Origin of the sequence: Pedobacter alluvionis, from assembly GCF_003664035.1 — a bacterium.
In the GTDB taxonomy this organism is placed as follows: Bacteria; Bacteroidota; Bacteroidia; order Sphingobacteriales; family Sphingobacteriaceae; genus Pedobacter; species Pedobacter alluvionis.
On sequence record NZ_RCCK01000013.1, the window covers coordinates 346,029 to 403,699 of the forward strand.

57 protein-coding genes and 1 riboswitch (2 of these 58 cut by a window edge) are annotated in these 57,671 nt (G+C 39.5%); of the genes, 19 read left to right on the plus strand and 38 right to left on the minus strand.

Annotated features, from left to right (window positions below; all coding sequences use genetic code 11):
- The 4 genes from BCL90_RS18240 to BCL90_RS18255 all read right to left on the minus strand — a co-directional run.
- A protein-coding gene (locus tag BCL90_RS18240) for a sacsin N-terminal ATP-binding-like domain-containing protein (RefSeq protein ID WP_121285563.1) crosses the window boundary here: on the minus strand, window positions 1-1,173 show its beginning. Its footprint begins 2,115 nt before the window's first position; 1,173 of the gene's 3,288 nt are visible here — the first part of the coding sequence; the start codon lies at window positions 1,171-1,173; the stop codon falls past the left edge of the window.
- Between the two features lie 100 nt (window positions 1,174-1,273).
- A complete protein-coding gene (locus BCL90_RS18245) occupies window positions 1,274-2,140 on the minus strand; it encodes a toll/interleukin-1 receptor domain-containing protein (protein ID WP_121285565.1) in 867 nt (288 codons plus the stop codon).
- Between the two features lie 84 nt (window positions 2,141-2,224).
- The gene (locus BCL90_RS18250; protein ID WP_121285567.1) at window positions 2,225-3,475 is read right to left on the minus strand and encodes a hypothetical protein; all 1,251 of its coding nucleotides are present in this window, start codon (window positions 3,473-3,475) and stop codon (window positions 2,225-2,227) included.
- Window positions 3,475-4,488: a nucleoid-associated protein gene (locus BCL90_RS18255; protein WP_121285569.1), complete on the minus strand. Its 1,014-nt coding sequence runs from the start codon at window positions 4,486-4,488 to the stop codon at window positions 3,475-3,477. Before BCL90_RS18255 ends, BCL90_RS18250 begins: the two co-directional genes overlap by 1 nt.
- Window positions 4,489-5,361: 873 nt before the next feature.
- Between BCL90_RS18255 and BCL90_RS18260 the strand changes: the two genes are divergently transcribed.
- A complete protein-coding gene (locus BCL90_RS18260) occupies window positions 5,362-6,126 on the plus strand; it encodes a metallophosphoesterase (protein ID WP_121285571.1) in 765 nt (254 codons plus the stop codon).
- Window positions 6,127-6,471: 345 nt separating this feature from the next.
- Here BCL90_RS18260 and BCL90_RS18265 read toward each other — a convergent pair whose 3' ends face one another.
- The 10 genes from BCL90_RS18265 to BCL90_RS18310 form a co-directional block, all read right to left on the minus strand.
- A complete protein-coding gene (locus BCL90_RS18265; RefSeq protein ID WP_121285573.1) occupies window positions 6,472-6,867 on the minus strand; it encodes a hypothetical protein in 396 nt (131 codons plus the stop codon).
- Between the two features lie 183 nt (window positions 6,868-7,050).
- Window positions 7,051-7,839 carry an SLATT domain-containing protein gene (locus BCL90_RS18270; RefSeq protein ID WP_121285575.1) on the minus strand — a complete coding sequence of 263 codons (789 nt, stop codon included), beginning with the start codon at window positions 7,837-7,839 and terminating at the stop codon, window positions 7,051-7,053.
- Window positions 7,840-7,875: 36 nt separating this feature from the next.
- The gene (locus tag BCL90_RS18275; RefSeq protein WP_121285577.1) at window positions 7,876-8,520 is read right to left on the minus strand and encodes a response regulator transcription factor; all 645 of its coding nucleotides are present in this window, start codon (window positions 8,518-8,520) and stop codon (window positions 7,876-7,878) included.
- Window positions 8,513-9,295: a sensor histidine kinase gene (locus BCL90_RS18280; protein WP_121285579.1), complete on the minus strand. Its 783-nt coding sequence runs from the start codon at window positions 9,293-9,295 to the stop codon at window positions 8,513-8,515. The genes BCL90_RS18275 and BCL90_RS18280 overlap by 8 nt, the downstream gene beginning before the upstream one ends.
- The gene (locus BCL90_RS18285; protein WP_121285582.1) at window positions 9,277-9,915 is read right to left on the minus strand and encodes a hypothetical protein; all 639 of its coding nucleotides are present in this window, start codon (window positions 9,913-9,915) and stop codon (window positions 9,277-9,279) included. The genes BCL90_RS18280 and BCL90_RS18285 overlap by 19 nt, the downstream gene beginning before the upstream one ends.
- Window positions 9,912-10,496, minus strand: a complete 585-nt coding sequence (locus BCL90_RS18290) for a hypothetical protein (RefSeq protein ID WP_121285583.1) — start codon at window positions 10,494-10,496, stop codon at window positions 9,912-9,914. The genes BCL90_RS18285 and BCL90_RS18290 overlap by 4 nt, the downstream gene beginning before the upstream one ends.
- Window positions 10,497-10,596: 100 nt before the next feature.
- A complete protein-coding gene (locus BCL90_RS18295; protein ID WP_134380354.1) occupies window positions 10,597-11,490 on the minus strand; it encodes a hypothetical protein in 894 nt (297 codons plus the stop codon).
- 8 nt (window positions 11,491-11,498) lie between these two features.
- The gene (locus tag BCL90_RS18300) at window positions 11,499-11,738 is read right to left on the minus strand and encodes a hypothetical protein (RefSeq protein ID WP_121285587.1); all 240 of its coding nucleotides are present in this window, start codon (window positions 11,736-11,738) and stop codon (window positions 11,499-11,501) included.
- A 355-nt stretch (window positions 11,739-12,093) separates the two neighbouring features.
- Entirely contained in the window at window positions 12,094-13,443 is a 1,350-nt protein-coding gene (locus tag BCL90_RS18305; RefSeq protein WP_121285589.1) for an ATP-binding protein, read from the minus strand.
- A gap of 844 nt (window positions 13,444-14,287) precedes the next feature.
- The gene (locus BCL90_RS18310) at window positions 14,288-14,503 is read right to left on the minus strand and encodes a helix-turn-helix domain-containing protein (protein WP_121286210.1); all 216 of its coding nucleotides are present in this window, start codon (window positions 14,501-14,503) and stop codon (window positions 14,288-14,290) included.
- A gap of 307 nt (window positions 14,504-14,810) precedes the next feature.
- Here BCL90_RS18310 and BCL90_RS18315 point away from each other — a divergent pair, with 307 nt between their 5' ends.
- Window positions 14,811-15,422: a GIN domain-containing protein gene (locus BCL90_RS18315; protein WP_121285591.1), complete on the plus strand. Its 612-nt coding sequence runs from the start codon at window positions 14,811-14,813 to the stop codon at window positions 15,420-15,422.
- A gap of 6 nt (window positions 15,423-15,428) precedes the next feature.
- Here BCL90_RS18315 and BCL90_RS18320 read toward each other — a convergent pair whose 3' ends face one another.
- Window positions 15,429-15,677, minus strand: a complete 249-nt coding sequence (locus BCL90_RS18320; RefSeq protein WP_121285593.1) for a hypothetical protein — start codon at window positions 15,675-15,677, stop codon at window positions 15,429-15,431.
- 10 nt (window positions 15,678-15,687) lie between these two features.
- Between BCL90_RS18320 and BCL90_RS18325 the strand changes: the two genes are divergently transcribed.
- The 11 genes from BCL90_RS18325 to BCL90_RS18375 all read left to right on the plus strand — a co-directional run bounded on the left by BCL90_RS18325 (window position 15,688) and on the right by BCL90_RS18375 (window position 29,859).
- Window positions 15,688-15,966, plus strand: a complete 279-nt coding sequence (locus BCL90_RS18325) for a serine hydrolase (protein ID WP_166792085.1) — start codon at window positions 15,688-15,690, stop codon at window positions 15,964-15,966.
- 353 nt (window positions 15,967-16,319) lie between these two features.
- The gene (locus tag BCL90_RS18330; RefSeq protein WP_121285597.1) at window positions 16,320-16,931 is read left to right on the plus strand and encodes a GIN domain-containing protein; all 612 of its coding nucleotides are present in this window, start codon (window positions 16,320-16,322) and stop codon (window positions 16,929-16,931) included.
- Between the two features lie 332 nt (window positions 16,932-17,263).
- Window positions 17,264-18,769 carry a serine hydrolase gene (locus tag BCL90_RS18335; protein ID WP_121285599.1) on the plus strand — a complete coding sequence of 502 codons (1,506 nt, stop codon included), beginning with the start codon at window positions 17,264-17,266 and terminating at the stop codon, window positions 18,767-18,769.
- A gap of 352 nt (window positions 18,770-19,121) precedes the next feature.
- Window positions 19,122-20,660 (plus strand): hypothetical protein, encoded by a 1,539-nt coding sequence (locus BCL90_RS18340; RefSeq protein WP_121285601.1) that lies wholly within the window; start codon window positions 19,122-19,124, stop codon window positions 20,658-20,660.
- A gap of 26 nt (window positions 20,661-20,686) precedes the next feature.
- A complete protein-coding gene (locus tag BCL90_RS18345; protein ID WP_121285603.1) occupies window positions 20,687-21,025 on the plus strand; it encodes a hypothetical protein in 339 nt (112 codons plus the stop codon).
- Between the two features lie 17 nt (window positions 21,026-21,042).
- Window positions 21,043-22,686: a hypothetical protein gene (locus tag BCL90_RS18350; protein WP_121285605.1), complete on the plus strand. Its 1,644-nt coding sequence runs from the start codon at window positions 21,043-21,045 to the stop codon at window positions 22,684-22,686.
- A gap of 6 nt (window positions 22,687-22,692) precedes the next feature.
- On the plus strand, window positions 22,693-26,601 hold the full coding sequence (locus BCL90_RS18355) for a hypothetical protein (protein ID WP_121285607.1): 3,909 nt from the start codon (window positions 22,693-22,695) through the stop codon (window positions 26,599-26,601).
- Between the two features lie 5 nt (window positions 26,602-26,606).
- The gene (locus tag BCL90_RS18360; RefSeq protein WP_121285609.1) at window positions 26,607-27,887 is read left to right on the plus strand and encodes a hypothetical protein; all 1,281 of its coding nucleotides are present in this window, start codon (window positions 26,607-26,609) and stop codon (window positions 27,885-27,887) included.
- 24 nt (window positions 27,888-27,911) lie between these two features.
- Window positions 27,912-28,478: a TerD family protein gene (locus BCL90_RS18365; protein WP_121285611.1), complete on the plus strand. Its 567-nt coding sequence runs from the start codon at window positions 27,912-27,914 to the stop codon at window positions 28,476-28,478.
- A gap of 3 nt (window positions 28,479-28,481) precedes the next feature.
- Window positions 28,482-29,135, plus strand: coding sequence for a TerD family protein (locus BCL90_RS18370; protein WP_121285613.1), 654 nt, complete (start codon window positions 28,482-28,484; stop codon window positions 29,133-29,135).
- Window positions 29,136-29,148: 13 nt separating this feature from the next.
- Window positions 29,149-29,859: an OmpA family protein gene (locus tag BCL90_RS18375; protein WP_121285615.1), complete on the plus strand. Its 711-nt coding sequence runs from the start codon at window positions 29,149-29,151 to the stop codon at window positions 29,857-29,859.
- Between the two features lie 300 nt (window positions 29,860-30,159).
- Here the strand turns inward: BCL90_RS18375 and BCL90_RS18385 are convergent, their stop codons facing one another.
- From BCL90_RS18385 to BCL90_RS25765, 13 genes are all read right to left on the minus strand, one after another.
- On the minus strand, window positions 30,160-30,804 hold the full coding sequence (locus BCL90_RS18385; RefSeq protein WP_121285619.1) for a DUF6266 family protein: 645 nt from the start codon (window positions 30,802-30,804) through the stop codon (window positions 30,160-30,162).
- Between the two features lie 472 nt (window positions 30,805-31,276).
- Window positions 31,277-32,050 carry an HNH endonuclease gene (locus BCL90_RS18390; RefSeq protein ID WP_121285621.1) on the minus strand — a complete coding sequence of 258 codons (774 nt, stop codon included), beginning with the start codon at window positions 32,048-32,050 and terminating at the stop codon, window positions 31,277-31,279.
- A 913-nt stretch (window positions 32,051-32,963) separates the two neighbouring features.
- Window positions 32,964-33,491 (minus strand): thermonuclease family protein, encoded by a 528-nt coding sequence (locus tag BCL90_RS18400; protein ID WP_121285625.1) that lies wholly within the window; start codon window positions 33,489-33,491, stop codon window positions 32,964-32,966.
- Window positions 33,473-33,682 carry a hypothetical protein gene (locus tag BCL90_RS18405; protein ID WP_121285627.1) on the minus strand — a complete coding sequence of 70 codons (210 nt, stop codon included), beginning with the start codon at window positions 33,680-33,682 and terminating at the stop codon, window positions 33,473-33,475. Before BCL90_RS18405 ends, BCL90_RS18400 begins: the two co-directional genes overlap by 19 nt.
- 57 nt (window positions 33,683-33,739) lie before the next feature.
- Window positions 33,740-34,594, minus strand: a complete 855-nt coding sequence (locus BCL90_RS18410) for a hypothetical protein (RefSeq protein ID WP_121285629.1) — start codon at window positions 34,592-34,594, stop codon at window positions 33,740-33,742.
- An 11-nt stretch (window positions 34,595-34,605) separates the two neighbouring features.
- On the minus strand, window positions 34,606-35,934 hold the full coding sequence (locus BCL90_RS18415; protein WP_121285631.1) for a beta-carotene 15,15'-monooxygenase: 1,329 nt from the start codon (window positions 35,932-35,934) through the stop codon (window positions 34,606-34,608).
- Window positions 35,935-35,966: 32 nt separating this feature from the next.
- The gene (locus BCL90_RS18420) at window positions 35,967-36,350 is read right to left on the minus strand and encodes a DUF6804 family protein (protein WP_121285634.1); all 384 of its coding nucleotides are present in this window, start codon (window positions 36,348-36,350) and stop codon (window positions 35,967-35,969) included.
- A 43-nt stretch (window positions 36,351-36,393) separates the two neighbouring features.
- Complete coding sequence (gene yidD / locus BCL90_RS26270) at window positions 36,394-36,681, minus strand: membrane protein insertion efficiency factor YidD (RefSeq protein ID WP_121285636.1); 288 nt, start codon at window positions 36,679-36,681, stop codon at window positions 36,394-36,396.
- Window positions 36,678-36,917, minus strand: coding sequence for a hypothetical protein (locus BCL90_RS18430; protein ID WP_121285638.1), 240 nt, complete (start codon window positions 36,915-36,917; stop codon window positions 36,678-36,680). Before BCL90_RS18430 ends, yidD begins: the two co-directional genes overlap by 4 nt.
- A gap of 770 nt (window positions 36,918-37,687) precedes the next feature.
- The gene (locus BCL90_RS18440; protein ID WP_121285640.1) at window positions 37,688-38,752 is read right to left on the minus strand and encodes a type I restriction endonuclease; all 1,065 of its coding nucleotides are present in this window, start codon (window positions 38,750-38,752) and stop codon (window positions 37,688-37,690) included.
- 63 nt (window positions 38,753-38,815) lie between these two features.
- Window positions 38,816-39,481 (minus strand): response regulator, encoded by a 666-nt coding sequence (locus tag BCL90_RS18445; RefSeq protein WP_121285642.1) that lies wholly within the window; start codon window positions 39,479-39,481, stop codon window positions 38,816-38,818.
- A gap of 11 nt (window positions 39,482-39,492) precedes the next feature.
- Window positions 39,493-41,226, minus strand: a complete 1,734-nt coding sequence (locus BCL90_RS18450; RefSeq protein WP_121285644.1) for a tetratricopeptide repeat-containing sensor histidine kinase — start codon at window positions 41,224-41,226, stop codon at window positions 39,493-39,495.
- A 52-nt stretch (window positions 41,227-41,278) separates the two neighbouring features.
- Window positions 41,279-41,434: a hypothetical protein gene (locus tag BCL90_RS25765; RefSeq protein ID WP_166792084.1), complete on the minus strand. Its 156-nt coding sequence runs from the start codon at window positions 41,432-41,434 to the stop codon at window positions 41,279-41,281.
- 379 nt (window positions 41,435-41,813) lie between these two features.
- Here BCL90_RS25765 and BCL90_RS18455 point away from each other — a divergent pair, with 379 nt between their 5' ends.
- Window positions 41,814-42,884 carry a hypothetical protein gene (locus BCL90_RS18455; protein ID WP_121285646.1) on the plus strand — a complete coding sequence of 357 codons (1,071 nt, stop codon included), beginning with the start codon at window positions 41,814-41,816 and terminating at the stop codon, window positions 42,882-42,884.
- 634 nt (window positions 42,885-43,518) lie between these two features.
- On the opposite strand, the gene moeB is transcribed toward BCL90_RS18455, so the two are convergent.
- The 7 genes from moeB to thiS all read right to left on the minus strand — a co-directional run bounded on the left by moeB (window position 43,519) and on the right by thiS (window position 49,859).
- On the minus strand, window positions 43,519-44,550 hold the full coding sequence (gene moeB / locus BCL90_RS18460; RefSeq protein WP_121285648.1) for a HesA/MoeB/ThiF family protein: 1,032 nt from the start codon (window positions 44,548-44,550) through the stop codon (window positions 43,519-43,521).
- A complete protein-coding gene (gene thiH / locus BCL90_RS18465) occupies window positions 44,541-45,668 on the minus strand; it encodes a 2-iminoacetate synthase ThiH (protein ID WP_121285650.1) in 1,128 nt (375 codons plus the stop codon). Before thiH ends, moeB begins: the two co-directional genes overlap by 10 nt.
- Window positions 45,655-46,425: a thiazole synthase gene (locus BCL90_RS18470; protein ID WP_121285652.1), complete on the minus strand. Its 771-nt coding sequence runs from the start codon at window positions 46,423-46,425 to the stop codon at window positions 45,655-45,657. The genes thiH and BCL90_RS18470 overlap by 14 nt, the downstream gene beginning before the upstream one ends.
- Before the next feature lie 11 nt (window positions 46,426-46,436).
- Window positions 46,437-47,072, minus strand: a complete 636-nt coding sequence (locus BCL90_RS18475) for a thiamine phosphate synthase (RefSeq protein WP_121285654.1) — start codon at window positions 47,070-47,072, stop codon at window positions 46,437-46,439.
- Complete coding sequence (locus tag BCL90_RS18480; RefSeq protein ID WP_121285655.1) at window positions 47,072-47,683, minus strand: thiamine phosphate synthase; 612 nt, start codon at window positions 47,681-47,683, stop codon at window positions 47,072-47,074. The genes BCL90_RS18475 and BCL90_RS18480 overlap by 1 nt, the downstream gene beginning before the upstream one ends.
- Before the next feature lie 3 nt (window positions 47,684-47,686).
- Window positions 47,687-49,570 (minus strand): phosphomethylpyrimidine synthase ThiC, encoded by a 1,884-nt coding sequence (gene thiC / locus BCL90_RS18485; protein WP_121285657.1) that lies wholly within the window; start codon window positions 49,568-49,570, stop codon window positions 47,687-47,689.
- A gap of 85 nt (window positions 49,571-49,655) precedes the next feature.
- On the minus strand, window positions 49,656-49,859 hold the full coding sequence (thiS, locus tag BCL90_RS18490) for a sulfur carrier protein ThiS (RefSeq protein ID WP_121285659.1): 204 nt from the start codon (window positions 49,857-49,859) through the stop codon (window positions 49,656-49,658).
- A 66-nt stretch (window positions 49,860-49,925) separates the two neighbouring features.
- Window positions 49,926-50,014, minus strand: a riboswitch (TPP riboswitch).
- A 351-nt stretch (window positions 50,015-50,365) separates the two neighbouring features.
- Here thiS and BCL90_RS18495 point away from each other — a divergent pair.
- Window positions 50,366-51,667, plus strand: coding sequence for a leucine-rich repeat-containing protein kinase family protein (locus BCL90_RS18495; protein WP_121285661.1), 1,302 nt, complete (start codon window positions 50,366-50,368; stop codon window positions 51,665-51,667).
- 185 nt (window positions 51,668-51,852) lie between these two features.
- On the opposite strand, the gene BCL90_RS18500 is transcribed toward BCL90_RS18495, so the two are convergent.
- Window positions 51,853-52,515 carry a DUF1349 domain-containing protein gene (locus tag BCL90_RS18500; protein WP_121286213.1) on the minus strand — a complete coding sequence of 221 codons (663 nt, stop codon included), beginning with the start codon at window positions 52,513-52,515 and terminating at the stop codon, window positions 51,853-51,855.
- 159 nt (window positions 52,516-52,674) lie between these two features.
- On the opposite strand from BCL90_RS18500, the gene BCL90_RS18505 reads away from it, so the two are divergent.
- A complete protein-coding gene (locus tag BCL90_RS18505) occupies window positions 52,675-53,241 on the plus strand; it encodes a Crp/Fnr family transcriptional regulator (protein WP_121285663.1) in 567 nt (188 codons plus the stop codon).
- A gap of 73 nt (window positions 53,242-53,314) precedes the next feature.
- Here BCL90_RS18505 and BCL90_RS18510 read toward each other — a convergent pair whose 3' ends face one another.
- The gene (locus tag BCL90_RS18510; protein WP_121285665.1) at window positions 53,315-54,181 is read right to left on the minus strand and encodes an aldose 1-epimerase family protein; all 867 of its coding nucleotides are present in this window, start codon (window positions 54,179-54,181) and stop codon (window positions 53,315-53,317) included.
- Between the two features lie 138 nt (window positions 54,182-54,319).
- Here BCL90_RS18510 and BCL90_RS18515 point away from each other — a divergent pair, with 138 nt between their 5' ends.
- Window positions 54,320-54,649: a hypothetical protein gene (locus BCL90_RS18515; protein ID WP_121285666.1), complete on the plus strand. Its 330-nt coding sequence runs from the start codon at window positions 54,320-54,322 to the stop codon at window positions 54,647-54,649.
- A 79-nt stretch (window positions 54,650-54,728) separates the two neighbouring features.
- Here the strand turns inward: BCL90_RS18515 and pepT are convergent, their stop codons facing one another.
- Complete coding sequence (gene pepT, locus BCL90_RS18520; RefSeq protein WP_121285668.1) at window positions 54,729-55,982, minus strand: peptidase T; 1,254 nt, start codon at window positions 55,980-55,982, stop codon at window positions 54,729-54,731.
- A 59-nt stretch (window positions 55,983-56,041) separates the two neighbouring features.
- On the opposite strand from pepT, the gene BCL90_RS18525 reads away from it, so the two are divergent.
- Window positions 56,042-56,770 carry a hypothetical protein gene (locus BCL90_RS18525; protein ID WP_244094978.1) on the plus strand — a complete coding sequence of 243 codons (729 nt, stop codon included), beginning with the start codon at window positions 56,042-56,044 and terminating at the stop codon, window positions 56,768-56,770.
- A 31-nt stretch (window positions 56,771-56,801) separates the two neighbouring features.
- Window positions 56,802-57,671: the 5' end (the start) of a M14 family metallopeptidase gene (locus BCL90_RS18530; protein ID WP_121285670.1), read on the plus strand. It continues 870 nt past the right edge of the window; only the first 870 of its 1,740 coding nucleotides appear in the window; the start codon lies at window positions 56,802-56,804; the stop codon falls past the right edge of the window.

The following is a 57,671-nucleotide window of genomic DNA, read 5'->3' on the forward strand; positions in this document are numbered from 1 at the left end:
ATTGGTCACCAGATCAAGGCCATCGAGTTTTTCGAATACCAGGTTCAACTGTTGCCGGTACCAATCCCGATCCATCCATTCGGTGAGCGGAAGCCCGCCCGTGTCGGCAAGTAGATGGATGTCCGCATAATGTGTGTCTGCACAGATCCGGACACACATTTCGCCGTATGCAGCCCAGGCCGCTTCCAGGATGGCTTTATTGACCGCCACCTGCGCGGTTCCGGTCTGCAGCCAGATCTTCTCACGCTCCTTATTGGGCTCGAAATCCTGGCTGTGAATGAGAAAGGGCAAGGGAAAGGCCTGATCGGTACCCACTAAGGGAAAGGTGATAAAAAGCCTCGCCATTCCTGCCGCAATCGGCCTGATGCGGCCACTGCTATCCATTGGAACGGCAATTTTGGCCCGGTGCCCGGGTATATCACTGATCAGAAATACCGACTGGTTGTCGCCCGGGGAAAATGCTATGGCCACCTCATCCTCACGGGGGGAATCAGCAACGACAAAAGTTTTCACGATCCCCTTGTTGTTCACGCTTACCTTGCTGATGATCCCCGAAAAAGCCATTACCGGTGGCACCAGATTTTCCAGTGAAGCCATTACAGGATCTACGGTTGCCAGGATATCCGTTGGGCTTAGCTCCAGATAGGAATAGCTGGTCAGTCCTGGTATGCCTGTATCTGTCAGGCTGCTTTTGAAATCCTTCCAGGAGGCATCGAGCACCGTTAACATGTCTGCCCCATCTGTTGCCTCGCGGTTAAGCACAAAATCAAAGAAGCGCCCATTGGTCAGGCATCCTTTAACCCGCACCTGCCTGGACAATAAGTGCGTGGTCATAAAACCGGTACCAAACTTACCGGTCTTCCCTGCCATTCCAGGCTTGGATGAGCCGTGGTAGATCAGGTGGGTAATGTCTTCCTCGGTAAAGGAATGTCCGTCGTGGGTGAAGGTAACCTCACGGCCATCGAAAGCGATCTCGACGGCTACTTTTCCTCCTATCGCCACATCCTGGGCATTCTGCATCAGCTCCCATATCCAGCGGTGCCGGTGCTTGGGCTCATTTCCGAGCTGTTTGATGTGCTCGTATATCTCGTTGGCATTATTGGCACTCATCACCCGCTCCTTTGTGGATTCCAGGCTGTCCGCGACTATCGCGGTTTCGTTTATTTCTGACATAGGTAAATGTTAATTTGTTGACCGGATGGTTTACTGCAGGCAAATTTGAAAGGCATGATCTGGGCCTGCCAGGCAGCAACAACCTTTCGGGTTAATTGCTTCAGGGCCTATATTTGAGTTGATCTTCCTTTACGCGCTGCCGTGAACCGTCATAGAGCATATCCAGATAATCCGATAGGTCAAGCAACAAATTTTTGTCATTGTCTACCCCCATCTGCAAAGCCCTTATACCGACCATAAAGGAGATACCACTCGCTGAATCCCCCATTTCAATCTGGTTAAAATAGGTCTTGTCGGTTTCCAATAACATCCTAAGCCCATAGATCTCCGACTCCTTCATCATCCCGATATTGATCTCTTTCATCACAAAAGGCAGCCCACTTGCCACCTGCTGGTTATACCGCTCGGTAGCGGCAGCATTTCCATCCAAAGTAAGCTGGACAAGTATGGATTTTTGCTCCTTGATATACCAGGTGATCAGGTCTACCGCAAGATGGTAATGGTTGTTCTTTGTCCCCCAATTGATGGCATAATCGGTTATGGTATCCTTGCCCACATTGCGTCCCATGTGCTCGGAGAACAATGCCGACAATGGGCGCATCAGTTCGGCCAAGCCGGCATCGAAATCAGTCCTGAAATCTGCATATAGTTTTTCCCTTAGAAAAAGCGGGACTTTACAGTCATCGATCACAACGGGGATTACATGCGCCTTTTTTTCCTCGATCTCGCGCATCAGCCCGGAATTTAATTCTTTCCTGCACCACTCGCTCTCTACAGAATGTTTGGAAAGCACAACGAGTAGGTAGCCAGATTCGGTCAGCCCCTCCTGTATCTTATCGATCAGGGAATCGCCTGGATGCATTTCCCATTTATCCAGCCAGATTTTGATTCTTTTTGCGACCAGGGAAAATGCCAGTTTATCGACAAACTCTCGGTCTTTTGATGAGTAACTTATAAATACGCTCATATTTGCGGTTTATTTATGTAAAATTATTCTTTCATTCCTGTGTGTTCACTGCGGAGATCATCGGGGCAATACTGTGTTCTCCAGCTAAAAGACAAAGGCCACAGCTCTATCGGAAGCGAACCTGAAGATATTGTCCCTGCTATCACCATCATGCTGGAAGATTAGGAAAACAGCGGACAGGATGACCGTCAGTAGCAGTGCGGCCAGCATAGCGTAGCCCAGGAACCTGATCCGCCTGCGCTTGGAAAGCATCTGCAGGAAATCATCCTTAAGCCTCTCATAAACATCCAGGTAATGCCGTTTAAAGTTCGCCTCCTCCAGGTTGACATCTTTGGCCAGCCTGTCAATGTCCAGGATGCTCATCCACACGGCAGCTGCAATAAACAAGCAATAAACTACTATGGAAGCATAGATGACCCAAAGCAGGGTTTTACTGCCTTCAAAGCTGTAAAAGCCGAATATCGAGGCACCAAGCGAAAGCGGGACAGAGATGATCTGCCCGGATATTTTTTCCTGCGCAGCATCCAGGGAAACAAAATAACCTTCCTTTTCAGTGCGGTACTGCTGCCTGATATTGTTGAAGCTGAACTTATCGACAAAAAGCCGGTAATTCAGGTCGGCCTGTTCGATGAGGTAGTTGAAATTTCCGTAAAGATTTGCGAAGGACCTGTTGGGTTCACTCTGCAGCTCCATAAAACGGCATATATTGTTGTTGAAACAGGCCAGCCATTCGGGATTGGACAGTTTCTGCGTAAAATCATCAAGCTGCAGCACCTCGAAATCGAAGGAGAAAACGCGATGGTCGACCGGTTTATAGGAAATCAGCGTAAAGTGCTTTTCCTCGCCCTTGGACACCACAACAAACAGTTCGGCATTTGCAGTTGATTTCTTGGCCTCAAAAAGCGCAGACTCACTACTATCATATAACTGCAGCAGTTTAGTATACTGCTTAAAATGGCCCAGGATATCTTTCGATCGAATATTACCGGATTCAGAAAGCCTCTGGTCATGGGAATACCAGATGTAATCTGCCGATAGCTCCAAAATAAATATATCCTGCGAATCCAGGAGGCTGATCTTATTGGAAAGCCTGTCCAGCGCACCGTCGAGATCTGAAAACAGCAAAACATCTTCCCACTGCCTTTTGATCTGAATGGAACCGTCCTTTGGCTTACTGTAGGCAATGCCTAAGCTATCCATGAGCCCGGTAACAGCTGCCGCATCGGCATCACTGGCAAAACTGAAAGTAATGTTCTCCTTTGTAACGGCAACCGATGGTGAGTGCGATCTGACGGCCTCCCTCCAAGCTATCCATTTGTCCTTCCCAATAGCCATTACTCTTCCTCCCTCTGAGCGGTCAGGGTACTGTATATTTTCTCGTCCTTGATAATGAGCAGCCCATCCCTTAAGACCACGTCATTGGAAATAAACCGCTCAATATCGATGGTAACCGAAATCCCCTTGGCCTTTGCCTTATAGGTGATCAGCCGGCGGAGCTCTGTACCGTCCAGATGGAACAGCGGATCGATCTCCAGCCTGAAGCGTTCCTGTGCATAATTACGGATATAGAGTTTGTCCCCGTAAAAGGCATCACTCAACAGATCGACATTCAGTACGTTCTTGTTTGCTTTTTTATAGGAACTGATCCATTCAAAAATGTCACGTTCAAAATCATCCGGCCTCGGGTAATCCTGCGGTGCCCCTATATCCTTCAGTACATCGATAAACTGTCTGGTATTGGTCTTATTGTCGATAAAAGTACCTACGTTCACCCAGCGGAGAAAATATTTGGAAAGGTTGTCCCCCTGATGGCTCAACAGCCCCAGATAGTTCCTTGTATTGTCCCCATCGAGATAAAGCGTGCAGTTCAGCCTAAAGCCCATCGCAAGCTTATCGATGTTTACATTCTGCGTCTCATCGATCGAAAAGTTCCCATCCCGCCACTGGATATTGAATGCTTCTTTATTCCTGACGATGATGATCGAAATGTAACGGTATCCGTTCACCTCATAGTCTACATAGAGATAATAACCCCCTGTTGCAAAGGGCTCCCGTTCGATCAGTTGTGCAAGGTCACCCAGAGTAATGGTACTGAAGGCAAAAAACTGCCCGTCATTGTCCTGCTCCCTGAGATACCGATCAACATTGAGATAAACCGAATTCGTGGGCTTGGATAGATCGAACTTGGAGTATTTGGTAATCGACTGGTCAAAGGCATTGTGTACCTGCTCAATGAGTTTGTTGATCCCATCATTTACCAGCAGCAATTCCTGCGAGGAATTGTAACTCACCTGGTTTGAGCCTGCCTCCTTGACAAGTTCATGTATTATAATCCTTCTTACATTCATTTCGAGCGAATAATTACAGGCCAATATAGTTTTTAAAATCTGACCGTCTATTTATATTCAATAAATACTCAATTTTGAGTATCTGTTAAATTTTCATTTGCAACTGTCTATCCTTTCCGGTAGGCATCTTGCTTTAAGATCGAGCGGAAATTTTGTAAAACTAATGTTAAGAATCCAATAAATACTACGGGTTCCCGTAAGGCTCGCGCATCTCCTAAATTACTAAAAGACCAATACATCACGGATCATTTCAATTCAGCCAAACAAGAAATTTTCAGATGATAATAATGTGAAGAAAGAAGTTACAAGGAATTTAATGACAACCCTAGATGCAGTGGATCTGCTATTCAGTATTTCTAGAATCAAATGAATTTTCTTAATGTTATAGATGTTTTAGTGGTAAAACAAATTTGCGGCTTGAATTTCTCAAATCAATACCTTGTAAGGAGGCTCCTGCTCTCTTCAAAGTTGGTTTCTCAATATAAGTTATTTATATAATATAGAATGAATGATGATTCTCTTTTGCATTATTTAAGTTCATTTCATAAATTTGGAAGGATAATATTTGAGCCTAAAAACAGTCATTTTGACAGTTGGTGAGTCGTAATTGTATTTTTCAAGTGTTTGATAGTCAGAAAGTTATATAAACGAAACTTGTTCTGGTTTCGTCGGATTTTTCCATAAATTATTGATTTTCAGATTGTTAATGTCTTTATCTCAACAAAAAGATTATATGATTTGTTTTGGTATAATGGCAAACTCTTCCATCGCTACATTAGGCTATATTTCAATAACTTTTAGCTATAAATTATTTCTATAGTTATTAGTAAGATTATAGATGGCCAATTTTCAATTGTAAAACACTTAATAACCATGACCTTTCAATACGCATCTGATTTACATTTAGAATTCCCTGAAAATTATGATTATCTGAAGAAATTCCCAATTCAATCTAAAGCTGATATATTGATTTTAGCTGGCGATATTGTAACTTTTAGCCAGCTTGAAAAACGTATGGATTTCTTCAATTATGTTTCAGATAATTTTGAACAGGTATATTGGATCCCAGGTAATCATGAATATTATTACGGTGATATCACCAGATGTTCTGGGCCCCATCTAGAGCAGATCAAAAATAATGTTCAACTGGTCAACAACATTACGATCAAAGCTACAGATTACGATTTAATCTTTTCAACAATGTGGTCTCACATTAGTCCTCCAAATGAGAGACAGATATTTGATGGAATGTCCGATTTTTACGTGATCCGGAATAATGGGCAAGTTTTCAGGCCAGCTGATTACAATAAACTACATCAGGAAAGTTTAGACTTTATTCAGGATGAAATATCAAATGAAAATGGACAGCAAAAGATTGTAGTTACTCATCATGTACCAACTTTAATGAACTATCCTCCCAGGTTTTTGGGAAGTATACTGAATGAAGCATTTGCTGTAGAATTAACTGAAATGATAGAAAAATATAATCCTCTTTATTGGATATATGGGCACCATCACCAAAACACTTTGCCTTTTAAAATCGGTGAAACAACAATGCTTACCAACCAGCTTGGTTACGTAAGATCAGGAGAGCATACAAGTTTTAATTCAGCTAAATTACTCGATATTCTAGACTAGATTTTTCTGGCCGGTAACCACCTGTTCCGATACGGTCTGTCGACTGGGCGTAAGTCGATTCGCCAAAAATAACCGGTGAACATATTACTAGTACATTATGTCCTTTGCTCTTCGGTAAGTCCGGAAAAATAACACCTAATCTACCCATAATTTTCATTGACATTTACCTCATTTTTATATAAATCGGGGAGCATTTTAAATGCTAACTTATTTATTTATGACCAGTGCTTTACCAGTTATCTCCTTCAAAATATAGGCACATTTTTATCTTTTTGAAATTTAGCGAAAGCCTCCTTGGCTGCCTTAAACTGGCTGCTCCTATCCAAAACCCCGGTTACAGTGGTTTTAAACTTCAGTATTTTTTTCTACATCATTTTTTGCAAGGGGTGCACTATTGCTTATTATGGTATCCGCAATGCTTTTTTTATCCTTAATCAACTTAAGTTGAAAATTGTCCGGCGGCATTACCGGATGGTTAGTGTCTACGAATATCTCTCCATGTAGCTCTGCTATCCCATTCTCCCTGAAAGAATCTTTAATCAGTTTTCTATCACTCTCAGTAATGTTTATTTTATCCCGGTATTTCGCTACCGACACTTCGACGATACCTGTATTGAATTTTAATTTAATCCAAGGATTATATAGAAACTGAATATCATAGACTTTTGAGTCGTATTTTACGTCCTGTCTGCACGCTGCGAAAGACAAAATTATTATAGCGTAGAGGCCTAACTTGTTCATAATTTTAATCGTTAATTAGTTTAACTTATTTTCTTTGGCCTTCATATTTTTTGCGCTTCGATCAGGGATTTAACTATAGCGGCACGATAGACTCAAACCTTCTCCAGCTGAATATGCGCGGGTAGCTGATTGGAACGTCAAAAACAGTGAGACATTTTGTATTGACCTTATTGAGCATTCTAACTAGGGCAACTTCATCACCACATCCGCTGTTTTACTCGCAGAGAGAGATACATTTTGTGAGAACGAAATTTTGCCTGCCTGTTTTGTGGCCTCAATGGTAATTTTGTGAACACCGGGATCAACATTTCGAAAAACACCTAAATAACTACCTATTATTGAGATGGTTACTGAATCATCCATCATTAATTTGATGCCAGTATATCCGGCATAGTTTTCAACCATTACAGAAATTGTTCCCAGCGCAGACAAAGATTCTTCCTGTTTTTTACGGAACATTTCATAAAGTTCGCTTGTCTGGGTTTGAAACTCATTAGCCCACAAAGCTGTTTCAGCCTGAACGGTATTAAAGACAGAAGCCCTAAAAGTTTTGATCATTTCCAGAAGGATTGTGATCTGCACAACTGAAATGCCAGCCTGGGTCTTAGCGATTTCAATGTTCCAATTGTCCTGAAATTCAGCAGTAGACTTTTTGATATCCAGTTCTGCCACATAAAAACGCACATATCCCGAAGATACGCCCAGATAACGATCCAATAGGAGAAAAAAACCACCAATAGCCAGGCTTAGGTATCCTAATTTGGTATCGTTACTAAGCAAGCCGAGTGGCAGCATTGGTATTATAAGTCCTACGGAAAAAAGGAGTAGGCTAAGCACCCTTATTCCCCTTGAAAAAAATGAGTGCCAACTCCTGAAACTGGAGTACCAGCTTTCTTCTTTTTTTACCGCTTCCATCGAAACTTCTTTGATATCTTCAAGAGCTTGCATGGGATTTTTCCAATCGTATATCATAATTTAGTTTTTTTAATGAAGGCCATCTGTGCACTATCAAATTTGAAAAATTTCGTTTTTTATTGCATAAAGCACCAACCCGGTCCTAGATCTAAGTTCAAGCTTTTCAAAAAGGGAATCGCGGTAGTTATCAATTGTCCTGGGACTTACGCACAACTGCTCCGCAATTTCCTTATAAGTCATCTCCGAACAGCAGAGTTTTAAAAATGCTAATTCATTTTTGCTCAACACCGGTCCCTTTTCCAAGGTTGCATGGCGATAGAGCTTGCCTGACATTTTCTCATTGATAAAAACCCCTTTTTCATTGATTATCCTAACAGCAGATAAAAGTTCCCTTGGCCCGGATGATTTCAGCAGATATCCACCTGCACCACTTCTGATCATTCCAATCACCGCACGTTCATCCTCGTACATGCTCAGGGCAAGAATTTTTATTTCAGGATGATTTTCCTTCAACCATTTACTAGCCCCATATCCATCCAGAACCGGCATTTTAATATCCATGAGTACCACATGGGGCATTAAGCCTTTGGCAATCATAGCTTTCATAACCTCACCGTTTTCGGCTTCAAAAATGACTTCAATCTGCTTGAGCTCCTGTATTAAAAATACCAGACCTTTTCGGAACAGGGCATGATCATCAACAATGGCTACCCGTAATTTTTCAATGTTGTCAATCATAAGGCACTTTTAATTCTATCTTTGTTCCTTCTCCCGGCGCTGAGTTGATTTCGGCTTTTCCACCAATTAATTCAGCACGTTTTGTAATATTTAGTAGTCCCATTCCCCTTTCACTGATCGGATCCGCTAAGAAACCTTTACCATTATCCCAAATAACCAATACTAGATAATTTTCAGTAGACCCAAGGCTTAACTCTATGCGGTTTGCCTGTGCATGCTTTATCACGTTGTTAAGTCCTTCCTGCATGATCCTGAACAAGATAAGTTCTTTGCTCGCATCAGACAGACTCCTCATCATAGGGTCAATATTCACAACAAGATCATAAATTCCCAACTTGCGTATATAGTCCATTTCATAGCCAATGGCTTCCTGTAACCCAAATAAAATCAACTGTTCTCCCTGAAGCAGCTTCCCAAGTAGCCTCATTTCTTCAATTGCATTCATGGTTAGTGATACCGCAGCTTCAATTTTTTCCATACCAGCTATTGAAACCTGATCGGAATCAATAGCATTTAAAGTCACTGCACTAAGGCTTAACAACTGACCAACATTATCGTGAAGGTCTGCACCAATGGTTTCCATTGTCTGTTCCCGGACCTCCATCTGTGCCCTCAGAAGTTCTGAGTCAAAAGAGCGTTTCATTTCTAGCTTCTCTTCTATATGTTTTTTTCTTTTTTTAAAATAGGTGGATACGTAGAGGAAAATAAATACCGGGCCGATCAAAAAGATTAGCGTTGAAGTTATAATCAGTGTTTTTAGTTCTTCGTACTCCATCTCTTCAGTATAAACGAATATGACCAGGATCCATAGAGAACCACATTAATAAACTGTATCATATACCGCCTTATCGTATGATCTTTGGCATGGATAAGGGCATCCTGGAATATATTCAACACCGTACTGCCAAAATAATATAAGATCACTCCTCCTACCCACCAGAATGGAGCAAAACCAAGAATATCAGTATACTCTCCCCTGTTCATCAGCCAATAGAAATAATACATCCCCATTATACAATAGCAGGAAGAAACAATGGTATTGCAATTGGTATTAAAAATCATAAAGCCATGGAATAAAAAGTCATAACCATAACTTAAAGCAAAAATGCCTGTGAATATCCCTAGGTACAAATTGAGGTATTTGATCTTTCCTTGCAACAGGTGGTAAAACATAAATACAATAAAAAATGCCTCAATGAGCAGATATATATTATAGAGCCAGGAATTATCCGTCTCTCCCATACCTTTCAGCAGATACCTCCCCAGGATTTCTGTAGCGCATACAAGAAACATGTAGAGGATCTGCATCCTCCACATGCCCTTTCGCCAAAGCGCAAAAAGTGCGGTAAGGAAACATAACAGCTCCGCTATTATATTGACCGTAAAAAAACTCATTTTAATCCTGCTGGTGGACCCAATAATAATGCACCTGATCCAGGGCAATCCCCCGGTGGGCAGAGTTCACCCTTATTTTCTGGAATGGTACCTATAACCTGGTTGAAATAGTCTTTATGAATCTTTACGAACAAGCCTTCTTTTGTTTTTACAGAATCGGATTTTGTTGAGACAAATAGCAATGTGTTCTGTTTCGCATGGGGATGTCTTTTACCTGGTTCATATTCTTTGGGATATTTACCAAAATATATTCTCAGACCGTCTGTCCCCATTTTCTCCTGCTCGTTTTTCAGAAGAAAATAAAGATTTTCGATGCGGGAAAAGGGAAGCCACACAGCGCGGGTATTCTGTTTTAAATCTAGCCCTATACCCTTGTACGCCTGTACAATCTGGTAGGCGGAATCAAGACAGAGCTGTGAGGAACGATCAATTGTACCATCGCATTTTCCGATGCCGTAACTTGAGATGTCGACATCTTCCATATCTTCTTGCGGAAGAACCTGTGGTTTATTAAAAAAGAGGTAACCAAGTCCCAGGCCAATAACAAATGTTAAGGCGGAGATTAAGAGAGATTTTTTCATAATTTAAATAGCTTTGTTTGGTATATAAAAATCGTTAATTATCAACACATTAGCAATGGTACATCCATTTATAAAATTAAAATCTGGGAAGCTAACGCATCTACAACTGTACATTTACAGAAAACTGCCAGTATTGTTGTGAATCAAGGCCTTTTAGTGGATTCGAACCTTTTTTAAATGCCAGCCCCAATGAAACCTGCTTTGTGGTTTTGTCGAGAATAAAAAAGTCTGCGCCTGCCTTAAGTAGTTCTGTTTTACGCTCACCTACTGAAGTGTTATCAGAAAATGCTCTTCTCAAAGTATACGAAAAACTTAACTGAAGTATTCTAGGTGCAATGGTATTGATCGGATCCGGATTTTTCTGGAGAAAGGATATTGCTCCCGAAAAATCAGCAGTACCTCTGAATATCGTTCCTTCGCGTTCTGGAAGTAATGATTTTAACACCTGCTGAATTTCTGTACCTATATTTGGCGTGAGCAGATAACCGAACCTGCTATCACCAAAATTGCCTGGAGCATTAAAACGGATCTTTCTTTTAGTGGAATAAGGGCTTAAATTTCCAACAAACACGATCGATCGGTCAGATTTTCTTCCGTCATCGACAAAAGTGAGGTTATGAGTGAGCATTACGTTAATTGGGTGTATGGTTGTGTAGTAAAGACCTGAATATCCAACCGAAAAGTTATCCTGTTCCTTCTCTATCATCGTATTTTTATGGTATTCCACGATTGCTTTCGCTGTATAATTTTTTAAGTACCCGAGGGTATAAGCAATTCCCCCATCAACGAGGTAGCTTTTTTCGCCCGATCTTGGAATTGTGAACATAAACTGGGCTGGTGTAACTTTGGAAACATCTTCATCAAATGTATTCCTGATGCTAATATCCTTTAATAAGCGATAAATCAGTACACTGTCGACCGGAACATTCTGTGCCCTACAGAGATAACAACATAGCATTATAGCCATGATTGTCAAGAGTGATTTTGTTTTCATATCTACAATTATTTGACCTTACCGATGCAATCACTCACAGTACTTTCTGGTGTAATACTTCCCGGCCTTATTATTTTTCCGGTAGCATGTCTGTTGGCTATAACCTGCAGGCTATCTTCCAGCTCCCGGCACATCATTTCGTTGTAGCCTATATCGCCTAAAATTGTTGTGCTTTTTAGCAAATCTGGTTGATCTGGTTTTCCGGCAATCCTTAGAATCTCGGATTTTACTTCATTTTCAATTGACATATAATTTAGTTTTAAGGTTTAATATGTCAAATTTACATCTGGGAATAAGGAATTTACAGGGTGATTTCACGTTACTTTGAAATCGTAGGATTATGAAAAATCAACCTAAATATCGCACCAAATTTAAAACACCAATTATTTATAAAAAGCTTAAAAACAGCACCTATTAGTGGATATACCACTGTCTATCGACCCTGCTTCGCTAAAAGATAGTTGTATTGTAGTGTGTTGATTGTCAGCGTATTGCGAATAAGATAAAATTGGTATAAGGGGTCAAAAAAATTGGTTAATCCAATTAAGCCTAAGATTTAGTCAATTTTAAATCTTTTGAAAAAAATCGTGTAGACTTGCTAATCTAGATTTGTGTTTTGAACCAGGTTAGGTAATTCTCGATTTGAGATACCAGATAATAAGGGAGATTCAATAGTTTGTATTTCTTGCCGCCGGGGGTAACGGCGTCAGTAATGTGCAGTAAGCCTGCATAAAATCGGATGGCCATATTATGTGGGGACAGATCCATAAACATATGCAAAGATTTTAATTTGCCTTCAGCTCCTGATTTCACTTCTACCGGAATTAATTGCCCTTCAAAAGGTACAACGTAGTCCACCTCCGCACTTGAAGTAGTTTTCTCCCGTACCCAAAAATGGAGTGCACTTAAAGATTTAAACTGTGTGGCTAATAACTCTTGACCAACCAAGTGCTCAATTAAGGTCCCTTTATAGACTTTATTTAAATCATCGGTTCCTAAAATCTCTGTCTGTATACCAGCAAAATAATTAAGCATTCCAGTATCCAGCACCTGAAGCCTTGGAGATTTCCGATAGTCTGGCAGCAAAGGCAGTTTTACATCACTTGACGGGTAAATGAGCTCAATTAACAGGGCCTTTTCCAGCGTTCTTAATGCTTCTCCCATATCCCTGGACCGGTAGGGCGAATTTCCGAAACCTTCAAACTTAATACGCTGACCGGCCTGTCCAAATGATGCCCTTATTGCATGACCTATATGTAAGGCCTGTGCATTTGTACCGGCATATTTCTCAACATCGTCCATATATGCCGTAATCAACGAATCGAAGATTGCTGACAACTCCAGTAGATCTTTATTTTTACTATACTCTTTAATAACTTCTGGCATTCCCCCTATAAGTGCATAGGTATGAAATAGCTGCATGAGTTTATCATGTGTAAAGGTTGGTGCGGGTACCTGTTGTAAATAATTTATCGCTTCCCGCTCATCCATAGCACTCAAAAACTCGGGAAAAGAAACAGGTCTTAAAACCATATATTCCACTCTTCCGACCGGAAAGCTAATGTTTTTATCAAATAACGTTTCGAGCATACTACCCGCGGCTATTACCGCAATCCCTGGTTGGTCTTCATAAAAATAACGTAGAATGTTTAAGGCCTCAGGCACTTCCTGTATTTCATCGATAAACAAAAGTGTATCGTTTCTTTGGGTAAGTGATTGATTTTTAATAAAGAACAAAGACTGCACGAGTAATTCGATCGTTGTGAACTCTTCAAAAGGCTTTCTGTCAACAGCAAGCTCGAGATTGAGATAGATGTACTGCTTAAATTTTTTTGAAAATTGCCCAACAACGGTCGTCTTACCTACCTGTCTAGCGCCTCTTATCACTAATGGCTTACGATTTGATTTGGTAAGCCATTTTTCTAACTCTGTAAATATTATCCTATCGAACATTTGACAAACTTTAATTCCTAAACTACTTGTTGTTACAAAATTAGGGTTAATTAATGAATATTTCGTCACAGAATTAGGGTTAATTAATTACTTTTCTGTCACAGAATTAGGGTGAATTTTATTAGTAATTGTAATAGAATTAGGGTAGATGCATGTGTTGTTGTTACTGAATGTTCGCGAAAATCATTTATTAATTTTCTTAATATTTTGTAGCTGGTTGTATTTAGATAATTTTTCTTGTGTTAAACGAATTCATTTCGTAAATTTGAGTGATAACATTTGAGCCCAATAACAGTCATTTTAGATGGTTAGTGAGTCGTAATTGTGTTTTGCAAGTAATTGTTAGTCAGTAGGTTGTTTAAATAAAGCTTGTTCTGGCTTCGTCGGGACCACTTCCTTAGATTCAAACCAGAACATTGTCGCGCAAATCGTTGATTTTCAAGACTTTGTTTTGGTTTTTATAACACATTAAGACTCGTTTTCGACCATTTTGAATGGTTAATTTTAGTGAGTCGAAAATTGACTGTTTTTTTGTAAAATACTGTAAGTCAGTAAATTGATTGAAATATCAAAACCAAAATTATTCCGAAATGTTCGGGTGCTGGATTTCTTTGTAAGGCATTGATTTACAGATCGTTCGACTGACGAACATCTTGATGACTCACTGGCTCAAATGTACATTTGTTTAATTTTAAATGTATCATTATAAGTTACAATTTTCATCTTTTATTCTATCTGAAAAGACCAAAAAATTTTATCAAGGGCGAGATGATGCCCATCTATTTACGGATTATCATACTTCTCCAGATATGCCGCAAGATTATCCGCAAATAATACTTTTGACCTAATCCACATGTCTATCCTCCATATTTGTTATGCCAACCTGTTTGCCAAACAATTCAAGTACTTGATTTACCTTATCTAGCCTTAAGGTCTGTTTTCCCTGCTCCAGTTCCCGAAGGAAACGGAGTCCCACCCCAGCTTTGAATGCCAATTCCTCCTGTGAGAGTTTAACCAGCTTGCGTTGTGTTTTTACAAATGTTGATAGTGGATTACTCATATCTATACCCTTATGGGTATAATAAACTGGAGTGTTCAAAAAACCAATCTGTTCATGATACGTGAACAAATAAATAAACTGAACATTACCACATTTTATAGGAAGCCGATAAAAAAACATAAGTATTAACACAATAGATAGATTTACGCAAATCTGGCTAGAGAATTCGCAACAGTTCGTCTAGAAATTACAGGCGTTGGTCTAGCGGTTACCGATGCTGGTATAATACAAGGTTTTTGCCTGCAACGTTTGAGGTATGGCTGCGTCTTAATAACAAACAAGAACAAAAACCTAAAATATAAAAGATATGAAAACTTTAGCAAAATCATTAATCGCAGCAGCATTAACAGCAGTAGTATTTACTTCATCAGCAATGGCAACTTTTGCCGCTGAGCCAGTTAAAACAGAAACAAAAACGTCTTCATTATCAAAATTCAACCGGATCTGGGTGAGCGGGAATGTTAAAATCGTTTTAACCCAGGGCGAAGAGCAAAATGTAGCCGGCGCCAGCAACTACGACGCTGCAAAAACCTCCGTATCAACTGATGGAAAAACCTTATTTATCAATTCATTAGAAACAAGTCAGGTAACGCTGAATATTACCGTAAAAGATTTAGAAAGAATTGAAGCTTATGGCCAATCGGTTGTGGTAACCAACAATAATTTTGATGTAAAATACCTTCAGTTATTTTTGGGTCAAAGTGCTACAGCGAAGATTAAAACAACAGCAGGCAGTTTATATACTATCGTTAAGGATGATGCGGTATTAAAATTAAATGGTACTGCTGGCCAAAGTACAATGATTGCAAGCAATATGAAAAACGTAAAATTAACTGACTTTGCCAGTCTTAAATCAGCATCCTATGCTTCTGAAGCGATCATGGAAGCGGAGCAAAATGCAATGGTTTTAGCCAAATAAAAAATATCAATCAGATAAGTTAAGGCTACCCATTTGGGTGGCTTTTTTTCGTAAAATCCTGCTAGGAAGATTTACACGCTTCAAAACGCCAATGGTGACTATGAGCACGGAAATGACAATTACCACTACGATCCACAAATTGATTTTGATGCCAGCTACATTTTTGAAGCTAGTGGCAAAGGTTTGGCTATCTGCAATACTCTTAACGTAAACATAAATTGTACCGATAAGTGAAAGAATGCCCAGTTCTGACATGTTAAAGTACATGGCTTTCCAGCTCAACGAAGAAAACCCTGCGGTTAAATTAGCCCACCAGCAAGCCTTTGGAAAAGTGGAAGATGGGGCAATTGCCCTGAACTGGAAAATCAAAAAAACGGGCACCGGTAAACGCAGCATCTCTCATACTGGCGGAAGCTTAGGCTTTAGCAGCTATATGGTCTACTACCCGGAATTGAGCTCAGGCATTGTTTTGCTTTCTAACCAGGCAGATCCATCCACCCAGAATGAACTGATAGCCCTTGCAGATAAAATTATAAATCCATAAATTAATTCCTCCCCTCCCAGGCCAGATTAGGTTCTTATATGAAAGTATACCTTATAGGGTATACTGAATACGAGAGTTAGAAGAGTCACTTTGTCCATAATCCGTGAACAACCAATTAAAATGCGCATCCCCATAATTTAAATTAAATAAAGCTGGCAACAAGGGATAAGTATAACCACATCCGCTGGGTTTATGCATTCAGCTTATACAATGAACACCCATTCGTCTACAAATTACAGGCGTTGGTCTGGCGGTTACCGATGCTGGTATAATACGAGGTTTTTGCCTGAAACGTTTGATGGACAGCTGCGTCTTAATAACAAACAATAGCAAAAACCTAAAATATAAAAGATATGAAAACTTTAACAAAAACCTTATTCGCAGCAGCATTAACAGCAGTATTATTTACTTCATCAGCCATGGCAACTTTAGCCGCTGAGCCAGTTAAAACAGAAACAAAAACTTCTTCACTATCAAAATTCAATAGGATCTGGGTGAGCGGGAACGTTAAAATCGTTTTAACCCAGGGCGAAGAGCAAAATATAGCCGGTGCCAGCAACTACGATGCTGCAAAAACTTCAGTAACAACTGATGGAAAAACCTTGTTTATCAATTCATTAGAAACCAGTCAGGTAACACTGAATATTACCGTAAAAGATTTGGAAAGAATTGAAGCTTATGGTCAATCGGTTGTGGTAACCGGCAATAATTTCGATGTAAAATACCTTCAGTTATTTTTGGGTCAGAGTGCTACAGCAAAGATTAAAACTACCGCAGGCAGTTTATACACTATCGTTAAAGATGATGCGGTATTAAAATTAAATGGTACAGCTGGCCAAAGTACAATGATTGCAAGTAACATGAAAAATGTAAAATTAGCTGACTTTGCCAGTCTTAAATCTGCATCTTATGCTTCTGAAGCGATCATGGAAGCACAGCAAAATGCAATGGTTTTAGCGAAATAAAAAATATCAATCAGATCAGTTAAGCTGCCCTATGGGCGGCTTTTTTGCTTTAAGGGGGTTGATTAAAAAATAATTCTGTATAATGCGTAACCATAACATAGTAAGTTTTAAAATGGGTATAGTTCGTTTTGTGATATCCACCCGTGAAACTTGGTTTTAAACCGCTAATTGTTATTTTTAACCTGCAGACTTATATGACTGTTGCCTCTTTATGATATTGTTCCTTTGGGGGGCATAAAAAGGAATCAACAAATCATAAAACCGGGCTTAAGTTGATCAATTATAAAACCAATAATCCTAAACTGTTCTGGATTACACCAAGATAATATTGTATGAAAAACACAGAAACAACCCATTTGGATAGCCTTAACAGAGCCAGTCAGCAATCCTATAAATTGACCGCCGCTCTGGTCTTGTTTTTTTTGGTTTTCATTGTTAACACTACCCTTGCGCAATCCACCGTGGAAGACCGGATTAAACAGGTTGAAAACGGACTCACTGAAAATATCCAGATTAGTGATTCTGCTCCTTTTAATTTGCTCGAGCGGATGAAACATTTTAAGGTGCAAGGGCTCAGCATCGCGGTAATTAAGGATTATAAGGTTGATTTTGCAAAGGGCTATGGTTTTGCAGATACAGAAAAGAAAATTCGGGTAAGCGATAAAACGCTTTTTCAGGCAGCATCAATCAGTAAATCGCTGAACAGCCTGGCCATCTTAAAGCTATTTAAAGACCGGGATCTGGATGTATATGCAGATATCAATACTTATCTCAAAAGTTGGAAATTCCCTTACGATTCCATTTCGAAGGGCAAGAAAATCAATATGGCAAACCTGCTCAGCCATACCGCAGGGTTAAATGTGCATGGCTTTGGCGGTTATGAGGCAGGTAAGCCGCTACCTTCTGTCATCCAGATTTTAAACGGCGAATCTCCGGCCAATTCCGATGCAGTACGTTCACTTTTTGTTCCGGGAACCCGCCAGGAATATTCAGGAGGGGGAACAACCATTTCCCAGCTGGTACTCACCGATATTACCGGAGAAAAGTATGAAAGCTATTTAAGGGAACAGGTATTAAAGCCGTTGGGTATGCTCAGCAGTACTTTTGCGCAGCCGCCATTGGGTGTAAGGGAGAAATTGCTGTCTGCAGGATACGATGGTGATGGAAAAGAGGTGAAAGGCAAATATCACATTTATCCGGAGCAGGCTGCTGCTGGTTTATGGACAAACCCCAGCGATCTGGCCAAATACATCATCGAAACCCAGCTTGCCTACCAGGGTAAATCGGCAAAGGTTCTCGATCAGCAGACAACAAAGTTACGCCTTAGCCCCTACATGAATAAAAATGGAGCTGCTTTTGGTGTTTTCGTGGAGGATTACAACGGAGTCAAATACTTTGGCCATGGTGCGGGCAATGCAGGGTTTACCGGCGGATATTATGGGAGCTTTGAGGGTGGAAATGGTTTAATCATTATGGTTAATTCAGATAACGGAGAAATCATTCAGGAGTTGATCAACAGCATTTCTACTGTATATGGTTTTAAGGGCTTAAGCAAAACCAAAAAGGTTACCCTTGCCGAAGTTCCAGAGCAGGATCTAAATAGTTATCCTGGTAATTATCAGCTTACTCCCCAACTTGTATTAACCGTTAGCCGCGAGGGTAAAAAGGTTTTTGTACAGGCAACCGGGCAACCCAGGATAGAGGCCTTTGCAGAAAGTAGTAATAAATTTTTCTTTAAAACGATCCAGGCAAGCATGGAGTTTGTAAAAGATCAGCATGGATTAATAAAAGAGATGATTTTTATACAAGGCCAGACCATTCATGCGAAAAAATTATAAATTCCTCGCCTGGATACAGGCAAGGAATTTTATTGTCTATTCTGTTTTTTTGTTTAGGTCGAAGTCGTGCAACCCAAGGTCTTTTAAATCATTAATGAAATCTCTACCATTCAAGTTTAGGGGATGTTGCTTAGCGCTAGTATACATTTTGAACGCATTAAACAGGTTATGTAGAGCAGAGTTAGCTTGAGGTGATTGGTTTGAATGCGCAAAAATGTAATGGTTTCTAAAAATTAAATCAAAATTTTATCGCCTTTAATTTTCCCTTTACGGTTTTCCGTAAGGATTGCCCTTGCCATGCTTATACTTTTGATCAACTAAACAATACTAGGAACATTAAAATTTATAAATTATGAAAACAGGCAATACCCTGAATTTTTTCAGGATAATGGGATTACTGGGCTTATTTGCAATTTCAGCATGTAAAGGTTCCGGAGGATCCAAATCAGAAGATCCGTTTGCTGCTGCAAATTTCAACTTTTATGATCAGGATTTAGGAAAGCGTATAGAAGCATACAATAAAGCCATAACTCTTGGCGATAATCCTAAAAGAGATACTCCGGCACTTTATATTGATTTTTCATCTGGTATCAATAAGGCTTTTAATGATCCTACAATTAAAAGTATGATGTCGTCCTGCTTCAACGCCGTTCTCGCTCAACAGTTTGAAGTTTACAAATTAGGTTCCAAAAAAATATCATTATTAAACGTAGCCAATACAACCGAATTGGGGCAACAGGTAAGCGACCCGAAGCAATACGCTGATATTTGGGCGCCTTTACAAGCTACAGTAGAGAAAATTGTTGCAGGCAACAACGATGCGCTCCTGATTACCGATTTTGAGGAGTGGCAAAATAACATAGAGGTGACCAATACGGCCTTTTTAAAAATCCCCTTCTCCAAATGGCTGGCAAAAGGAAATGCGGTCCATTTTTTTATTGCAGATTATAAAGAAGGAAAGGTTAATAAACATCTTTACTTTACCATATTCAGCTGTGGTAATCCTGATGCAGGAAGCATGATTTCAAAACTCGAATCAAAACTTTCTCCATCAACAACCAGATTTGATTTATCAAACAATGCTTATAAGCTATCTACAGCATATCCTTCAGAAAAATCAGGCGGTATTTTTTATGATGAAAGTGCAAAATCAGATAAGGCAAAAAATATCCTTGATTTAAAAGAGGGTTACATTAACGGCCTTAAAAACGGGTACAACTTTGAGTTTTATCCGCTTGGTTTAGATTGGAAAAACATCGATCAACTGCACACTACATACGCTGGCCAAAATCAATTTAACGATTTCTTCAGGAAACTTTTTATTGACCTCAGTAATGAAGATAGTTACACTTTCGGGAATTTCAGTGTAAAGGTTTCGGATGTAACTACCGATTTTGAAAATTTTGCCAAAGCAGAAGAAGCTAAGAAACACCAACCTAAATTAACCAAAGGAAATAATGGCGAGGCTAAGTTTTCTGATCAGGAAAAGGATGCAATTGCACTGGCATGTTACAATGCCGACGGGAAATTAAAAGAACAATGGATTTATAAAGCACAGGCAGCGAACCCAATAAATGAGGTTTTTACCTTAAATCAAACCCTTTTTGCCAATACCAGGGCATCTAACCCAAAACATATAGAATTTGGTGTTTCTTTCGACCCTAAATCCAGTGTAGCCAACATCCATAATCCAGAAGGGTTGATCAAGGTGGATATTTTATCAAACGCAGCTACTCCTAATCTACAGGGCGCCAAAATGGCCAAATTTGAATGGGTGAACATCAAAAATACTCCTAATACCGCTTTGTCAGAATCTATAAAAAACACCTTGCAGGAGCTTAAGCCCGTAGACAAAGTAGTGTACTCGTACTACATTAAAACTAAACAGTAATCTAAAATCATTAAAATAATTCTAAAATGGAATCAACGTCAGCTTACATCATCTCGATCATCACCGCATTAATCTTTCTTCTTTTATCTGCCATCATTGCAAACGCCATCAAGTTCGAAGGTGGGAGTAATCCTAAAGACCCACAGGCACGTAAAACCTGGTTTTGGGTATTGGCCATCATAAATCCGGCAGTCTGTTTTCTATTGGGCTATTATGTATTCAAACCAGATGCAAACATTATGGTATTGAATAATTATGTAACAGCCTTAAGTATTGGTACAGCTATCGGTTTTATGCTCTACATCATCATCGGTTTTGTAATGAGCAAAATATTTGCCACCGGAAAAATCGGACACTGGTTTTAATCCCTAATCAAACATCAATGGATAAATTATTCGTAATCGCCATAGGCGGTACCGGGATGCGCTGCCTGGAAGCTTTTACCCACTTGTGTGGAATCGGGATGTTCGACAATCAGGAAATCGAAATCCTCACGCTTGATACCGATCAAAATAACGGGAATAAAGGACGGGTTGAAGAACTGATCAGTCTTTATAACCGGATCAAAACAACCGGTACCAGTGTTGGCGGAACCCCAAATGCAAATACTTTTTTCTCAGCAAAACTGAATTTACACCGGTTTTTTACCAATTATGCTGGACCTGGAAGGGAAACCTACAAAAACATTAGTAAAATTACCACAGGCTCTCCCGAACAGCAAAAAGCCAATAAATTAATCTCCGATCTGTTTTTGGACAATGGCTCGGTACAGGAGTTTGCATTGGATCATGGCTACCGGGCCCAAACCCACCTGGGTTCTATGCTGATGTACCATGGTATTGTAGAAGCAGCGCGGAATATCATCAAAGGTGCGGCAGTACAATCGCAGGAGCGCGAACTGGATACTTTTATGGGTAAACTGGAAAGTGCCGGTGCAAATGCGAGGGTTTTCATTTTTGGGTCTATATTCGGTGGTACAGGTGCATCATCTATCCCGGTCATCCCTAAAGCACTACAGGATTTTGTAAAAATCCGCTCTAACGGAAATGCCAGTATCGATTTCGCCAAGGCCAAATTTGGTTCTACTTTATTAACAGAGTATTTCACTTTTAATAAACCCGATGATAAACAGAAAGCCAGCAAAGCGAATAGTGTAATCGCCGATTCATCATTTTTTCCTTTAAACAGTCAGGCTGCGCTGCAGTTTTATCAGAGCGACCCTACGGTTCAGAAGTGTTATAAGTTATTGTACCATATCGGCTGGCCGATAGAAAGCAAAAAAATTGATGGCAACAACATTTCCAATCAGACCATAACCGGAGGAAGCGAACAAAAAAATCCCTGTCACATTACAGAATTGTTATGTGCCTGTGCGGCATACAATTTCTTTACCCGGAATGATGGCTTTAACAGTGCAAAAGCCGATTACCTGTATAAAGCAGTAGAATTTAAAGATAATTCGTTCAATTTTTCTTTTGACGACTTTATAGGCAATGAAAATAAATCAGGTGAAATATTTGTAAATAAACTGGGTGCTTTTTTCTCCCTTGCACACATTTCTTTAACCAAAAATGGTGGTGCTTTTGATGATGCCGGTATAAAAGGTTTCATTAAACAATGTGAGAACCAAAAACTCAATCAGTACAGTACCATTACCGATGCAGAATGCAAAGATATAAACGAATACTTTAAACTCTTCGCCTACACATTCAAAGATGCCAAATTTATACCGGGCTGGCTTTACCAGGTGAGGAACTCCGTTGCCCCGGGCAGGTTCCTCTTTGATAGCAAGTCATTCCCTGATAACCCTTCCGAACTAAAAAAATTGGATGTTGGAACCATTTTCCTGGATGAAAAACACCATTGGAGTAAAGGAGGACTTTTTAGGGATCGCTATGATCTTTTTGTCGAAAAACTGATCAATACCAATCCTAAAGACGAGCAAAAAGTAAATACGACCAAGGAGAAATTCCTAGCGCACATTTTTAACGCACTTACCATTTCACAAAACTTCGATATAAACTAAAGAACCATGTCTGATAAAAGAATCAAAGCACTGGCGATAAAAGTTCATCCCAAAACAGAGCCGAACGGCGTCGAATTTGCCTGGGATAAAATTCCCCAGCTTGAAGTATTTACAAAAAACATCCTGATACCCGAAATCGCTGTTGATCAGGACGGAAATTCTGCTGTTAATATCGGAACAATTGTATCTGGTATACCTTCTGTATTTGCCCGGGCCAATTTATTCAAAAATGCCATAGATAATATCCGCGATAAAGAAGCTGAAGCATCAGGTTTAATGTTATTCTATAAATCCCTGATCAGTGAATGGAAAGGATTGATCAGTTGTATAGCCTTAAACTATAAAGATATAGAAGTGAATAGGATTCATCTATCTTATTCGGACGGCGGCCATTTAAATACAACAGAAAATATATACGAACCCACTGGTGCATTTGGCAATATGTTATTCGAGCGAAAACCCTTATGGTGTGATCAATCTTTAGCAAATAATGCAGATAAAATACCCTTTATTGATGTAATGTCTTTTAAGGGTAACGTTATTGGCGGAACTTCACCTGATAGCTTTGTTTTTACTTCGGTATCGTACCAGATTAAGGAAAAATTCCCTTTCATCAACGTGCAGAACGGAAAATTTATCGATCCTTTACAATCTGAGATTAATCCGCAGGAACTTTTTACACTGTATGGTTACGCGAAACACATTCTGGATAATATTGAAAGGTTCAGGTTAAATTATGCCGGAGTAGAAGAACTGATCAGACCTGAATATGGAAATATTTCGACCTGTATCCAAGCCTGGATGAACGATATGGTTATTTATCAGCAGGCAAAGGGATATCCAAAACTTGATAAATCTACATCACCCGAAGTTGGCTCTTTATTCAATTATCCTTTTGGCCTGCTTTTCAATTATTCAACAGAATTATACGGTTCGGAGGGGATTATCTATAACGAATTGAAAGAAGGAAGTATCCTATTCGATCCGAAAGATTTACTGCTTCCGGATACTACCGAGATTGCCCAGATCGATTTTGGCAGGGAAGGTATGGGAACCCGGAACTTTCTAAAATCAAAACCCATATTGCTACTGGCCGCCGAAACCAAAGGCCAGCTGAACAGCTATGCTTATTTTACCCTGCCATTAACGCCAATGGCCCTAAATGTTTTTGGTGCTACGCTTGACGCATTGGTGGGCATTTCAGAATCATCAAACGTAAAATCACGGATTACCGCCATTTACGACCCCACGGATAAAGACGGCGAACGCTTGATCGTTCAGTTAAAACTATATACCGAAACCGGAAATGAGATTGTAAAAGAGGTAATTTACAGGGTAACTTCCGAATCGATAAGCGGTAAAGACATTTTAATGTGGCCTAATTTTATATCCAAACAATGGAACCGATATTTTCTTTATTCAGAAATACCGCATAACGACGCTAAGTTTCAGGCTACGCCATTTATCGGAAATGTTGATGATGATTTTTTCAGGATAGTTTTAGATGAGAATGGTGTTCCTTTATACCTCGCCAATAACGGAAAGGCGGCAGTAATCTCCGAAAAATACGGCAACATTAAAGCGCAGTTGCATATCGCATCCAATAACGCGGTGGCCGACAATAAATACAAATACGAGATATACGAAAGCAATAAACCTTTTAAAGGCGTAAAATTTGCACATGCAGGGGTTGATTGTGGTTTTGGGATTATCCGTTATGATGGATCGGGCAATACACAGGCTTTACCGGTGAATATGTTAAACGCGCCAAGAACATTGTCGCCAGCCTTTTTGGGTGTCGATTTTGGCAGCACAAATTCCTCTATTGCTTATTTTTCTGATCAACGGAATGAGGTTTGCGAAAATTTAAAACTGACCAATAAGAGGGTATCATTGCTGGCCAGCGATAGCAAAAATAATGACGAGAGGCCTGCAGTGGAAGATGAGATTTTCTTCTTTCAGAACGACGAAATCCTGACCAATTCCATCAAATCTGTTTTAACCATCCACGATTCTAGAAGAGTGGTGAACGACGGCAACATCCAGGTCAATTCATTAATGGCGCAGGCGGTAAAAGGTGGTTTTCCATGTTTTGAAAAAAACCTACCCATTGAAAATGCAGAAAACAACCGATACATTTTAGGTTATAACCGGATTGGCAGGGCAGAGCTGGTGTACAATATGAAGTGGTCTACCCAGCAGATTGACAAGAGTTACAAAACCGCCTATTTAAGTACCTTACTGCTTCATGTGTACGCACAATTGTTTATCGAAGGCCATGAACCACATACTTTAAAATGGTCGTACCCCTCATCTATGGGGAAAGAATTATTAAGCGAATACAGAGGGATATGGGACTCGCTCAAAGAAATATCACCAATTGAAAGCAACGTTAAATTAAAAACCTTCCCTCCTTCTGATCTTTCCGATATCGGCGACACATCGGGCAGCAGCAGCTGGGGATCTCAGGTAGCTCAATCGGGTGGCTGGGGCAGCCAGGCTTCAGCACCTGTAGCCACAACACCGGCATGGGGTGCAACAGAAACGGTCAATAGTGGCTGGGGCGAGCAACCTAAAGCAGATGTTGCTACAGGATGGGGAAATGAGGCTAAAAAAACACTTACAGCGGTAGATATCAAAACGGAAACCGGTCCGGTAAGGTTCGATTTCAAAAAGTTAAGCAACGAAGAGTCCTTATCCGAAGCCTGCGCCGTAGCCAATTACCTGGTGCGCCCAAATGGGGGGTACTCTATTAATCCAGGAGAGTTGGTACTCTGTTTCGATATCGGTGGCAGTACAACAGATATTACCGCATTGTGCTCAATGGAAGGTGGAAAGGCAATGATCAAACAGAACTCGATCCGTTTCGCTGCCGAACGTGTGGCACAGGCTACTAAGTTTTCTCCAAATTTTAAAAATGTGCTACTCAGGATATGCGAAAAGAAAAAAATATCGATCCAGGGCTTAAATTCCGGTACACCTAAATTTAACGAAAATACCGCTCCCTATTATTTCGAACAGGTTGTTGACCGTTTAGAAGCCTCAGATTTTGAAACTTTTTACCTTTTAATCGCTGCCGAATGTAAGGAAATGATGAGCATTAACCTTTACGTTACCGGTTTGATCATGTTTTACGCAGGTCAGCTGGCTTATAAATTAAGGAATGAAATTGTAAAATCAGAAGATGCACCACCAGCAGTTAAAGCCATTCCACCAAAAATAAAAATTGCATTTGCAGGTAAAGGGGCAAGGATATTCGATTGGTTTACTGCAGTAAATCCGGCCGCAGCAGATGATTATTATACACAGATGTTTATCAGGGGAATGGGTGGAGAAGCAGTAGCCAAACAAACTATTAGTCCGATAACCACCAGTCCATTAAAAATAATCGATATCAATTCGCAGCGCGGAACAGACAATGCGGATGTTAAATACGAAGTATCTAAAGGTTTGGCCATCCCAACCAATATCACCAGCATTTTGGTGCCGACAAACAAACAGGCCATCGAGATATTAGGTGAAGATAATTTCTGTGTGGTTACGCCAAATGGCGAATTTAAATACCTGGAATCAACTAATTCCATTACCCCTGAAATGCTGGAGCACATTGGCAATCATTTTATCTGTTTGCCGCAGGAAGGTAAATCACACTGCCCAAGGTTTATGGATTTTGCAGACCTGTTTTATAAGGTCTCATCGAGCATGTTCGGTTTAAAAATGAATGCAACAGATTTTATGGCGGGTTTTCAGGATATGAACATCGAAAACTACATCAAAGGCGAGCCGGATTTTATTAAAGCGCAAAAGCGGAAACACGATGATCAGAAAGATTTCGATTATGTGGCGCCAATCATCATTCTGGAAGGAATGAAATTCTTTGAAAAACACTTGCTTAAGGGCATTCAAAAACAATAGTGAAGATGAAATTCTGCGTATTAGCAAAAATATCGAAGCGGACAGTTTCTTTCTGGTATCAATCAGACAGTAACCCTTATGCTCCATTAAAAATGAAGGAATCGAATGAAATTCCTTTATACTTTTACGTAAATGGCAACGATTTTATTTTTGGGGCCGCAGCGAGGGAACGTTTCTATAAGAATGATCCGTATGCTTATGGTAATTACTTTGAAATTGTAAAGGATCCCAGTAAACACTTTATTATTTACGGCAACCAAAAGCCTGTTAAACAGCTGTTTTATTACGGGATTGAACAATACCTGTCGCACTTTTTAAATACGGTAATATACAAAGCCGATTCTATCGAATCGTACAGGCAGCAGTTCCCTTTACGCTTTTTATTTGATGATGATATTGAAGATAATGAAAAATCGCTTATCGAAACCCTGTTCCAGGAAGCCGGTTACTTTAATTTAGACCGCGTTGGATATAACCATACACTTTTTAATATTCTGACTCAAAAACAGGTACTGCCAAACAATAAGGCTATCCTGCTAATGAATGGTATTGATGATGTACTTTATTTAAAACTTTATAAAAATAGTAAGGCCAACGTGCTGGGTTCAGCCAAACTGGTAGGTCAGGGGGCAGATCCAAGGGTAAAAATATTGGCCGATATGATTGTAGAATACATTATCCTCCAAAACTCTTATCTGTCGATTAATAAAGAGAACGAAATTTCTTTTCTGCTGCCGTTCTGTGCAGGTTTACTTCAAAATATCAATCCGATTATTAATGGTGAGGCTGAACTATCCGACGGAAATCGGTACTGGTTTAATGTAAGGGAAAGAAATTTGAACGACAGGCTTCATTATTATGCCAACGATGGAATGATTTTTACGGCAATAGACGATCTGTTGAAGGTAAATAACTTATCGGTAGATGATGTGATGATCTTGCTTGGATCAGAAGAAATCAACACACTTTATTTTACCGAAAAACTGCTTAAAAAATATCACCATGTTATCGCATTACAGCCACTGGATGTTAAAGATACTATGCAGTCTGTTTTTCAGGAAATTGCCAGTACCAATTACAGTGTAAAAATAAAAGCCCCTGCTGCAGCACCGGTAATGACAAGGCCTCCGCTACCAACCCCTAAATCACCACCGCCTTTGCCACCAAAAAAAGAAAGTAGCGCTCCAAAATCTGTGAATATTCCCAGGCTACCCGAATTAAAAGTACCGCAAAGCACAAAAAATAATTCAGTAAAACCACCACCGCTACCTCCAAAAAAAAGTTAGACGCATTAATTAAAACATAATAAAATGGCTATACAAATAGAAAAAAGAAAACCCGTTTCCCTGATCGGGGAAGAACCGGGCTTAAATCACCTCATTGCAGGCCTGGGCTGGGATACCGCTGTTGTAAACGGGCACCCGGTAGACCTCGACCTCTCCGTGTTTATGCTGGGCGAAAACGGCAAACTCCTTGCTGATGAATACTTTGTTTTTTATAACAACAACACGAGTCCCGATGGTTCTACCCATTACCCGGGCGATAGCAGGGGTGGCGAAGGTGACGGAGACGATGAGGTAATCCATATCGATTTATCCAAAATAGACCCAAGGGTGGAATTCTTTTATTTTGCGGTAACCATCGATCAAAGTGAAGAAAGAGGCCATCATTTTGGCAATGTTCAAAACTCTTATATCAATATCAGGAACCATGCCGATAAATCGGTTCTGTGCCAATATATGCTTAAGGAAGAATTTACAAATGAAGATTCCCTGATGATTGCCTCTTTATCCAGAAATGGCGGCGAGTGGAATGTAGAGGCCCTTGGCCAGGCTTTTTCTGGTGGCCTTAATACATTAATAGAATTATATCAATAAAAGATGAGCAGTTTTAACTTAAATAAGGGAGACCGGTTTTCCCTTTCAAAGGCAGCGCCTGGACTTACCATTGTAAAAATTGGAATGGGCTGGGATCCTAACGAGCAACCGGGAGGACCAGAATTCGACCTCGATGTTTCGGCCTTTTCGATAGACAGTGATTTTAAAATCCCTTCTGATTCTTACTTTACCTTTTACGGGCAGATCAGGATGGGTAATAAAATTGAGGATAAGATAGAAAAAGGCCTATTTAGGCCGTTTACTGAAGACGGGGCAATTATCGGTGCCATTGATGATCCGGATGGAACCAGAAGTGATGGCGACGACGATGAAGATATGTTTATCGATTTATCCAAAGTCAGCGATAAAATTGAACAGATTATTATATGCTGTACAATCTGTAAATACCCGCATGACAATAAAAAAGACAGGAGAACATTAGACCTGAATTTTGGAAAAGTGAATGATTGTTACATCAGAATCGTTGACGAAAGTAATGGTTCGGAAATATTGCGTTACGACCTCAAAGATCAATATACCAATGAAGATGCTGTAGAATTTGGGCGTTTATTCCGTGTTGGCGATAGCTGGGAATTTGAAGCAATGGGCAGGGCGCACACCGGTAGTTTACAGACTTTAGTTGATATGTATACCTAAACAATAAAAAATTATGGCATTTGATTTAAATAAAAACGATGGTTCTAAAAAGGAACCATCTAAATTTGATCTTTCTAAAAGAGAGGTTGAGAACCCAGCTCCAAAGTCACGGGCGTGGTTAGTTGGGTTGTTTGGGATATTAATTGTTGGTGGTGGTATCTGGTATTATGCATCTAATAAAACGTTAAATACTGTTGCAAAAGAACCCATCCAAAATGTTTCTTCAGATTCGGCTGGCGTGGCTACCGCCATAACACTGGCAAAAGAAAAAGTTGATAGTACAGACACAACAGCTGCGCCGATAAAGGCTTTAGGAACCGAAGAAAAATCAAACAAAAAAGACAGTCCGGATGATGTTTCGCCTAAATTAGAAACTGCAACACTCAAAGCATTAAATCATAGGGTACCGGTAACATTTGTTCAAGGTTCATCATCTTTTGCAAACACCAACAAAACTTTAATCAAACGCATTGTCGCTTATTTGATCAAAAACCCTGCGGCATCCATCCATATTGATGGTTATGCAAGCAGTGATGGCCCCTTGGCAGTAAACCAACAGATATCGCAGGCGAGGGCCGATGCATTCAAAAATCATTTAACGGCATTAAATATTGAAGCAAGCCGGATAAGCACCACAGGAAAAGGTATTGAAAATCCGATTGCCTCAAATAACACCAATGCTGGAAGAAAAAAGAACAGGCGTGTTGAAATTACATTGCTATAAGTTAACCATTTAAGAAAAACCTGTGGCAAAAAGACGCATAAAGAAAACAAAACAAAGGGGTTTTAAGGAAATCTTGATCTTATTGGGGATGCTGTTTAGCAGCATCCTTTTTATTATCAAAATAATTATCGGACGCATTGGCTGGTTAGAAGTTTTTGCTCCTGTGACCATTGTATTTTTGATCCTTTTCCTTCTCTCGGTATTAAAAACGGCATTGAGGAAAGTGTAGATCAAAAAACAAAAAATTAATAAACCCTGCTCCAACCGGATATAATCGCAACTTAGGGCAGGGTTCATGGGTTAAGCCTGAGGCATGGTAAAACTGCCCAGGTATTGACTGTTAGACACCACATTGTTTTCGCGCTTAACGGCAAAGGCCCAGCCATAAAACACATCGCCGGCAAAGGTATTGCCTACAATTGCCGTGTAGGTTAAAGCTGCCCGTTGTGCTGCTTCATATACGAGATGCATTTTTTTAGTATCGTTAAATAATACCACCATTAGCATATCATCGTCGAAAGCATCGTAACGGTTCGTAATGCACTGCCAGATGAGTACAAGATTGATACCCTGTAGGGCAGCACTTAAACCATGAAATTCGGAGAGCGAACCTTTGCTGAGTACGATCTGTGAAAAATCGATTGCAAAATCAGGATAATCGCCAACAATCGCGTTGTTTAAAAAAATCTTTACCGCAGCATTGTAACCGGTAGTTTTGTTGAGCTGTTTATCTTTGAAACCAATATTTAAAATGTCTTTAATTGGGCTGAGGTAAAGTGGAGCGAGTGCAAATTTACGCCGTTGTGCCAGTTGGAGTTCAGAACCTTTCTTATTGCTTTTTTTCGGCATACTTTTAAGGTAATCTACTCCACGCCAGTTGCTGCCCACAATACTGCCTGCTTTACCTGAGAATGCACCATTGGTGCCTTTTGAATACACTGCCATGATCAGTTTTTTAAGTGAAAAAATGTTTGTTCAAAAAAGGATTTCTGTTTATATCGGTACGTTTAAATCCATGCTCAAACCTAGCTGCCTGGCGGCATTTGCACGTTATTTTGGACTTAAATGAGCTAAATTGAACTAAAACCCGCCGGTTTTGAGCCATAATGGACCATCGGTGTTCTGCAGGGCGTTGCAAAAAACGAGGCGCAGGTGGCACACTGCTTCAGGGCAGCATAACCATAAACAGTGTTGTCGTTTAGCCAAAACAAAGCCTGGCTTTACCTTTTAGGTAAACAAAAGGTAAAGGATAGGTAACCGTAGGGTAACCCTGGGGTAAGCCTGGTACCTGGAACAGGTAAACAACAGGTAAAGCTGGGGTAATTAAATGCGGCCAAGTATCTGCAATAACATCTTAGATCTTTAAGCGAAGTAACTGCTTAAAGGAGCTTTCTCATTTTCAACAAGGCACTTTGAATTAAAACTTAAACCTAAATTCATTATGATATTTTAAAAATTCGATATCTGGAAGAAACTTAGAAGGTAAAATGATATCCTTATTATCAAGTTTCAAGAAGTAATCTTCGATTGACCTTGATTCCTTTTGCTTAAGTAAAGATGGCGAAATCTTAATTTTATAATCAGGTGTAATCGTAATCAAACCGCTTTCAAAAGCTTTATCATGTAAGGCATTTATCGCAATTCCATTTTGAGGATTTAGCCTATTTTTTTCATCAACACTCCAAGGTTTAATGTGTCCAGCAACTAAAAGTTCTGGCTGGGTAATTCCAGTTATGCAACAGGTATTGTTATACGATGCTAAAATGGAGCTTCGAAAGAAAGATTGATTGACCCTAACCTTTACCAGTTGTTCCCTCGTTAGCCCCTCTCGACGTAGCTCGGTTTCCGGAATATGGTTGAGTATTTCAACTGTGGTATGCTGGAAGTTTGCCAATAGTTTTTCACTTTCATAAGGCAAGAGATTCCAATTGTTGTAGAATTCGTTCCAAATCTCTGCATCCAGCTTACTTGCATTAGCCGCACCTTTAATGCCTCGGACTTGCAGACTTGGATCGAGGCTAGCGAAATTGACCAATTTATATGCTACCGCGCTTACCGTTCTACCTATAAGGTTTGAAAGTTTTATAATTTCTGGATTAGAATTATGTAATCTACCGAATGGAAGTTTGCAATATAAATTGATCGCAAGTATCAACTCTTCCCTTGTCCATAGTTTCTGCCCTGTTTTCATATTGTATTATCAAACTCCAAAATGAATTCAAAACTACATTGTATGTCTAAACAAATGTGCCTTTGAGATATATTAAAGTCTTCTAATAGTTTGCTTCTATTTCCACACCTTGGGCATGTTGTTGGTTGGTCAGATGCTAAAAATATTTCAATCATTTGTGTTTTTTACCATCGGCAATATAAGAGTTAGTGATCACAGGCCAAAAATTTTGTTTGATTAGTAATGATGAAAATAGAAAACTAATGGTTAGCTGTTACCGAATTTAAAGAATATTCTCTATTGTTGGCATAATAGATATGTTGCAGCTGATGATCCCTTTTCACGAGTACTTATCTATAAACCTGTTAACAGCCAGTTTTAATAACACTGCTGCGGCCTATATGTTTTATTGGTTCCTCTCCATTTTAGAAGAGGTAGAAGATGGTCAATACCATATCCCAAAGCAAAGATTATTTACTGGGATGGTTGCCTCCAGTTGGTAAATTGCAGCCGTTGAAGGGATCAGTATCAATGAGGATCATAACAAGATCAAGAAACGATTGATTGGTCGCAATTCGTTGCGAACACAACCACTATTATGGCGTTTTAATAGCAGGTCCCCTATTGTTTTTTAAGCCTATACACGCGACTTTATTCGCCTTTGAGCACTGGCTATAATACAAATGGTTAGAAAAAGTAAAAATAGACACAAAAGTCTAATAACTAGCTTATTATTGCCTAAAAAATATAAGTCATTACTTGTTTGTAACATTTCAATTCTTTTCATAAACTTGAAAGGTAACATTTGAGCTAAGAAACGATCACTTTTAATTTAGTGAGTTGGTCTCATGTTTATTAGTAATTGTTAGTCAGAAAATTATTCAACTAAACGTGTTTAGTATAGTCGTGCCGGATTGATGATGGCTTCTTATGACTACTTTGCCAAACTATGCTTTGTTTTCCGCCATTCCCAGGGCGCTACCGCATTGGCCTCTTGCCATAAACCTACTTTATTTTTCCTTGCGTTTATCTCCAATTGAGCATACAACGGATCGCTTGAATATTTTTTAAAATGCCAGGCCATGCCCAGTTTAAGCATTTCCTGGTTAAGCACCTGTTTTTTATCGTTAATCACTACGGCGATCAATCTTTTATAGCGGTCGTATTTTTGGCCCTGAACCGTTACCATTCGTCCAAAACATAAATCGGACAGGGCTTGTTTGGCTTTAGTACCAAAAGGCTGGTGGCCACGTTTCTCGGGGCAATCGATATGCGCCAAACGGATTTTGATGGGCTGGTTTTGGTATAATACTTCCATGGTATCGCCATCCATAATGCGGATCACTTTGGCAGTAAAGGAAAGGTGGGAGTTGTTTAAAGGTTTGCTCTCGCCTGGCTGGATGAAACAGCTTTGCAGTGTTAATAATAATAAAACCAATAGACTTACTTTTCCCACTTGCATAATACTTTTCCGTCTTTTTTGGCTTTGTCTATATCTACTTTTACAATTTTATAGGAACAACTACTTAAACCACGACAATCTGAGGTAATGTGGTATTTTTTAGCGCCAGGACTGTTGCAAATGTACACGGTTGTGTTTTCTTTACAAGTAATGTTGATAACGAAAAAAATTAATAAGGAGAGGATTTTCATGATGAGGGAATGATTTAATAAAAAATAAGAGGATTTAATCTTTATTTATAAATTGGATTATGGTTTTCCTTTAATGAAATTATCAATTACAGGCGCTAAATTGGCTGCTAAATCAGTTGGCCTTAATTCATATTTCTTAACCTTCATCGCTTTAAACCAATCTGCCCAGTATTGTTTAATGACATCTTCTTCGTAAGGGTTTTTAATGGAGGGATTGATGCCTAAAACAATAATTTCAAGTTCTTTTAAATTATAGGGGAAGGCAATAAAACCAAGATTGTTTTTCTTCATGACGGCTTGGTAACTTGCAGCGTTGAGTTTTTTCGAACGGAGAAATTCCGGAGTAATATAAGAGCTTTTACCGCCATCCACGATAATGCTATTCGCATGATACATGTAACCATCGGTTAGTATAACTAAAATATTCCGATGCCCGGGTTTAATGCAATAATCCTGAACATTGTTTTTGAAGAACTTCCAGATATCGGAGCCTATATAACGACCATATTTAATAGTATGCTGATAGATTTTTGAAGAGATCTGTGTGTACGTGTTATCTACGCTTAAAATGTCTTTTTTACTTGTTTTTGGATTAAAACTAACTTTTAACTGTTGACTCAGTTGATTGATATTCGGAATTTTAGGTATTGGATCAAAGAAAACCTGCATCTGATCATTCAAAAGCATCATCTTTTTCTCTTTTACATGGTTTACAAAAGCTGTTTCTATCGATTTTATGTAGCCTAAATCTCTCTGATAAAGATCAGGATTCTTTTTAGGATCTATCCGATCAGATAAATCCAGTAAAAAGCTAATATTGAGATTCTGTTGCGCTGGTTGGGCTTTACCCTCTTTAGCAAAAGCAGCTGTAATTAAGAGCGGTATTAATATTTTTAGTAATGTTGACTTCATGATGCCAGGGGTTATAAAGTAGTGACGTAAACAGAATTTTGCGAATCTTCGCTGGCCCCTACACTTTTAAGATTTTCGTTGTAGCAGGCAATACATTCAGTTTGAAGAACAATTTTTTCATGCATTGAAATATGGAGCTTTTCACTCACGAACGTAATCCAGCCTTTCATATACTCGGAAGCATAAAGCACATACTCCTTGGTGGGAATAATTACGGCATCGATTATCCGTTGTAGTGTAATAATACGTCCCTGTGCCTCCAGCGAACTTTTCTTAATGTCGCTAAGTTCTTCTGTCAATTTTGCTTTCTGGATTTCAATGTCGCTTATCCTATCCTGATGGATCTGGATGTCTTTTTTTCTCCGCAGCTGTTCGTGTTTGATTTTGTCTTTCTCCTGATGTTCTTTCATGATAAAATCGAACACTACTCCCCAGATAAGGTACACCACAAAACCGGCAAAAATGATTCCCCAGAACTGGATTTTGCCAAAGGCAATAGGGATATTAAATTCAGGTGTATCAAATGTTTTAGTTAACTCGTAAATCTTTTCCTCTATCTGGTAAGCCAAAATGGCATCGAAAACAAAGGTGGTAAGCAATAACAGACCGATTTTAATATAATTCCAAATGCTTTTAAACTCTCCGAACATGTGGATTAAATAACCCAGTCCTAAAAACACAAAAGGGATAAAGGTGACAAAAGCACCTTCCAGCGATCCATCATGCCAGGCCTTTTCAAAAGCTTTCGAATCAAGCACATTCATAATGATGGTGCTATTGGCATCAAAGGGTTTAAAAAAGGCAGAATAAGAGGTAGAAATGTAAAAGGTAAATAAATACAGGCTTAAAGGCATGAGGATGATTAAACCGATCCAGAACTTACTTGAAGCACCTTTTGAAGCACTAATGTGGTATTTTTCAGGATTCCGGGGCAGGTCGTTGATTTCGAATTTTAGTTCTTCGATATTATCTTTTACCGCCCTGATATCGGTTTCTACCTTGTTAATCTGCTGTTCTTTACCTTCTTTGCTGATGACCAGTGTTTTGATTTCGGTTTCTTTAGTTTTCTGCTCGTTGATATAGGGCTCTTTCGCCAGTTGCTGTTTTTCTACCAGTTCTTTTTCTTCGTTTTGAAACCTGGCGTAAATGGCGTTTAAACAGATCGAAAGTGCCAGTGGGCTACCACTGTTTCGCGATCCGTCTCTGAAACCTGCTTCGTGGTAAGTTCTTTTTCTTACTTCCTCGGTTTCTTCGGTAACAGGCTCCCTGATCTCCACATTTTCATCCTGAGGCGGATCGGCTGTTTTTGGGTTAAAAAATTCTTCTATTTGGGCAATCATAACATTAAGTTTTAGTTTGATTTATGATGTGATTATTGTATTTCTTTTTTTGCCGAAACAATCCGGTCTCTGGAGTATGTTTTTTGAACGGGTAAAATTTCAGTGGCTTTTTCTTCTTGTTTTGCAGGTTCACTTTTCTTATAAAAGGCAATGATTAAAAACAGGAGTCCGGTGATGATATCAAGTGGGATCCAGATGCTTTTCCGATGCAGGTAAATGGGGAATAGAGGATTAAACAGAATCAACACAAGCACGAAAACAATTGCCAAAGCATAGTTTTTTTGTTTGATCCAACTGTAAATGAGTAATCCCGCTCCCAATGAAACAATGGTTCTTAAAAAGGTATAAAATTCAATGGGCAACTTCAATATTGCTACAAAACAGCAGATTGAGCAAACGATCAGGAATGATTTCATTGATGAAAAAGAATAGGAATTCAATTAATTTAGAGACTAAATCTTAGCTGCAGGAGAAAAATCTAACTGCAATCTCATTTTCTTGAAGCAATTGACCATCGGGTAATATCATCATCTTACTCCCATCGATATGATTTTCGAAAATATGATACCCATTTCTACAGTTTTCATATCGATACTTTAATGCATTAAATCCTTTGAGCAGGCCTTCTTCTTTGGTAACCTGATAAACATGCTTAGAGCAACTTAATCTGAAAATGCATTTACGCCTTTTATCTTTAGCGAATACTGCCCAGTAAATTTTTATGATCGAGAGTAAAATTATTTTCATATTACTCCTTTGCTGAAAACAACCATTTGATAAGAAGCTAAATAACCAGGTTTGCTACCTAAGCCAAAACACCCTGGATCAGGCTGCACATAGGTTGAAACACTTTCCAATCTGATATATTCCCAGCCTTGATTAGTAAATTGCTTGATTAGATTTTCTAATTGAATAGCAACCGCAGCTGTAGTCTCATTTTTTTGATTCAATGTTGCGGTGAATGGCACTACTTTATATTCCATGATAAGTTTGTTTTTAAGTTATACTTCAAAAGTATACAAGCATAAGCCCCAAACCTTACGGAAAACCGTAAAAAGACAAAGTATTTAAGAAAATTTACATGCTGATTTTCAGTTGATTATGTGTTTTTACGGGCGATATAAACACTAAAGAAGGATTGCCCCATCTTCTTAAACGAACATGAAACAATCCTTCAGTTTTTAAGCACTTAAAAGCTATATTAGTTTTAAGTTGTGTGGCAGTCTATAGAACATGTTCTGCAACCGTTTGATTTGCTGTAAGTTTTTTTCGCTTCGGTTACCGCGGCTTTACATGAAGAAAATTCGCCCAAATATTTTCTGTTATCACTGGAAGGTAAGTAAGTACAATTTTCATCATGAACTTCATGATCGCCGTTACTTTGGGCATTTTTGTTTACATAATAATTTTCATCTTAAATTATTTTAGACTATAAAACTATCGTAGCAAGAAACCTTTTCCCAAAGGGAAACCGTAAAGCAAAATTTATAAGTTTCTTTTCTATCAGATTTCTCCACTCCGCTCGAAATGACGATGAGCGGTGAGGGTTTCGCAAGCTTAAATGATCTTATATTTCTTATATGGTTGAAAATAAAGAATGTGCTGGATGTTAATCGTTATAAAAGATCCTTCGACTCCCCTCACGATGACAAATAGAGAAGGATTTTATGCGTTTAAATTAGAGATTGCCCTGCCTGCTCCCAACACAAACGATAGAGCAATCCCTGCATTTTTTTGAGTATTGAGCGGGTAATTAATAATTTTCTATGGTTTGATGCAATTGAGCCCTGTAATCGTAAAGTTCATCAAGGTTAAACAACTGTTTTTTCTCTCCGGCATCTTTGCCGTTCTGAAAAGTTTCGAGGTATTTATTCGCGGTATTAAAGTAGAACCTGCAGATGGGTTTCCGGTTATTGTCATCCAGTAATACGCCAAAGTAAGATTGGGTATCGCGGGATGCAATGCGTGTCGAAGGTATCTTCTCGCGCAAAATGGCCTTTACAATCTGGAAAGCTTCCAGTTCCTCTTCGGTTGTTACAATTTTTGATGTACCAGGATCTTCTATAACGGGAATTGCCTTACCGTCTTCCTTTTTCTCAATTTTCTCATTGATATTTAGCGCCGATTTTAAACGGTCGCTGATTGATTCGTTGATGGAAATAGCCAATGCCTTTTTGGTATATTCTTTAAAGGCGATCATCCGGTTTGCCGTTAAGGGTTTATCGAAAAAACGGTTCACCAGTAATTTTACCATTTCATCAGAAGGGGTGTCTATTTCTTTTTCAAATTCCTTTCTGATGGCCTTGATGTATTTTAAACCTTCGGCCGAATCGAGAATGGTTTCTAAATTGTATTCGTTTTTGGTAAAACTTTCCAGGATTTTTAGCGCATTATCTTTCAGGTCTTCAATATCGATGGTTAAGAATGGTTTCTCATCCATAATATTCGGTTTTTCTAAATCGGCGTAAAAATTGTAGACCGTACCGTTGGTTAATACACCAAAACGCGCTTTCGAAACATGGTAATAGCGGTGCAATTGAGAGTTGTGTGCATCGGCACTTTCTTTCCAGTGTTTGCATTCGAAAATGAGGATAGGCTCATTGTTTTTGCGAATCACGTAATCTACCTTTTCGCCTTTTTTAGTGCCGATATCGCAAATGTGTTCGGGGATCACTTCTGTGGGGTTAAAAATATCGTAACCTAGAATTTGAATAAAGGGCATTACAAATGCATTTTTCGTAGCCTCTTCGGTATTGATCTGATCTTTTAATCCGACCACACGCTGATGAAGTTGTTCTAATTTAAGCTTAAGGTCCATTTGATTTGGCTTTTGAGTTATTGATCAAGTATCGGTATAAATAATATAATTCTGTTAAAAAAATTAGATAATGCCGGAATCTTTGCAGTACGCGACCAGTTGCTCATTTTTGGAGAAGCCAAGTACCTCTTTCATGAGATTAAGGCGTTTTTCGATACTGCTCAGGCCTGAGGGTTTGATGTTGTTCTCTTGTAGATAGTAGGGAATGTTTTTTTGTGGTATCCCTTCTACCAGTTGGGAGATGATTGCAATATCAAGGTCGGTAAAATCGTGAGAATTATTTTCTTTTCTGGCCTGTTTTAAATCAGGCGAAAGATATTTTTTATGGTTATGGATAGCAGATATGGCGAGGCGTAAGTACTGCCCATCGTGGCGGGCTTTGCGCACATACCCGTCAATATACATTTCTTTAAATAACATGTCGATAACCGCCGGCCTGTTTTCTCCGGAAAATACCAGGGTTTTTAAATTGGGTTGCACCTCTTTTGCCGCTTTGATGAGTTCGGCACCTCCTTCGATTTTTTGCGGGTTATGATCTTCTTCGAAATAGAGATCGGTGATTAACAGATCATAAGGTCGACCTTCTCTAACGGCATTTTTTATCCACGTAAGTGCATCGTCGCAATAATATACATATTCGGGTTTTTCGACACCCATTTCGGCCAATGTTTTTTGCAGGGAAATATTCTGTGTTTCTTGATCTTCGGCAATAAGTATTCTTTTAAACATATTTAATACAATTAGGAAACCGGAAAAGAGATTTGGATTTTAAGCCCCTTTTCAACTTTGGTATCAAAGGTAATTGTACCACCAATTGCATCAATACGGGTTCCCGTATTTGTTAAGCCATTTTTAGGTTGTGGCTTACCTGCAATGCCAATACCGTTGTCGGTATAATAAATGTTTATTTTTTGCTGTACCTGCTCAAATTTAATCACCACATCGCTTGCCTGACTGTGTTTGCCCATATTTACCATCAGCTCCTGAAGGACGTGTTCTATTTCATCTTTGGCCTGTTCGGAAACTTTTTCCCATAACGGGGCCGAATTCCCGACGAGTATTACCCTCGTATTTTCTGAAGCGAATGATTTTAATGTCTCAGATATTTTTTCGTTAAAAGGCTGATTTTTCAATCTAGGCCTTTCGTAAGAGATATCACGCGATTGCTCGTAAAGTTCCTCTATTTCGTTAACAATAGGATTGTCTTTTAGGGTTTCCTGATTATCAAGTTTGTTCATAATCCTGTACAATCCGTTGGCCACAACATCATGTACTTTTTGGGAGGTTTTAAGCTTATTATCGCGGATGGTGTTCTGAGCTTCGAGTTCTAATCGTTGTTTTCTTTTTTTATACCAAAGGGTACCAACAAGACTTAATAAAACAATACCGAAGATGAGTATGATGATCTGATACCTTTTGCCTTCGTTGTCTTTTTGCAGCACGAGATTATCCGCTTTACTTTTTTCTGTATCGTAACGGATCAGTGCGAATTGGTTTTTGGCAGCACTACGTGCAGTTTGAACACTATCGTTTAGTTTTTCGTAAACATTGAAAAAATGTTTTGTTTCTTTGGGTGGACTTAGTTTTATGAGTTTCTGTAAGGCTTCTATTTGATTGTCGGGGCTTTTTATCTTCTGTGCGATACGATACATCTGGGTAGCATAAAAAAGAGCTGAGTCTGGATTGCTTTTTAGGTAATAATCTGCAAGATGTGAGTAGCTTGAGTTTTGACCCCAGGTATCATTTTCTCTTTTTCTAATCCGTAATGCTTCCAATAGCTCTGGTACAGCATCATATTTTTTATTTTGTTCCCATTTAGCCGATGCCAAATTGGTTAATGTCATAGCATAAATTTCTGGGTTAATGATTTTTTGCTGTAAAACCTGCTGAAAAATTTCAAATGACTTTGCATATTCTTTTTTGTTTTTATACGCATTCGCAATATTGTTCTTAGTTGGTAATGTAGAAGCACTATCCGGAGCATATTTTAAAGACAGACTATAATATTTAATAGCCTGATCGTAATTTTTCAGATAAAAAGATGCTAGTGCAAGTTCATGTAGATTCGACTCTAAATACGCAAATTGCTTTTTCTCTTTTACATTAAAATAATGTAAAGCTTCTAATGAAAATTCCTGACCACCGAAATAATCTCCTCTATCAATAGAAATCATAGTCATATTCACCAGGCATTTTGCAATACCTAAACTATCTTTTTGTTGCGAAAAGAGATCTTTCGCCTTGCTAAAATATCGAAAGGCACTATCAGAAATTTTCTTTTCTCTGAACTCAAATGCACGATCGTAGTAGGAATTAATTTCTTCCTTTTTTTTTGCTTCCTTATTTTGTGAACAGGAAAAGAGCAGTAATAGTGAGAAGAGCGTAAAATGATAGTATTTCAATGTTATTGAGTTTTTATCTAAATTATGAAAATAATCGTAGTTATTCTGGCCTAAAATACCTATTAAAATCATAAAAGCTTAAAAAAGATAAAGGGCGACATTATTGTCGCCCTTTATTACTTATTTAATCTCCAATTTTTGGAGGAGGCAAGTGGCCATTGTCACCGCCGGTATCACCTGCAGTAGTTACTGTTGTACCTCCGTTATGGTTGCAATTGTTATTTGTATTTGCAGGCGTTGCCAATCCCAATAGGATCGCAATAAAAAAATGTAAAAACATCTTGTCAAAAATTAAAGAATTGAAATACTAGGGAGAGTATCCGCGACCGCTCGCGGACCTTTCTCCGGGTTGTAAATCAGAAGGCCTTCTGAAATTTTTGGGAAGTGGTGAGTATCTGTCGCGGGAGCCAATAACTGCTTCCCAAACCGGCTAATAACGACCGCGATTTCTACTCGTTTTTAACATTTAGTTCTTGCTAGGATTGTCGTTTGAATCGTTGCTTGAATTAATTGTTGGGACAAATATCCAAGCTTCAAATCGCTAGTTTTCAGATAATTCCAAAGATTCTGAAGAATTCTTTTTAAATTCCAAAGAATTCCGGAAACCCGTAAGGATTCCAAAAATTCCATTTCTATTTTTACGCTTAATTTTTTGAAAAATGCCTGAAGATTATCAAGACATAGTATTAGCTGCCTATAAAAAGATGAGAGATAATGGGGAGCTACGGACAATTTTAACTGGAGAAACCACCACTAGATTAAAAAAGGCTTGTTTAAAAGTTTATGACAGTAGATATAATCCAAAAGATGCTGATATACTTTCCATGTTCTTTGAAATAGATAGGATAGAATGTGATGATTTTCGGAAAGTGATATATGATTCAGAGCCTGATGATTACAAGGCCCTATGCAATCATATCAAAGAAGAGACAGGGAAGACAAGTGAAGAGAATACTGACCTTCTTGCCTGGTTAATAGGTTTCCCTACACAATATGAATGGATGGAACTTAGTGATGAGGAAAAAGAACTTATTATTGAGAAAATAGCAAATGGAAATAAAACTCCTCCTGTAGTTATAGGCCCAACAAATCCGCCAATACTCCAACCAAAACCACCACGGGAAGAAACCACTTATCGTCCGCGCTTCTCCCAACATCATATCATCATCTCCTGTATTATTTTACTATTTGTTGGCACCACTTTTTTCGCTATTTGGGAACGTGACACTAAAATGATTAGAATGCCTGAATCAGGTGAGAAATTTATGTATTGGGATGGAGATCATTATGAACCCGTGAAAGATGGGGAACAAGAGCCTGGAATTACCATCATTCCATTAAACCTTCAAACGCTAAAACAGCAAAGAAAAATTAATTTACCTGATACGCTTACAAGTTATTCGATTGGTAAAGTATGGTATAAAGGTTTTGTAAAGGATCATGAATTTTTTACCGATAGCGGTGCATATCCTCAAGACATACAAAGAGTATTAAAACCACTTACCAACACGATTTTAACAAAATACACTTCTAATTACAGGTATTTACTTACCCGTTTGGTGTGGTTTATATGCGCTACATTTTTTATAAGCCTCTGTGGTTTTGCTGTGAGTAAGCTGGAGAAAGAAGTAAAAGCAAAAGATGAGTCTCAACAGCAGGATAAGGAAGTAGGATTGAGATTAGAGGAAGAACCCATGGTTGAACAAACCGAAGGCTCCTTAGCCATCTAAACAATTACCAATTGATTTAGGGTATTTTATATTGTACTTACCCGACATTAATTTTAGTGTTTAAATTATGCTACTCAGTTCTGGTAATAGAATTCTTTGGTATTTCCTTGCCAAAGAAATACCACATATCATCCAATTTGTACGCTGTTAAAGGGAAGTGCAGAGGATTTCTTCGATCCATGTTTTTGCTGTCTTAATAGTTGATTGTTAATATATTAACAACCGGAACAACAACCCTGTTTTTACATCCTGATTATTACGCCATCCCGTGAAATACTCTTTATACCAGCATTTAATTGTTAGGTCGGCCGCTTTGCCCATCGGGACTAATTTGCAGCCAGAATCTCTTATGCAAATGTGGAAAGGCCCTTTTATACAGGAGCGCATCTATCTGGCCAGCAAATCACTTTATAACGACCTGGATAAACTATTCAGTAAACCATGTAAGACATAGGAGCTTCATATAAGCTCAATAGCCTTACCTGTTCTTCAATGTCTTAGGTGGTAAGGCTTTTTAGTGTCGCTCTGCGGCCTATGCGACCTTCCATGCCCTTTGTGGTTAAAACATGGAAAATGGATGATGGAATTGGATACGTCTAGCTTACAGTTAACCAAATCAAACAATGACTCTGAACTAAATCCACTTCTTCAAACTATAAACCTCACCTTCATAAACCCCTTCCAATAACTGCACCGCCATTTTACTCCTTTGCCCGGTTTGGCAATAACAGACCACTTTTTTGCCTTGTGGAATACTTTTTAGTGATGATGTTAATTCATATAAGGAAATATTTACGCCACCAATATTATTTTCCTCGTGTTCATAATCTTCCCGTACATCGATCAGGAAAATTTCATCAGGAGATTCAGAAAGCCATTGATCAAGAGTCGTTTTATCGATTTCCCCAATTTCACGAACTGTAGCTTCCGCTTTAACTATTTCGGATTGTTTTTCTTGCGCGATCTTAAATATGAGTGCGGTGTTGTTCAATGCATTGATGGTCATTAATTTACCTGCTAAAGTTTCGCCGATGTCGCAAATTAGTTTAATGGCTTCATTGGCCATATACAAGCCAATTATTCCGGGTAAAATGCCGATTACTCCACCTTCTGCACAATTGATATTTTCGGTTGGTGGTGCAGGGTAAAGATCCCGGTAATTTGGCCCGCCATGGTGGTTAAATACCGCAATCTGACCTTCGAACTGTAAAATGGAACCGAAAATAAGTGTTTTGCCTAAAGCCACACAAGTATCGTTCACCAGATAACGGGTGTTAAAATTATCCGAACAATCAATCACCAGTTCATAATTTCGGCAGATATTTACGGCATTATCGGCCTTAAAACGTTCATGATAAGCAGTGAAATCCACATGCGGATTAAGTAACTTAAGTTTTGTTGCAGCAGTTTTTGCTTTCGAAAGGCCTATATCCGTATGGTTATATAAAATCTGCCGGTGCAAATTGCTCAATTCTACCACATCGTCGTCTATAATGCCGATTGTTCCGACACCTGCTGCGGCCAAATATTGCAATACCGGACAGCCCAATCCACCGGCACCAATAACCAACACTTTAGCGGCTTTTAGCTTTTCTTGTCCTTTTAAGCCTAATTCAGGCAAAATCATCTGCCTGTTGTAGCGGTTCAGTTCTTCTTTTATGAACATGATTTACTGATCAAACTCCTGTCCCAATCTTTCCAAATTGGCTCATAACCCTGTTTCCTGATCATGGCCGCAATCTCCTGTGCAGAACGTTCATCAGATATTTCGAACTGCTCCAAAGATTGAGGTTCTACTTCATAACCGCCTGGATTGGTTTTAGAACCCGCACTAATGGCCGTGATCCCCAATTTAATTACCTGATTTCTGAATGCCTGCGTTTCGCGGGTGGAGATAGACAATTCTACTTCGCTGTTAAATAAGCGGTAAGCACAGATCAGTTGCACCAGTTCTCTGTCGTTCATCACCACTTTTGGCTCCAAACCACCGCTAAAAGGCCGCAGCCTGGGGAAAGAAATGCTGAATTTACTCTGCCAATATTGTTTTTCAAGATAAGATAAATGCAGGGCCGTAAAAAATGAATCGGTACGCCAGTCTTCCAGGCCGATTAATACGCCTAATCCCATTTTATGGATGCCTGCCTGTCCCAAACGATCAGGGGTTTCTAAACGATATAGAAAATTAGATTTTTTACCTTTTGGATGGTGTTTCCGGTAATCGTCCTGGTGATAGGTTTCCTGATAAACGAGTACCGTATTTAGCCCGTGCGGGATAAGCGTTTCATAATCGGCCACATCTAAGGGCTGTACTTCCATCGAAATGTGCGAGAAATGCAGACTGATCAGATCCAGTACCTTTTTAAAATAATCGGTGTGTACACTCTGGTTGGCTTCACCTGTTACCAGCAGTACATGGTCGTAGCCCATACCCTTAATCACGGCCACTTCCTGCATAATTTCCATTGGGTTCAGCGTTCTCCGTCTTACCTTATTATCATAACTGAAACCGCAATAGGTACAGATATTATTACATTCGTTGGAGAGGTAAAGCGGGATATACATTTGGACGACCCGGCCAAAGCGGTCTAAAGTTAAACGCTGACTGATTTGTGCCATATCTTCAAGATAAGGCAATGCTGCAGGAGAAATCAGCGCTTTAAAATCCTCCAGATTCCGCTGTGTATTGTTCAAAGCCCGCTCTACATCAGCAGCCGTTTTATCATAAATACTCGTTTTGGTATCATCCCAATTATAGGATTCGAATACCTCGTTAAAACTCTTCATCTAAAAATGAGGTTAGTGGACTGCTTGCCGCAGCATAATGTGTTTGCGCGCCTAATTTAGATTCGAATGCCATTCTGCCGGCTTCTACCGCCATTTTAAAGGCAAGAGCCATATTGGTTGGGTTTTTAGCTATGGCAATGGCGGTGTTCACCAAAACAGCATCTGCCCCTATTTCCATGGCTTTAGCCGCATCAGATGGCGCACCAATACCTGCATCAATAATGACCGGAACCCTGCTCTGGCTAATGATAATCTCTAAAAAATCGATCGTTCTTAATCCCTTGTTGCTGCCAATTGGTGAGCCCAGAGGCATTACCGCCGCCGTGCCCACATCTTCCAAACGTTTGCATAAAACGGGGTCAGCATGGATATAAGGCAATACCACAAAACCAAGTTTAACCAGTTCTTCTGTGGCTTTTAAGGTCTCAATGGGGTCGGGCATGAGGTATTTTGGATCAGGGTGGATTTCCAGCTTGATCCAGTTGGTTTCTAAGGCTTCGCGTGCGAGTTGAGCGGCAAAAACGGCTTCTTTTGCGTTACGCACACCAGAAGTATTGGGTAATAAATTAATGTGGGGATATTTAAGGTGATGAAGGATATCGTCGTCCTTACCTTTTAAATCTACACGCTTAAGGGCTACTGTAACGAGTTCGGAAGCCGAAGCAATTAAGGCGCTTTCCATCTCTTTTGCCGAACTGAATTTTCCGGTTCCGGTAAAAAGGCGGGAGCTAAAGGTTTGATTTGCTATGGTTAACATATCTGTAATTTTTAAATCGAATGAATACTGAATTTGCCGCTGATTTCTTCAAGAACCGCAGCCGTTTGTATTTGGTTGGTGAGCGCTGCCGAGATGGCAATTCCGTAAATTCCGGTTTCGAGTATAGCCGGAATATCTGCTGCTTCGATACCGCCAATGGCTATAATCGGGGTGGTAATTCCAGCTTTTTTTACCCGCTCCATCAATTGTTGGTAACCTTCCAAACCTACAATCGGGCTCAGATTTTCTTTTGTATGCGTGAACCTGAATGGTCCCAAACCGATATAATCGGCTCCTTCGGCTACTCTTTGCCGGATATGTTCGAAAGTATTCGCGGTACCTCCGATGATCTGATGTTTGCCGATAATTTTTCTGGCTTCCAGAACAGGCATATCCTGCAGACCCAAATGCACGCCATAACTATTTACGGCTTTTGCCAGGTGCGGATAATCGTTTACAATCAGTTTGGCACCATAACTTTCGCACAGGGCTTGAGCAGCTTTTGCAAAAGGCAGGATTTCTGCTTCAGCCTGGTTTTTAATTCTAAGCTGGACCCATTTTCCACCAGCCTGGAGCACCTGTTTAATGGCATCAATGTGGGTGCCTGTTTTAGGGGCTTGCGAGATATATTGTAAGGGCTGAATCATTATTGTATTGTTAAATTTTGAGCATAAGCAAGGCATTTAGCCCGGGCTTTTTTAAAATTAGTTAAGGCTAGGGAAGGATCATTCCAGATGCTGCCCAATAGCGCTACACCATCGAAATTCATTGTTTTTAGCTGATCGATTTCTGCTAAACCGATGCCGCCAAGTGCAATGATTTTCGGGATGGCTTGTTGTTTTTCCAAACGGAAATCTGATGGAATTACGCCCCGATAACCAGGTTTGGAAAGGCTATTGAATACAGGGCCAAAGAAACTGTATTGATATTGCTGTATCTGTTCGATATCGGCCAGGTGATGGATAGAAGTGCTGAAGATCTTGTTTCTTAGCAATTCCCCATTATCCCTTTCCTTCCTGAAACTTTCAGTGTGGTGGATTCGCTGGATATTGTAATCGTCAGTAAGCGAATGGAAATGATGCAAAGCAATCCGTGGATGGTATTCTGGTGAAATTCCTTCAATAATCTTACGGTATGCGGCTTCATCAACGTTTTCTTTGCGTAGGTGAAAGATCTGTAAACCAGCTTCGAAAAGCTGGTTAATCAGGTTACATTCTTCTTTAAGAATTGTCGGTTTGGCGATCACAATCAGTTCCATAGGTTAAGAATAAATTTCGCTTCCTTTTTCAGTAAACTCTTTCGATTTTTCCTGCATGCCTTTAGTCAAAGCCTCGTCTGCGGCTACTCCTTGTTTTGCAGCATATTCGCGCACGTCTTGCGTAATTTTCATCGAACAGAAATTTGGTCCGCACATTGAACAGAAATGTGCAATCTTGGCACCTTCTGCCGGCAAGGTTTCATCATGGAATTCTTTTGCGGTATCCGGATCGAGCGATAAATTAAACTGGTCTTCCCATCTGAATTCAAACCTTGCCTTACTTAAAGCATTATCGCGGTATTGCGCGCCTGGGTGACCTTTAGCCAGATCGGCGGCATGCGCGGCAATTTTATAGGTAATTACACCATCTTTTACATCTTTTTTATTTGGTAAACCTAAATGTTCTTTTGGGGTGACATAACACAACATCGCTGTTCCAAACCAACCGATCATAGCTGCACCAATGGCCGAGGTAATGTGATCATAGCCTGGCGCAATATCAATAGTTAGAGGGCCTAAGGTGTAAAAAGGCGCTTCACCACAATGGTCAAGCTGCTTTTCCATATTGGCTTTAATCAGGTGCATGGGTACATGACCAGGCCCTTCGATAATGGTTTGTACATCGTGTTTCCAGGCTATTTTAGTGAGTTCGCCAAGGGTCTCCAGTTCCGAAAATTGTGCAGCATCGTTCGCATCGGCAATACATCCTGGCCTTAAGCCATCACCTAAAGAAAATGCTACATCATAAGCTTTCATGATCTCGCAAATCTCTTCGAAATGTGTGTAAAGGAAGTTTTCTTTATGATGCGCCAAACACCATTTCGCCATGATCGATCCGCCACGCGAAACAATTCCGGTAATTCTTTTAGCGGTTAACGGCACATAACGAAGCAGTACACCGGCATGGATGGTAAAATAATCGACGCCCTGTTCGGCCTGCTCAATCAACGTATCGCGGAAGATTTCCCAGGTAAGGTCTTCCGCTTTGCCGTTTACCTTTTCCAGTGCCTGGTAAATCGGAACAGTACCGATGGGTACTGGCGAATTGCGGATAATCCATTCGCGGGTTTCGTGGATATTTTTCCCTGTTGAAAGGTCCATAATGGTGTCCGCTCCCCAGCGGCAGGCCCAAACCGCTTTTTCTACTTCTTCTTCGATGGTAGAAGTAACCGCGGAATTGCCAATATTGGCATTGATTTTCACCAGGAAATTACGGCCAATAATCATGGGCTCAAGTTCAGGGTGGTTGATATTGCAGGGGATTACTGCCCTGCCCTCGGCTACCTCTGCCCTTACAAATTCGGGTGTGATGTAGCCTTTTGGTGTATTGGCACCAAAGCTATTGCCCTGGTGCTGGTGGTTCATTACCTCGTGCTGATCGCCCAATTGTGCATTCACCAGTTCAATCTGCTGGTTTTCCCTAATGGCAATATATTCCATTTCTGCTGTAATGATGCCTTTTTTTGCATAATGCATCTGCGACACATTGGCGCCAGCTTTCGCTCTATAAGGTTTTTTGATAAAATTAAAGCGTAAGGCATCAAGCTTTTCATCAGCAAGGCGTTGTTGCCCATAAGCAGAAGATAATTGGGGGAGCTCTTCTACATCAAGCCTGTCTTTAATCCATTGTTCCCTTAGTCGTGGCAACCCTTTTTTTACATCGATAACAGCATTGGGATCGGTGTATGGTCCGCTGGTATCGTAAACAGTTACAGGCGGATTAGGTTCAGTTAAGCCAAAGCCATTGTGGATTTTGGTTTCCGTTAAACTGATTTCGCGCATGGCCACCTGGATATTATGAATTTTGCCGGGTACAAATATTTTGCGCGACGCCGGAAATGGACTGCGGCTGATGACTTCCTGGTTTGGTGTTTTTTCTTGTTTCATATTAAGGTAGGTTCGATTGTTAATAATGAGGAAATGATTGATTGAATGAGGCAATTGCCTGCACATTTTATCATTCAGGATGCTTTCATCCGCCCTGTGTAGCTTTGATGATGATGATTTGATCGCCGGGATTTAGCACATGCCTGTCCCAGTCAGATTTGGAAATGATAGTTTGGTTAACGGCTATGGCAAGGCCATTCGTTTCGGTTGAAATGACAGTAGCAAGCATCTGTTCGATGGAACAGGCCTCGTTAAGCTGATAGTTTTGATTGTTTATAGTTACTTCCATATTTTAAAAAAATTGGAAAAACTAAAGAGATTGCCCCAAAATGGAGGTCGAAAAGAAAGCAATATTAAGATTGCTTTCACTTTTCCCTTCGGCAGTACTAACTGCATCAGGTTCAAAGGGTATTTCTCAGCACGTAGGCACCCCTAAAGTTTTTTGTAAATATATGCGATTAAATTTCTAATGCAAATAAAAATTGATATAGATAAAATCTATAGTTTATATCAAAAGGAATAAACATAAATTAATCGATTCGTCATTTCGACTGAAGCGTAGCGAAATGGAGAAATCTATCCAGGCAGATTTCTCGACTGCGCCGCTCTCCGCTCGAAATGACGACAATTTCTGCCAAACTTTAGACTAAAAACATGAACCAGACATCCCCAAAAAAAGCTGGTTATATCACACGATGAATATTTTTTTGATCAGGTACAGGTAGAGCATACCATTTATCTTTAAAATAAATATATAGCCTTATCTTCGACTCAAATTATTAATCCAGGACACCTATGCAAAACCTGTTAGCACTTCAAAGTGGCGAAATAAAGGGCGCAGTATCGTTAAAACTTTCTGAAAACTTGACCGAGTTTCCAAAGGAAATATTCGAGCTGGCCGATACTTTGGAAGTGCTGGATCTTTCTTTTAATAAGCTAAGTGCCTTGCCTGCTGATTTTGGTCGGTTAAAGAAGCTGAAGATTTTCTTCTGTTCCGAAAACCTTTTCACGATTTTACCAGAAGTACTAGGCGATTGCCCTTCGCTGGATATTGTTGGTTTTAAATCCAACCGGATTGAAATGGTACCTCCGAAATCGATCAACCCAAATTTACGCTGGTTAATTTTAACCAATAACAATATTGCTGAATTGCCTAAGGAAATTGGCCTTTGCAAAAGGATGCAAAAACTGATGCTTTCGGGCAACCGTTTGGCGCAACTGCCCGATGAATTAAGCAATTGCCAAAATTTATCTTTGCTGCGCATTGCAGCCAATAAACTGCATGCGCTGCCACAATGGATTACTGTGATGCCTAAACTTTCGTGGATTGCATTTTCTGGCAATAACTTTGGTAAAACGCCGGCTGTAGAAACACTTTCATTGATCCATTGGCATGATTTAGAAATCAGCCATTTGTTAGGTGAGGGTGCATCGGGTGTCATTTCTAGGGCCAACAGAACAATTGGAGAAGAAATTACTGAAGTCGCTGTTAAAATATTTAAGGGAAATGTTACAAGCGATGGTCTGCCCGAAGATGAAATGACGGCCTACATTGCTGCAGGCTACCATCCGGGTTTGGTTAACCTGATTGGACAGATTACTCACCATCCGGACGATAAAAAAGGACTGGTAATGGATCTGATTCCGAATCATTTTTACAATCTTGGCAATCCGCCAAGTTTAGAAAGCTGTACCAGGGATGTTTTTCCTGCTGATCGAAAACTTTCTGAAAAACAGATCATCGGCATCGCTAAAACCATTGCTTCCTTAGCGGCTCAACTACATAATGCAGGTATTATGCATGGCGATTTATACGCGCACAATACTTTAATTGATGATGAAGGCAGTACTTTATTCGGTGATTTTGGTGCAGCCAGTTTTTATGATAAAACTTTTACTGAAACGGCTAAGGCACTGGAACGAATAGAAGTAAGTGCTTATGGCTATCTGCTTGATGATTTACTTTCCTTAAAAAACGAAGAAGTAAGTGAGGAAGTTTATAAAATGATCAGCGGACTTAGAGATGCCTGTTTGGCTACAATGCCTTTAGAGCGACCAGGTTTTCAGGATTTAGTTGATCAGTTGGCTCAGATTTAATCACAATTGCTAGAAAGGTCGTCATTCTCGCGCAGGCGGGAATCTTCGCGTCATCTCGACTGGAGCGCAGCGAAACGGAGAGATCTAAGTCAAAAAAATACGCTATAGATAGATTTAGCTTCGCTGAGCCTTCGGGTTCTCGGCTGCGTTGCAATCGCTCAAAATGAAGGTACGGGTGAGTCTTATTAATTCTGTTGTTTTTTTGCCCAATCCAACCTGCGCTGATCTGGCGTAGGCGTAACTTTAAAATTTTCGAATGTGGCATTAAAACCTTTTCCATCAGGGCATGCAGCCACAAGGCCAACCATTACGGGGGCATTATCTTTAAAATAACAGGTACGCAACATGGTATATTTTTTATCATCAAATGAATAGAAAATTTCTACTGCATCCAGTTTTCTAATCGCTTTCATCCAGATTGATGCAGGTGCTTTTTCCAGTTCTACCACACTCCAGTCGCTCGTTTTATGGGTTACAACGGCACTTACATTTTGTTTTCCGTTAACAAATTCTACTCCTGCTTTAATCCATTCTTCTTCATTAATGCGGAGCATCAGTCCCATTTGATCGAAAGTGGTTACATAATTTCCGGTAATTTTCACTTTCACCTCAAATTCGCCACCATAAGTAGCATAATAAAAAGGGGCATCATCAACTGTAAAACCATAATGCGAAATGCGCCAGTAGTCGGTTTTGGCAGGAACAAACATGCTAAAGGTGTTTTTATCCTTGATTTCCCATTTTTCGGGTTCGTTAAACCAGTTCATTTTTGCTAAACTCTGGGCGTGTACCTTTAGGCAAATTAAAGATGATGATACGGCAATTAAGGCTAGTAATTTAAGTTTCATTTGTGTGTTGTTTGCTGCAAACATAATGCAAGCACAAATTTTTGTAAAGGACATATATCACTATTTTAATGTGATGATTATCACGCCAATATTTGGTCAAAACAAATGGATTGGGTTTGAAAATCTGGAATAAAGAGTACATTTGTTTGCATCATAAACATGGAATTAGATTTTTTAAGAGCACACATCCACCAGATTATTTGTTTAACAGATGAAGAATTTGAGCATGCTGCATCTTTTTTCACCAAACGGAAGTACAAAAAACATCAGTATATTATTCAGGCAGGAGATGTTGCCAGTCAGGAACATTTTGTAGTGAAAGGCATTGTAAAATCTTCATATACCGATAATGAAGGAAAAGAATATATTTTACAGTTAGCCATGGAAGAATGGTGGTTTTCAGACCCAAATGCTTTTAATACCGGCATGCCCGCGACTTTAAATGTAGACTGCATAGAAGATACCGAAACACTTTCCATCTCTTTTGAAAACAAGGAAAAGCTTTGCGACTCTTCACGCAAAATGGAATATTTTTTCAGGAAAAAGTATACAACAGGCAATATGGCTTTACAAAAGCGGGTATTGGCTTTATTGAGTAACAATGCCGGCGAGCGTTACAAACAATGGTGCAACCAATATCCATCTTTACAGCAAAGGATTCCGAAAACCCTTATTGCCTCTTATCTTGGGGTAACCAGAGAAACATTAAGCAGGTTATCGCTTTAGCCGGAAAAAAATCTTAACCAGATAAAGAACTGCGTGTTGCTCTGCGAAATAAACCAATCAATAAAAAGCCAGTTTAAAAACACTCTACTTCCCAAAAGCGCGACCAATTTTTGCCTGTATCAAGCTTTATTATACCCTCTTTGTGTGTTAATTCCTGATTGTGGTTAACGCCATCAGCAACCCCGCACCAAGGCTCTAAACATACAAATGGTGCATCGGTTGCGGCCCATATTCCAAAAAATGGAAAATCTTCGAAATGGAAATGCAGTCCATAATCATTTTTAGTGTTTAGCAAACTAATGCAGTTGCTTTGCAGGCTTTTGAAAACCAGGGCATCGTTATAAAACAGATCATGTTTAAGCTTTAGCTGATGTGCATTAAGCTCAATGTTTTTGGTTTCGTCGGCCACCAGTCCATCTTCAAGTTTCCAATAGCTTAATTTCTCATCAGCATTAAAAGCCAGATAGTAATCGTCGTAAACAGTATTTGGGGTATTAGGCACTGCAAATGCAGGGTGTGCACCAATTGAAAATAAAAGTTCGGCAGTACCTGTGTTTATTACCTCATAAGTTAAATTCAGTTTCCTGTCGATTAGCCGGTACCTCAGTTTCAGCTCGAAATAAAAAGGGTATACTTTTAAGGTATCTTCATTTTGGGTTAACGTAAAAACAGCTTCGCTTTCACTTATTTTTTCGAAATTGAATATATGGTCGCGGGCAAACCCATGCCTGGGTAACTCATAATTTTTACCTTCATAGTTAAAACTGTTATTTTTTAATGAGCCAACTATGGGGAATAAAACCGGGCTATGTTTTGCCCAATACTTTGGGTTGGCATTCCATAAATACTCCAGCTTGGTTTCTTTGCTAAATAAACCTTGAAGTTCTGCGCCTTTAGCCGCCAGGCTAACTTTTATATAGTCGTTTTCTAGAGTTATCATGACAAGCTAAATTAGCAAAAAGATGGGCTTTAAAAATATCTTTTTTATTAATTTTGATCACTGCTTAAAGCTTAAGCTGAATACCCGTTTGTTTTATTATCCTCAAATTTACTTTCCCTCAAAACAAGATCAGAACCTATGGCGATAGATTTAACTAAATTATCAAATGTAAAAGTAAAGGCTGCGATTATTGCGTTGCAAAAAGGCGACGAGAAAACGTGGTTTTCTTTATTTGCTGCCGAAGTTGCCTTTTATGATGACGGGAACCAGATGAAATTTAATAATTTCTTCAGGAAAGCACTGGGGCATGAGCGTTTTACCAGTATAGATAAAGTTGAAAACAATGGTTTGGAAGTATATGGTCATTTTCACTCCGACCAATGGGGCGATTTTAAAACCTGCTTTAAATTTCAGGTAAACAAAGAAGGAAAAATAGCGAGGTTAGATATTGGACAAGCTTCTTATTAGTCTTGAGTCCAAAGTCAATAGTCATAAGTCCTTATTAATCGATGATTAGACTCAAGACTACTGACTCAAGACTTAGGACTTATTCTTTCTCTTCCCAAATACACGCAATATTAATAATGGTTTGTACAGCTTTTTCCATATCCTGTACGCTTACCCATTCTTGTTTACTATGAAAGGCATGTTCGCCGGCAAAGATATTGGGGCAAGGTAAGCCCATAAATGAAAGTCGCGAGCCATCTGTTCCACCACGGATACTTTGTTGTTTGGCAACCACGCCAGTTCTTTCAATGGCTTCAATGCCATATTGCACAATTTTAGGATGCTGATCTAAAATCTGTTTCATATTGCGGTATTGTGCTTTAATATTAAGCTTGTAGGTAGATTTTGGATAGTTCGCCATTACTTTATTTACAGTTTCTTCCAAAAATTGGCCATGCGCGGCTAGTTTCTCATCGGTAAAATCCCTGATGATAAACTGTGCTTCTGCCTCTTCTACCTGTCCGTTCATACTTACAGGATGGATAAATCCTTCCTTTTGGTGTGTAGCTTCTGGTGTAAGTGTATTTTTTGGCAGCGAATCTAAAATTTCAGCGAGGATTTTTATGGCGCTTTCCATTTTTCCTTTTGCAAAGCCTGGGTGTGTACTTACGCCATAAACCTTAAGGGTGGCACCATCCGCAGAAAAAGTTTCATCTTCAATAGAGCCCAGTGTTTCTCCATCTATTGTATAACCAAAATCGGCACCTAATTTCTTTAAATCAGCTTTGTCTACACCCCTGCCTATTTCTTCATCTGGTGTAAAAAGAAGTTTGATGGTTCCGTGTTTTACCTCTTGGTTTTTCATTAAAAAGGCTGCCGCTTCCATAATTTCTGCTAGTCCAGCTTTATTATCAGCGCCCAATAAAGTTGTGCCACTAGCGGTAATAATATCATTTCCAATCTGATGTTTCAGATCTTTGTGTTCAGAAATCTTGATAACAATATGGTGATCATCTGGCAGAATTAAGTCTTGTCCCTGATAATTTTCATGAATAATCGGTTTAACATTTTCACCGCTACAATCAGGCGAGGTATCCATATGTGAACAGAAGAAAATTACTGGTAACTGCTTATTGGTGTTAGATGGGATTGTACCATACACATAGCCATTATCGTCCATTTCGGCGTCAGAAATGCCTATTTCTAACAATTCCTGAACCAACACTTTGCCCAGGTTCTTCTGTTTTAGGGTTGATGGACAGGTGGGAGAATTTGGATCAGATTGGGTATCAATCTTTGCATATTTTATAAACCTCTGCTCAAGCGATTTGTTAAAGTTGTTGTATGTGCTCATAATTCAAAGGTAAAAGTTATAGATATCCAATAATCATATTATTTTTGCAAAAAAACGATATGATTTTTAATTTACTGAAAGCTACCTTCATAACCTTTTTGCTTGTTTTTACAGGTGGTTTTGCTTTTGCCCAATCCTACTATTTTAAAATGTCGTATGGTTTTGGAGGAGGAATAAACAAATCTTTTACCGATGTAAATAAAGGAGGTATTGGATATACTGCCTATGGTGTATTAGATTATCATTTCACGCCCTTTCTAACCTTGGGTTTAGAGGGACAGTATGGCATGATCAAAGGAGGAAATATACGAACCGACCCGAACAACCGTCAGTTTGTAAACAAATATACAGCAATTACTGCCAATGTAAAGCTGATGCTTGGCGAGGTGGTGAACTACGATAAAAGTGAGTTTTTATACAAAATAAGAGGCTTGTATCTGGGTTTAGGTATAGGGGCGATTAACAATAACATTACCGATATTGTAAGGTATAAACCACTTTGGGCCGCTAACCCAGGTTATGGCCCTTTTTTGGGAGAAGATAAGACCTTGGAGTTATTGGTGCCTTTAAACTTAGGATTTAACTATTACATTAACGATGGATACGGTTACATGCGGTATGTCATCAATATCAATTCACAATTGAACTATACTATAGGCGAAGGTCTGGATGGTTATGACGATTCGAGGCAAAGATTTAAAAACTTCTCACCCGATGTCTATAGCGCCTACACCATAGGTTTTAAATACATGTTGGGTGGTGTTAAAAATTATAGTAAAACACTTTAATTACATGATTTCAATTTCTTAGATTTAAGGCATGAGAAAATTTTTTGTGTTTTGTTTGCTATCCATCGGGTTAAAAGCTGCGGCACAAAAAACACCTTTCGAATTAAGCGGGAAAATCGAAACTACAACATATACCGAAGCAATATCTTATTACGAAAACCTGGCTAAAGCTTATCCCGAAGCCAAACTATTTTCCTATGGGCATACTGATTTTGGAAAACCTTTACACGTATTGGTATTGTCAGATGATCAGGTTTTCGATCCGGCACTGATCAGGAAAAGCAACAAAAGGGTGTTGTTGATCAATAATGGAATCCATCCGGGCGAACCAGAAGGAATTGATGCCTCAATGATGTTGGCCCGCGATCTCCTTAAAGCTCGTAAATTGCCAAAAGATGTAGTGATTTGCATCATTCCCATCTACAATATAGATGGCAGTTTTAACCGTAGCGGAACATCCAGGGCTAACCAGAACGGTCCGGTTACTTATGGCTTTAGAGGGAATAGTAAGAATCTCGATCTGAACCGTGATTTCATTAAAACTGATTCGAAAAATTCGGCAACATTTCAACTCATTTTTAACACCTGGCAGCCCGAAATATTTGTAGACACCCACACCAGCAATGGTGCCGATTATCAATATGTGATGACGCTTATCCCAACACAAAAAGATAAGCTAAACCCTATACTTTCTGATTATTTGACTAAAACACTGGTGCCTGATCTATATACTGGTATGGAAAAGCTTGGTTATCCGATGATTCCTTATGTAAACTCAATAGGCGAAACGCCGGAAAGCGGAATAACAGGTTTTATAGATCCTCCACGTTATTCTACCGGGTATACCACGCTGCACAATACCATCGGTTTTATGCCCGAAACACACATGTTAAAATCATAC

Coding starts and splice junctions, on each gene's coding strand:
- BCL90_RS18385 (WP_121285619.1), bottom strand. CDS start 30,804: ATGGCAGTGTATTCAAAAGGCACCAATGGTGCATTCTCAGGTAAAGCA.
- BCL90_RS18410 (WP_121285629.1), bottom strand. CDS start 34,594: ATGAAGTCAACATTACTAAAAATATTAATACCGCTCTTAATTACAGCT.
- BCL90_RS18340 (WP_121285601.1), top strand. CDS start 19,122: ATGAAAACAGGCAATACCCTGAATTTTTTCAGGATAATGGGATTACTG.
- BCL90_RS18270 (WP_121285575.1), bottom strand. CDS start 7,839: ATGATATACGATTGGAAAAATCCCATGCAAGCTCTTGAAGATATCAAA.
- thiS (WP_121285659.1), bottom strand. CDS start 49,859: ATGGAAGTAACTATAAACAATCAAAACTATCAGCTTAACGAGGCCTGT.
- BCL90_RS18365 (WP_121285611.1), top strand. CDS start 27,912: ATGGCTATACAAATAGAAAAAAGAAAACCCGTTTCCCTGATCGGGGAA.
- thiC (WP_121285657.1), bottom strand. CDS start 49,570: ATGAAACAAGAAAAAACACCAAACCAGGAAGTCATCAGCCGCAGTCCA.
- BCL90_RS18430 (WP_121285638.1), bottom strand. CDS start 36,917: ATGGAATATAAAGTAGTGCCATTCACCGCAACATTGAATCAAAAAAAT.
- BCL90_RS18495 (WP_121285661.1), top strand. CDS start 50,366: ATGCAAAACCTGTTAGCACTTCAAAGTGGCGAAATAAAGGGCGCAGTA.
- BCL90_RS18275 (WP_121285577.1), bottom strand. CDS start 8,520: ATGATTGACAACATTGAAAAATTACGGGTAGCCATTGTTGATGATCAT.
- yidD (WP_121285636.1), bottom strand. CDS start 36,681: ATGAAAATAATTTTACTCTCGATCATAAAAATTTACTGGGCAGTATTC.
- thiH (WP_121285650.1), bottom strand. CDS start 45,668: ATGAAGAGTTTTAACGAGGTATTCGAATCCTATAATTGGGATGATACC.
- BCL90_RS18480 (WP_121285655.1), bottom strand. CDS start 47,683: ATGGAACTGATTGTGATCGCCAAACCGACAATTCTTAAAGAAGAATGT.
- BCL90_RS18350 (WP_121285605.1), top strand. CDS start 21,043: ATGGATAAATTATTCGTAATCGCCATAGGCGGTACCGGGATGCGCTGC.
- BCL90_RS18475 (WP_121285654.1), bottom strand. CDS start 47,072: ATGATTCAGCCCTTACAATATATCTCGCAAGCCCCTAAAACAGGCACC.
- BCL90_RS18505 (WP_121285663.1), top strand. CDS start 52,675: ATGGAATTAGATTTTTTAAGAGCACACATCCACCAGATTATTTGTTTA.
- BCL90_RS18360 (WP_121285609.1), top strand. CDS start 26,607: ATGAAATTCTGCGTATTAGCAAAAATATCGAAGCGGACAGTTTCTTTC.
- BCL90_RS18510 (WP_121285665.1), bottom strand. CDS start 54,181: ATGATAACTCTAGAAAACGACTATATAAAAGTTAGCCTGGCGGCTAAA.
- BCL90_RS18470 (WP_121285652.1), bottom strand. CDS start 46,425: ATGTTAACCATAGCAAATCAAACCTTTAGCTCCCGCCTTTTTACCGGA.
- BCL90_RS18255 (WP_121285569.1), bottom strand. CDS start 4,488: ATGAATGTAAGAAGGATTATAATACATGAACTTGTCAAGGAGGCAGGC.
- BCL90_RS18370 (WP_121285613.1), top strand. CDS start 28,482: ATGAGCAGTTTTAACTTAAATAAGGGAGACCGGTTTTCCCTTTCAAAG.
- BCL90_RS18355 (WP_121285607.1), top strand. CDS start 22,693: ATGTCTGATAAAAGAATCAAAGCACTGGCGATAAAAGTTCATCCCAAA.
- BCL90_RS18315 (WP_121285591.1), top strand. CDS start 14,811: ATGAAAACTTTAGCAAAATCATTAATCGCAGCAGCATTAACAGCAGTA.
- BCL90_RS18250 (WP_121285567.1), bottom strand. CDS start 3,475: ATGGCTATTGGGAAGGACAAATGGATAGCTTGGAGGGAGGCCGTCAGA.
- BCL90_RS18500 (WP_121286213.1), bottom strand. CDS start 52,515: ATGAAACTTAAATTACTAGCCTTAATTGCCGTATCATCATCTTTAATT.
- BCL90_RS18280 (WP_121285579.1), bottom strand. CDS start 9,295: ATGGAGTACGAAGAACTAAAAACACTGATTATAACTTCAACGCTAATC.
- BCL90_RS18455 (WP_121285646.1), top strand. CDS start 41,814: ATGCCTGAAGATTATCAAGACATAGTATTAGCTGCCTATAAAAAGATG.
- BCL90_RS18310 (WP_121286210.1), bottom strand. CDS start 14,503: ATGAGTAATCCACTATCAACATTTGTAAAAACACAACGCAAGCTGGTT.
- BCL90_RS18420 (WP_121285634.1), bottom strand. CDS start 36,350: ATGAAATCATTCCTGATCGTTTGCTCAATCTGCTGTTTTGTAGCAATA.
- BCL90_RS18415 (WP_121285631.1), bottom strand. CDS start 35,934: ATGATTGCCCAAATAGAAGAATTTTTTAACCCAAAAACAGCCGATCCG.
- BCL90_RS18440 (WP_121285640.1), bottom strand. CDS start 38,752: ATGGACCTTAAGCTTAAATTAGAACAACTTCATCAGCGTGTGGTCGGA.
- BCL90_RS18515 (WP_121285666.1), top strand. CDS start 54,320: ATGGCGATAGATTTAACTAAATTATCAAATGTAAAAGTAAAGGCTGCG.
- BCL90_RS18405 (WP_121285627.1), bottom strand. CDS start 33,682: ATGAAAATCCTCTCCTTATTAATTTTTTTCGTTATCAACATTACTTGT.
- BCL90_RS18245 (WP_121285565.1), bottom strand. CDS start 2,140: ATGAGCGTATTTATAAGTTACTCATCAAAAGACCGAGAGTTTGTCGAT.
- BCL90_RS25765 (WP_166792084.1), bottom strand. CDS start 41,434: ATGTTTTTACATTTTTTTATTGCGATCCTATTGGGATTGGCAACGCCT.
- moeB (WP_121285648.1), bottom strand. CDS start 44,550: ATGTTCATAAAAGAAGAACTGAACCGCTACAACAGGCAGATGATTTTG.
- BCL90_RS18295 (WP_134380354.1), bottom strand. CDS start 11,490: ATGAAAACAAAATCACTCTTGACAATCATGGCTATAATGCTATGTTGT.
- BCL90_RS18450 (WP_121285644.1), bottom strand. CDS start 41,226: ATGATTTTAATAGGTATTTTAGGCCAGAATAACTACGATTATTTTCAT.
- BCL90_RS18345 (WP_121285603.1), top strand. CDS start 20,687: ATGGAATCAACGTCAGCTTACATCATCTCGATCATCACCGCATTAATC.
- BCL90_RS18400 (WP_121285625.1), bottom strand. CDS start 33,491: ATGCAAGTGGGAAAAGTAAGTCTATTGGTTTTATTATTATTAACACTG.
- BCL90_RS18265 (WP_121285573.1), bottom strand. CDS start 6,867: ATGAACAAGTTAGGCCTCTACGCTATAATAATTTTGTCTTTCGCAGCG.
- BCL90_RS18260 (WP_121285571.1), top strand. CDS start 5,362: ATGACCTTTCAATACGCATCTGATTTACATTTAGAATTCCCTGAAAAT.
- BCL90_RS18375 (WP_121285615.1), top strand. CDS start 29,149: ATGGCATTTGATTTAAATAAAAACGATGGTTCTAAAAAGGAACCATCT.
- BCL90_RS18525 (WP_244094978.1), top strand. CDS start 56,042: ATGATTTTTAATTTACTGAAAGCTACCTTCATAACCTTTTTGCTTGTT.
- BCL90_RS18305 (WP_121285589.1), bottom strand. CDS start 13,443: ATGTTCGATAGGATAATATTTACAGAGTTAGAAAAATGGCTTACCAAA.
- BCL90_RS18290 (WP_121285583.1), bottom strand. CDS start 10,496: ATGAAAAAATCTCTCTTAATCTCCGCCTTAACATTTGTTATTGGCCTG.
- BCL90_RS18300 (WP_121285587.1), bottom strand. CDS start 11,738: ATGTCAATTGAAAATGAAGTAAAATCCGAGATTCTAAGGATTGCCGGA.
- BCL90_RS18335 (WP_121285599.1), top strand. CDS start 17,264: ATGAAAAACACAGAAACAACCCATTTGGATAGCCTTAACAGAGCCAGT.
- pepT (WP_121285668.1), bottom strand. CDS start 55,982: ATGAGCACATACAACAACTTTAACAAATCGCTTGAGCAGAGGTTTATA.
- BCL90_RS18285 (WP_121285582.1), bottom strand. CDS start 9,915: ATGAGTTTTTTTACGGTCAATATAATAGCGGAGCTGTTATGTTTCCTT.
- BCL90_RS18320 (WP_121285593.1), bottom strand. CDS start 15,677: ATGTCAGAACTGGGCATTCTTTCACTTATCGGTACAATTTATGTTTAC.
- BCL90_RS18325 (WP_166792085.1), top strand. CDS start 15,688: ATGGCTTTCCAGCTCAACGAAGAAAACCCTGCGGTTAAATTAGCCCAC.
- BCL90_RS18390 (WP_121285621.1), bottom strand. CDS start 32,050: ATGAAAACAGGGCAGAAACTATGGACAAGGGAAGAGTTGATACTTGCG.
- BCL90_RS18330 (WP_121285597.1), top strand. CDS start 16,320: ATGAAAACTTTAACAAAAACCTTATTCGCAGCAGCATTAACAGCAGTA.
- BCL90_RS18445 (WP_121285642.1), bottom strand. CDS start 39,481: ATGTTTAAAAGAATACTTATTGCCGAAGATCAAGAAACACAGAATATT.